We start from the raw sequence: 57,671 nt of genomic DNA, 5'->3' as shown, positions 1-57,671 counted from the left end.
GGCACAGAGACGCATGACTTCGCTCTGGGGATCGTAATCACTCAAAATGCTGTTGAGTTCATCAATCCGGGGCCAGACCTTGGCAAACGCCGCTTTCGCACGAGTTTCGTCGGGAGCGTAAGTCTGCAGCACAACATCAACCCCCATCCGAATCGCCTGGTCGGAAAACAACTTCAAAGGGGGCGAGGCCGGTTTTTCCTCGGCATCACTTGTGCGGTCATCCAGGCAGGTGCAGCAAATTGGCAGAAGCCATGCAAGAACTGCCAGAACCTGCCAGGTATTCCCCGGTTTCTGACGAGATCGCAGAGTAAAAACTGAAGTTAAGGCGACAATCACTGATGTTCTCCGATGCTTTGTCACGCTGTTGGGCATGACCAGCGGCCTTGAGAAGAAGTTATTTCGGATACAATTCTTGGGGTCGATTCTCAGGTTCTATTCCTATGGCAGAAAGGTTTTGACAGAAAATGCAAAGTAACGAGGCTTTGTGGCTGGTCACCGAAAAACTCAATCGTGACGACGATTTCCACCCGATTTAGACCGTTCCCAGGTCATATCAGATTTGCCGGAGGTCTCCAGAGAGGTTAGACTAGTAATCCTGCTGACAATCTCACCTTGATACCTGCCCCTGTTGTTCTGCCTCTTTCGGTTAATGGATGAAGCTGGATGCATCTCTGGATCCAGTCATACGTTGACGAAAGATTTTTCAATGAGTCAAGGTGTGTGCGAACGTAGATTCTCGAAGTTTACCAGCAGTTGGTAAACCCATTGATTTTCAGGAACAGCGAATGCGTTTGAGAACATTCATGATCGATCTCGTCAGGCTTCGTTCAGTGCTTCAACTGGCGGTCGCGATGGCCGTCGGTGCGTCGGCAGCCACAGCAGTTGCCGCTGACCCATTGCCACCGAGCATGAAGCCTTATACCGAAACGATTGGTAATACCGACATCACCTTCAAGATGATCCCCATTCCAGGTGGGGAATTCGTGATGGGGAGCCCTGATTCGGAAGAAGGCCGCAAGCCGGATGAAGGTCCGCAGCATACAGTGAAGATCGAACCCTTCTGGATGGGTGCAACGGAAGTCACCTGGGATGAATACGATATCTGGTCGTACAATCTGGATATTCAGCGCCGACAGTTTACCGGTGAGGCACCCACGGCCCGTGATAAAGTGGCCGACCTGATTGCCCGGCCGACAAAGCCTTACACCGATATGACCTTTGGTATGGGCCAGAAAGGCTACCCCGCCATCTGCATGACTCAGCATGCTGCCAAGAAGTATTGCGAATGGCTCTCGGCCAAGACCGGACATTACTACCGCTTGCCGACAGAAGCTGAGTGGGAATATGCCTGCCGCGCAGGAACAACCACTCCTTATTCCTTTGGCGACGATGCCTCGAAGTTAGGGGATTACGCCTGGTACTTCGAAAACTCCAGCGAAAAGTACCAGCAGGTAGGTCAGAAGAAACCCAATCCCTGGGGCCTGTTCGATATGCACGGCAACGTCTCGGAGTGGTGCATCGACAAGTATGATCCCGAATTCTACGCCACCTTCAAGAAAGGGGAGATCCCTGTCAATCCGGTGAACATCCCTACGACCGAATATCCCCGCGTGGCTCGTGGTGGTTCATGGGATGATGATCCCGAAGCGCTCCGCAGTGCCTCGCGCATTCCTTCTTCGGATGAATGGAAAATTCAGGATCCAAACCTGCCCAAGTCGGTCTGGTACATGACGGATGCGCTGCAGGTCGGCTTCCGCGTTGTGCGGCCGCTCACGCCTCCCACCGCTGAAGAACGTAAGGCGAGAACCTACGATGCCATTCTGCCATCGGATGCTCGCGAGAATCCCAATCGTAAGGTCGATTGATTGACAATGCGTCGATTGAAAAGTGGCCCGGCCAACTCGCGGCCGGGTGGTCGTGCCAAGGCACGATCACAAGAAGCTGCGCCATGCGCGTTCCATCTAACGTGTGACGTGGAGTAGAATCAAGTATCTGGGGTCGAATGAAGTCATCTGCCCTCGACCACGCGGGTAAAGACCACGCCCTTACGCAAGGCCTTCAGGGCGTGCCACCCGTTGGCATATTGAGATAGAGAGAAGACCCTCACCCTGCCCTCTCCCGGCAGACGCGGGCGAGGGTTCTTGACTCCTTCTCCCGTTCTGACGGGAGAAGGCCGGGATGAGGGAAACTCGGACTTATTGGGGGAGCAATCCACGATCGGCTTCATCGCGGGATGCTTTTCCGATCTAGCCACTGACAGTCAATCGGCGCTTCTGCGGACGCCTTAATGATTAATAGACATCTAACGGAAAAGACCCTCACCCTGCCCTCTCCCACGCAGACGCGGGCGAGGGTTCCAGAGGCACGCGGATGGCGCGGTTTCTTGTCATCGTTCAAAGTACGATGACCTGTGTAGGCAAGTAAGGCACGAGTTGGCCGGGCCACCCTCGGGGGAAAAATGTTGTCAACTTATGTGTTGTCGTCAGCACACTGCCGCAAGCATGGCACATTGATGTTTGAGATCGCTGGCATCAAAGCTGGTTCTTGCGGGAATGTCTGGCAATTCGACTGGTCTTGGACATGATCGAACGGATGAGGCTGAGATCGTGTTGACCGAATGATCGGCCCAGATACCGTTTGAGAAAACGCAGCCGCTTGAGCCCGGAGATCTGCGATGCACTGTAATTGAGTTGGGCAAGATCTTTCACAATCCAGCGACGGGCCAGTTTTCGGCAATGGCGGACTCGCCCCAGATCGATGATCCAGGGGGTGGCCGTTAAATCGGCTTCAGGAACCATTAAATGGCCCAGATAGTAATCCTGATGATGAAATCCGTGGCCATGCATCCGGGCTGTGAGACGGGCCACATTTTCAAGCAGAACCTGCTCCTGGGGTGCCGAAAGTTTCTGCTGTTTATAAAGTTCCGAGAGTTTGACGGCTCCTTCGAGACTGCGCGTGATGAGGCCGCTGTAACGACCATGCCGAAAAATAGCCACTGGCTGCATGGTTGGCAGTTGATGTTCCAGAAAGAGCCATAAGGCTTCCCACTCATGCCGGGCCCCTAGCTGTGGCCATTGGCCTCGCAGAAGGGGTTTGATCCATTCCTTGAGTGAACTGGGAGAATGCCGCTTGATATAAAACCTGCGGAGAGTTCCATCGGCTTGTTTGAGTTCGAATCGGCTGGTGACGCGTTCGGCCCGCAGATTCTTGGCCGTCTCACTGGAGAGATGCCACAACGATGCTGCCGAAAGCAGGCCATGCTCTCGAAAGAGTGGGGCATCTTCCGTGAAAATCTCGACTCGACCGGCATCGTGAACTTCAAGCGGCCGCTTTTTCACTGAGCACCTCTTGAAAGACTGCCAATGTCTGCTCGGCGTTCGCTTCGGGTGTGTAACGCAGGGCTGTCGAGCGGGCGGCGGCCGACATCAGACGTAACTGTGTCTCTCCGCGACCGAAATGAAAATCAATGCGATCTGCCAGACACTCAACATCGTCTGGTGAGGCAATGACATAGCCATTGATCGCTGGTTCAATCGCATCCGCCCCGCCGGCAGTGGCTGTGGTGATGACTGGAATGCCACAGGCCATCGCTTCGAGATTGACGTTAGGAAAGGGTTCATAAATTGTGGGAAGGACAAACAGGTCGCTGGCGGCATAGAGCCTGGCAATGGCCTGCTGTCGACCAGTGAAAACCAGTCGATCAGCCAGATTCATTGAAGCCGCCAGGGCCTTGAATCGGGCAATGTCGCCGTCACCAATGACCATCAGCCACATTCCGCTCGTTCGAGCAATGGCCATGGCCTGGAGTAATCGCGAAAGACCTTTGCGACGGAAATCCATCGAGGCGAACGTCAGGAGCGGTGCATCGGCAGGAATTTTCCACTCAGCCCGTACTGCCAGCCGTTCTTGCTGATAGTCGGGATGAAAATTTGTCGTATCGACCCCATTAGTAACCCGGCAAACACGTTTGGGATCGACTTCAAAGTATTCCTTCAGCAGCCGCTCATCGAGCTTCGACTGCACGATGATTCGTCGGGGGCCATCTGGCCCGAAGAGCTGCTTTTCAATCCTTAATATGGTGCGATGCCTGGGGTTCAATCTTTGGAGGAACTGCTGCATCTTCCCGCGATAAAAGACTTTAAGCCAGTGCGTCTGGAGCGGGTCGGTGAGCCGATAAGTATCGAGGCCATAGACACGCGAAAGTCCATGCACAATATCGAAGCCCTGATTAGCAAAGACCTTCCTTGCATTGCGGGCGAGGCTCAGGTTTTTGGTCCAGGAAGTCCACTTCGAGACGGGTACTTTAAGATGTTTGGCTTCAGCCTTGAGGGAGTCATCCATCGATTCTCCCACGATGGTGACCTCGTGGCCTTTGGCCCTGAGTTGCCGCATGAGGTTGATGCAGTACCTTTCGGCCCCTGCTTTTTTCAGCGAGCAAACGCGACGGACGAGTGCAATCCGCATTTTGCCTCTCCTTCTAAGCAGCATTCCGCTGAGATAATTGCCGCTGGATTTCTCGCCAGACGAAATCGACCTTGAGCAGACGCATACAATCATGATGCCCGAGTGGGCAAACCCGCTGCTGGCAGGGGCCGCAGGGCATGGTGAGTTGAATCGAAGTCGACAGGGGCGACCAGGTTTCACTCCAGGCCTGATGTGTGGGGCCAAAGAGGACCACATGGGGCACATGCAAGGCAGCGGCAAAATGCCGGGGGCCTGAATCGGTCGTGATCAGCATCTTTGAACCGGCAATGGCCGATTTCGTCAGCGACAGCGACAGTGACTCGCGCCCTAAAGACCGCACGCGAGGATCATTCACTCGCGACTCAATATCGAGGCTTTTCGCTTTTTCAGCCGGGCCACAAAGCACAACGACTGCGTTTTCTGTCGAGTTGATGATTTTTCGAGCCAGCTCGACAAAGGATTCCGTAGGCCAGTCTTTCGCAGCACCAAAGGCACCACCCGTGTTGAAGGCCACAATCCCCGGTGCAGCGGAAATCGCTGATTCCTTCGCGAGAAAACCTTTCCACGCGAACTGGCCTGGTTCCGTTAATGCCAGTTCCATCTGTGCCTGTCGAGGCGCTGGCACTACGGCCCCGGCCGCTGCGACAATCTGCAGATAATCCTCCATCGCCGGGTGAGGAATTTTCTTATTGTTGGAAGGGATGCGCTGCGTGAGCAATAGTCCCCTGCCATCCCGGTTCAAGCCAATTCGTTTTTTGGCTCCACTGGCCCAACCCAGCCACGCAGAATGCAAGGAGTTGGGAAACAAAATCGCTTCGTCGAAACGTTCTTTTCTTAACTGAGAAATCAGTGACCAACCCGAGAAAACTGGTGGCGAGCTTTCTGATAAAGGCTTCGATGTTTTGCTGCGCAGAATCAGGCGATCCACCAGACCCGTTCCGGCGAGAACCTCAGCCACGTAAGGTTGCAGAATGGCGACTGCTTCATCGCCAGGAAACGTCGATCTCAAGGCACGCAGGGCCGGTGTGGCCATCAATGCATCACCGACCCAATTGGGCATGAAAATGGCCCGTTTCATGCCGCTTTCCGATCCGCATGACCAGCCGATGCTGGTGCAGTGACTGCCTGAGTATGTGCGGCCAGCGAAAGCACAGTGGCGTCCTGCTCACGAAGTCGGCGAACGATCTGAGTGGTCGAAAGACCTTCAACCATCCCCATCGGCTTCACAGTTCCACCGTAAGCCAGCACAACCTCCCGGCCCACAATTTCTTCGGCTGAATAGGTACCGCCCTTCACCAGGACGTCGGGCTTTAAGGCATGCAGCAACGCGTGGGGTGTATCTTCATCGAAGACGACGACGTAATCGACGACTTCCAGTGCTGCCAACATGCGGGCGCGATACTCCTGATCGAAAATTGGTCGATCGGGAGCTTTTCCCAGTCGGCGGACACTGTCATCACTATTGATCGCCACAATCAGACATTGGCCTTCGCAGGCCGCTTCCGTCAGGTAACTGACATGGCCGGCGTGGAGCAGATCAAAACAGCCATTGGTGAAAACAACTTTCTGGCCCGTCTTCTGCCGGGCACTGACATGCCGTTGCAATGCCGGCACGTTCAGAATTTTTCCTTCGGCATGTCGATGGGTCCGCATGAGATCGGTGAGGATCTCCTCCCGCGAAATGGCGACCACACCAATTTGTTCGACTTCGAGCCCGCCCGCGACATTCGCCAGCCGCCCCAGATCGGCAGGTGCCAATCCGGCTCCCAAGCCCACGCCAATCATGGCCATGACCATGTCGCCAGCACCGGTAATGTCACAGACTTCGCGAGGCCGGGTTGGAAGATGCTCGGAAGTTCCATCATTGTGAACCAGCGCAATTCCGTCGCGATCCATTGTCACAAATGCATAATCGAGCGACATCAGTTCGCAGAGCTTTTTACCGGCAACGAAGGCATCTTCTACTGTGCGGACTTCAACTCCCGTGGCACGCGTGGTTTCCAGGCGATTGGGCGTCACGGATGTGGCACCGCGATAAGCGGCGCATTTGCCATGACTGGCGGGATCGACGACAACGGGAATTCCTGCCTTGCGAGCAGCCGCAATTAAAGGTTCGAGCAACTCCTGGGTACACAGGCCTTTGCCGTAATCCGAAACCAGAATGGCCTGAAAGTCTTTTAAATGCGGCAGAATCTGATTGAGCAATCGGGTGGCCAATTGAGAATCGATGGCATTACGGACTTCCCGATCGACACGCAGCATCTGATGAGGATGCCGGTACTGTGCACTCCCCATGTAGCGAGTTTTCAACGTGGTTGGTCGGGAGGGATCGATGCAGACAGAGCCGGAATCAATATCGAGTCGTTCCAGTTCGCGGCAGGCCTGCCGCCCTTCTTCATCGGCTCCAATAATACTCAGCAGCGTGACTTCGGCATCGAGCCCTTTGACCATCTGGGCCACATTCGCAGCACCACCCAGACGAAGTTCTTGCCTTTGTTCGTGCAGCAGAATGACCGGAGCTTCTTGGGAGATCCGCTCGGCATCACCCCAGACGTAACGATCCAGAATGAGATCGCCAACGACCAGTAACCGTGGGCAACCCAGACGCTCGACTGCGTCAATGAGGTGATACGACATCCTTGGCAATCCCTGCCTTAAGTAAATCGCTGCTGGCAATCTGTTGCCACAGCGAAAAGTGTCTTCCTGACATTTGCCAGCTTGTCTGAATGCCCGATTTGAACCGACGAAGGGCTCCCATCACAGGACTTCCCGACTCAAGTTGGGTCACGCAATCCGGGATAATCCCTGTAAAACCAGACTTCGTCAATCCCGATTCTCCCTGGATGAGGAACAATCGACTGGCAACGTAACATTCACGCCTATCTCAAGTTAAGCCCTGGATTCTCCAGCAGCTCGGCATGCAGAAGACTCAGGCGGCACAACAGCCAGTCCAATCGCATCGAGATCATCTGCCACCTCTGCCAATACTGTGATTGGTGATCTCCGATGTTCTTACCGATCAACGATTCGATCCAGAACATCCCCGCCATCAGCAAACCGACGCGCTCCAGGACGCGGGCAAGACGAATCTCGAGTTCAGAGAGTGGACGAACACCACGATAAACCTCAAAGCCAAGCTCTCGGATGGAAGGCTGAACGGCATGAAAACTTCCCAGAAACCTTGCGAGGTCTATGGCGACGGAATCTGTACGAGCTGCCGTCGCATCGAGTAACCCGGAAACCTGGTGATGCTCCATAAGAATATGCTGACACCAGAAATCACCCCAACACGGCGTGAGCGGAATTTTCTGGTAGGCCCAGGGTGCTAAATCTCGAATGATGGGTGGAATCAAATTATCGACAAGTTGAGCCAGCTTACGAAGCTTAACTAAACACCCAAAGTTATCGAGACTGGTGAGGTCAGTTCCCCCAAGGTCAGGTTCCACCGCATCGCGATGGGCAAGCTCAGCCCCTTGGCGGGTCAGCCTGGCCAGACATTTGAGAACTGTTGGAGAAACGCACTGGTGGCTCGGAGCAAACCATGCGTGGCACGCCGGAGGTGATGCAAAAGAACAGGCAGCCGTATGCCAGCGGGCCAGCATGGCCATGACTTTCGTCACGCTGGATTCATCAAGATGACTGGAGTCGAGTGGTTGTCCCTTCAGCCACGGTTCCAACTGGCAGAGGAATTCTTCCTCTCGTCCCACCGTATGCATGCCCGACGAGTTTATAACTGGGGAGTTCATGTTCGCTGAACTCGAGCCAGCCCATCGCGGCGACGGGGCCATTATCCGAAACCAGCTCATGGTTTCTTGACTGGCCTTTGGCTTTGAAACAGGCACGGGAGCAGCTACGGGTAAGCCGAGTTGCTGTGTATGCCGCAACAAGGCGTGGAGCCCCGTCAATCGCGCGGGCGGCATGGCATCGGTCGGCCAGAGCCTCAGTGCAAACTGACCGAGCTGTCGTGAATTCAACTGAAAAACCTGAGCACCACTGAAGGCGGCACTTTGAACTCGTTGAATTTCCAGCTCAGAAACTTGAGTTAACCAGTCAAAATTCTGGCGGCACATTTCGATCAAATACTGTTGCCAGGGAGCAGGAATGGGCTCCAGGCGCGTTGCCACATTTACTGCCGACTCCACCATCATCGCCAGCCTTACGGGATATGCTCGCCGGATGAAACTTCGCTGGGCAGGGATGGTATTGCTTGTTGATTGGCAACTCTCCATTCGAGGAGACCCATCCCACCGACAATCAGCGCCTCACCGACAAAATGCCCGGCTCCCAGAAAACTCGCGGTGCCCCACCAGACAAAGAACATCGCGAGACAGACGATGGCCCATAAAATGTTCGCTGCGGCGATCATCTGCAGCCCGGGGACATAATCCTTGCGACTCAGTAGCCAGAGGATGAACGAAAAGCTCGCATAGGCCAGATTCACCATCCCGAACGTCAGCATCAGTTCCGCAGGCAACTGATAAAGTTCGGCAAGCCAAAAGCGCAGGAGAATCATGAGCACTCCTGCACCAGCCCCAGCCGTCCAGTCGAGAAGAATCAGCAGCCTGGCAGAGGTCATACTTTCGGCCTTACCAGGCTACTTTGGCCTCGCTCTATCGCGACGTCGTCGATGCGGGCCAAGACTTAACCTCACTGGCACGGGCCAAACCCGTCATCAATCGACGCGTTATCGTTGGCTTACTGGAACGTAATGACGTTCTGGTGCACCAATGTAATTCGAGGAGGGCCGGATGATCTTGTTATCCGCAAGCTGTTCGAGCACATGGGCACACCACCCGACAATCCGGCTGGTGGCGAAAACACAGGTGAACAGATCGCCGGGAATTCCCATGTAATGCTGCAGACTGGCCGAGTAGAAATCGACGTTGCAGTATCGATTGATTGACTCCCGCACCAGTCGCTCCATCAGGATCGACATGTCGTACCACTTGGGATCGCCTGTTTCTTTCCCCAGTCGCTCGGAGAGTGCTTTCAGATGGCGAGCCCGTGGATCTTCCACCTTATAGACCGCGTGGCCAAAGCCCATGAACTTACCCTTGTTGGCCCGGGTGGTTTCCACATAGCTGGCCACGTTATCCACGCTGCCGATTTCCATGAGAACCTTCAGGACTTCGGTATTCGCACCACCGTGCAGTGGCCCCTTAAGAGCACCAATCGCACCTGTCACCGCCGAGTAAAGATCGGCCAGAGTGGCAGCGATCACGCGGGCGGCGAAAGTACTGGCATTCAGCCCATGCTCAGCATGCAGAATCAGAATCAGATCCATTGCACGGGTGGCGTCTTCGGAGGGAACGGTCCCATTGAGCATGTACATGAAATTGCCCGCATGGCTGAGATCCTTGCGGGGGGCAATCGGTTCGAGTCCTTCTCGTAAGCGGCGGAAGGCGGCAGTAATCGTTGCCATTTCGGCTGTGAGGCGAACAGATTTCTCCAGATTCGCAGCTCGCGAGTTGTCTTCGGCCAGCGGGTCGTAACAACCAGAGATCGATACCGCCGTCCGCAAAGCGGTCATCGGAGGAGTACTGGGTGGCAAAGATTTCAGGCAGTCAAGAACCGGCGCATCAATTTCACGATGGTGAATCAGAAGTTCAGTAAACTCCTTCAGTTGTGTTGCCGTGGGGAGTTCGCCGTGCAGGAGCAGGTAAGACGTTTCTTCGAAAGTGCTCGATTCAGCCAGTTCGTGAATGTTAAAGCCGCGATAAATCAGTTTGCCCAGATCGCCATCCACATCACAGACTTGAGAATCAGCAGCCACGATCCCCTTGAGACCTTTGGCAGCGATTTTTTCCTTGTCGAGCGTAGCGTCGGACATTGGGTGGGCTTTCTCGTGTTCAGGCAAAGGCTGGTGATGTTGGCGGATTGATCCGGTGGTAGCAGTGATTGACACAAAAGTCGTCACCACATGAGTATAGCAGTGGCGAATTTGTTGAATCAACGCTCGATAGAGCCGAATCAGCATTCGAGACAAATTGAAGTCCTGACAATCTCGTCAACCAGAAAATCTTTCAGCAGATGAAGGGAGTGAAGGTGCACAACTGGACAGAAAAAATCGAGCGTTTTGATCGCGAGATGAATCGAAGTCGGTTGTGCAAGAAAATTTTTGGAAAAAAATTATCGAATGCGGCAGATTTCGCAGAAGTTTTCTTCTCTCGACGTTAGCATTTCCCGAGCAATTGATCGCAGAGAGAGAATGGAAGCTGTCGACGCGACGGTCGTTGCCTTGGTTTGCAGGCTTTGTTTCGCCTGAGCCATGGAGGCCGATCCTGCTAAGCAGACTGGACTGACAAATAAAATCTGTAGGCATGATGCCGTAAGATTTGATTGATGATCAGCCAGATTCGTTCTTTCCCTGCGGTACGTTTGCGACGTGGATCGCCGGCCCGGGGGTTACGAGCAGTTTTTTTGCATGCTCGTCGGGCGGCTCCATGCCAAAGTGATACGGTCAAGGTACCGCTGTCGCTCTGGTTAATGCGATCGGAAGCTGTCTCGACAAGGAGGTTTGACACTTATGGATCAATCACAACTCGCACTTCGTGAACTGCTGAATCAGGGCGCCTCGCGCGGCTTTCTGACTTACGCAGAAATTGACAGGTACATCCCTGATGAAGGGGGAGATCCTGCGCTCGTTGATGAACTCATTATGGCTCTTGAGGCTGCCGGTCTCGACGCCGTTGAGCCTGAGGGTGGTATTGATCCACTGCAGTCGTTGCCTCCGCTGGAAATGCTTGAGCCGGAATCCAATTCCAGCTCGCGTGATCCGATTCGCATGTACTTGAGCCAGATGGGCCACATTCCCCTGCTGACACGCGAGCGTGAAATCTACCTGGCCAAACAGATCGAAATGACTCGCCGCTGGTTCCGCCGGCGAATGCTCGAATCCGATTTCGCGATTCGCATTGTGGTCGATACGGTGCACAAAGTCCGGCTTGGGGAACTCCCCTTTGAGCGCACGCTGCGGACATCAGATACCGAAAGCGTTCAGAAGGATCAGATTCTGGCTCGTATGCCTCACAATCTGCCGACCATTGAGCGCATGCTGGACGAGAACAAACAGGATTTTACACTCCTTCGAGGCGCCATCGGGACTCCCGAAGAAGCCGTCATTCGCGAACGCATGGCCATTCGTCGCAGCAAGCTGGCGACTCTCTGTGAAGAACTCAGCGTCCGCACCCAAAGGCTCCAGCCTGTCATGCGGCGTATGGAACAGATCTCGCTCCGGATGACAGAACTTCAGAAGCAGATTTCTGCCCGCCAGATCCGCAAGATGCCAATGACAGCCGCCGATGTGGCTGCCGCTGAAGCCGAACTGGAAGGTCTGATTCAGGATGTGCAGGAACTGCCAGCCGATTTCCAGAAGCGCATTCGCCGTGTCCTCGAAAAATTTGGCGGCTGGACACGTTCCAAGCAGCAACTCTCCGGTGGCAACCTGCGGCTGGTGGTCTCGATTGCTAAGAAGTATCGCAACCGGGGCCTGAGCTTTCTCGACCTGATTCAGGAAGGGAATGCCGGTCTGATGCGTGGTGTCGAGAAGTACGAATTCCGCCGTGGCTATAAGTTCTCGACTTACGCCACTTGGTGGATTCGTCAGGCGATCACCCGCGCCGTGGCCGATCATGCCCGAACGATTCGTATCCCGGTCCACATGTTCCAAAGCATCTCGACGCTGAAGAACAAGAGTGAACAGATCCGCCAGGAAACTGGTCGCGAGCCAACCATTGAAGAACTGGCACTGGCTGTCGATATGTCGGTCGAAGATACCGAACGGATCATGAAGACCTGGAAGCACCCGATGAGTCTCGATACACCGATTGGTGAAAGCGAAGACTCCAGCTTTGGTGATTTTCTGGAAGACAGTCACGAATCGACACCTGCCGATAACGCTCTGCGTGAAATGTTGCGTGATAAGATCGATATTGTGCTTCGCAGCCTGACGTATCGTGAACGGGAAATCATTCGTCTGCGTTACGGCCTGGGCGATGGCTACAGCTACACTCTCGAAGAAACTGGCCGAATTTTTAAGGTCACTCGCGAGCGTATCCGCCAGATTGAATCGAAGGCACTTAAGAAGTTGCAGCACCACACGCGTGCTCATCACCTGCAAGGCTTCGTGGAAGATCTTCTTCCGAACCCTGCTGCCCCAGGCACACTGCTCAACTCGGACACGATTCTGTCAGAAGAATCAAAGAGTTCACCATCGGCTCGTCGGAGGAAAGACTCCATGACACTCGCCGCCGCCAACTGATGACCTGATTCGAGTCGAGAAATCTCTCGATCTGCTCTTCTGAAGAGACCTCACTTTGTTTCGACAAGGTGAGGTTTCTTTTTTTATAGTCTGGGTGGCACGACCCTGAAGGCCTTGCGAAAGGGCGTGGTCTCTAAGCCTTTCAACATCAGATTGGCTTTAACACCGGCAAACTTCTGCCGAACAATCCATGAACGACCTCCGGGCATCGCACTTGACTGCGAATCACCAGAATTGCCTGAAAACCATCAACAACTTTGCCGGTTATGACGATGACTCTGAGAGCGTAGAATTTTCTATAGACTCAGAGGAGCCATCGTGCCCTTGCCGACCCGATGTCGAGTGCTGGTATTGGCAATTTCTGCCACTCTGGGAATCTCAGGGTTCGCACAGGAGAGCTCCTTGCCTCCCGGTCCATCTGCTGTGACCGAGGGTAAGGTTCGTCTCGATGAACAGGAAACAGATTCTGCACTTCCTGCCAATCCAGCACCAGGTTCCTACGACGAACTACTGAAGCGTCTGGAAAAAAATGAGCAGGAAATTGCCCGGCTGAACAACGAGTTAAGTACCAACGTTGATAATGACCGCTCGTTTCGCGATGTCTTTGAGGAACGCTGGAGCAAGGTTCAAGACCCTTCGATTACCACTGTCGATGAGCAGACCTATACTCCTGGCGGTTCAAAACCCAAACAATGGTATGACCGGCTGAGTCTTCGAGGGTACGCCCAGTTTCGATACAACTTCGTGGTCGATGAAGACGGGGCACCGGCTCAACTCATTGGAGATCGCTCCGTCAGTGATGATCAGTCATTTCTTATTCGACGGGCACGTCTGATCGTATCAGGCGATGTCTCCGAGAATTTATATGTCTATCTTCAATCCGACTTCGCCTCCACGGTGCCGGATAGTGACGATTCGACCTACTATGCACAGATCCGTGACTGGTATGGCGACCTGTACTTCGATGAGGACAAAGTTCACCGTGTTCGTATCGGACAGTCCAAGGTCCCTTACGGCTGGGAAGACCTCCAATCCAGTTCCAACCGGGCTCCCCTGGATCGCAGTGACAGCATTAACTCAGCGACCAGAAACGAACGCGATCTGGGTGTCGTCTACTACTGGACACCTGAAGGCGCTCAAGACCTTTTCAAAGAAGTTCTCGATCGAGGTCTCAAAGGTTCCGGGAACTACGGTGTCTTCGGCATAGGAGCTTTTAACGGTCAAGGGGGCTCGACTCTCGAAGAAAATGACAACCTCCACCTTTACACACGACTCGCTGTCCCTCATAAGCTCGAAAACGGCCAGATTCTCGAAATGGGCGTACAGGCCTACACCGGAAAGTATGTCGTGGGCTCCGCTCCCATTCGGCCACTGGGTGTGCCCCCCGCCATTATTCCCGCGGGCACAATTGGAGCCGGAGATGATGGTGGCATTGTCGATCAACGCCTGGCGGGGACGTTCGTCTGGTATCCTCAACCCTGGGGCTTGCAGGCCGAGTGGAATATTGGCAATGGCCCGGGCCTTAATGACGAGCAGACGGCTGTTGTTAAACGTTCGTTGACTGGTGGCTATGTCATGGCCCTATACCGTCTGGAAACCGAATCACACGGCATCATCTTCCCGTTTGGTCGCTACACTTATTATCAGGGTGGACTCAAGAATTTCGCCAACGCTCCCTATGGCACGATCAACGAATGGGAACTGGGTTTCGAGTGGCAGATCAATCCGCAAATGGAGTTTTCAACTCAGTACACGATCGCCGATCGTACAAACGTCTCGGCTCGCTCTTCGGGAACATCTTATGGACAGTTCCGCGGAGATATCATTCGCTGTCAGTTCCAGATTAACTATTAAACAGCCGGAACTCATTCATTGAGTTCATGTACCGAGGTCATCTACATAGGCGAAGCAGTTGCTGCCTGTTCGGGATGTAACTGCCGCACTCGATACTGAATATGCAGCTCGCGCAGTGCTTCTCGATCGAGTAATAGCTGCCGGCGATCCTCAACACTCAAACTCTCGGGCCCTTGAGTGAGTATGGCTTGAGTCCATTCGCGAACTTTGGCTTCTGGAGCCGGGAGCCCTGCGGCTGTCTGCTGCAGAATCGAAGCATGCAAAGCCTGAAAGCCAGGGTCGGAAAGCAACTCTCCGAGTAACTGACTGCGATCATGCGCATTCGCGTATTGCTCATGCTGTTCCAGTGCACGCTGCTGCAGCTTGAGAATCGGTGTGAGTTCCGATTCCTCAGGAATCAGGAGCAGTCGCCGATGAGCGAGCCATTGTCCAAGTTCGACACTGCCGAGAATTCTCGAGAAAGGAATCGTCAGCGACAAACCGAGCAAAATGGGTGACAACCACAAAAACAGGCCGGGGGCAAAGAACAGGATCAAGGCACTTCCCACCAGCCCGGTCAATGTATGCGGGCCAAACACCCGGCAGGCCGCCAGAAAGTCAATATCTCCATCTCCCCGGTTCTGGGCATTCCACTGCACTTTTTCGCCCAGTAAGGTCGAGATCACAAATCGCGTATGAAACAGCATCATGATGGGGGCCACCAGAACTGAGGCGGCCGTTTCGATCAGCACGCTGGGAATAATCTTCGACCAGCCGCCGAATTGTTCTCTTCGTGGACGATCAAATGCCAAAGCCACGAGACTCCAGACCTTCGGTGCCATCAATAGAAACATGGTGAAAGCAAAGACCACCAGCCCACTGATCCGTTCCTGAGTACTCCCCAGCCAGATCCCGTCGATTGCCATGGCCAATAGCCCCAGAAGCGTGAACAGCAGCCACAGAGGGGATGCCAGATAAGACATTACGCCCATGGCCAAATGCAGACGGCTGATCGGTCGTAAACCTTCGCTGATAATCAGCCGCATGTGCTGCAGATTTCCCTGGCACCAGCGCTGATCTCGCTTCGCATAATCAAGCAATGTCGTGGGGCATTCTTCATAGCTCCCCGCCAGATCGTGCGCAAGAGCCACTTTCCAGCCACCGCGTGCCATCAAAGCGGCTTCCACAAAGTCGTGACTCAGGATTTCGCCACCCAGTGGGGCCACGCCCGGGAGTGTGGGCAACCCGCAATGATCAATAAAGGGAGCCACGCGGATAATGGCATTATGCCCCCAGTAATTACTGTCAAAGCTCGCCCAGGAACTGAAACCTTCCATGTGGACCGGGCTGTAAAGTCTGGCTGAGAACTGTTGCAGTCGAGCAAAAAATGAAAGCCGGTTCACAGGGACAGGTGGCACCTGCAGAATTCCGAGGGCCGGATCATCCTGCATGCGACGGGCCATTTCGACCATTGTCTGGCCATCCATCACGCTGTCGGCATCGAGTACAATCATCAGGTCGTACTGTGTGCCCCAGCGTTCACAGAAATCAGCAATGTTCCCCGCCTTGCGAGCCGTATTTTTGGGCCGTCGGCGGTAAAAGACGTTGGTCGGGCCAGTCAGTCGCTGACAAAGGCGACCCCACATCCGCTCTTCTTCCAGCCAGATATCCGGATTTGTGGTATCGCTCAGGACGAAGAGGTCAAAGTCCGCCGCATGCGGTGTGGTCGCGAGCGACTCGATCATCGCCTGGACATTCGCGAAGACACTAGCGGGCGTTTCATTGTAAACGGGCATCAGGATCGCCGTCCTTGGTAAGGAACTGTGCGATGCCTGCGACGTTGATGTTGACTGGCGACGCTGGGTGATCGTCAACCACAAACCGAGCGTGCTGGTCCAGAACGAGAAGGAAATGATCAGCACCAGCAGGGCGAATAAGGGGACGAGCAGCCACGTTGCCGGATTTTTAGAAATATCTCCCAACGACCAGATAAACAGCCAGATGGCAAAAGCGGTTGTCGTCAGAGTGAGCACAGCGAGCGACAGTCGAAAGCGACGACTTCCCGGCTGAGAAACCTGCGAAACTTTCAAAGGAGTGGTGCTGCTGGCATTCACGAATTTGATCCTGAGAGCATGAACCAGTCGCTGTCAAATGCTGCACCCCCAACGGGGATCAAAACAACAGCCTGGTGGTGAAAAATGATTCCGCCTATTGAGCCACTGACAACCGACAATCGCAACCTGTCAGTCACGATCGAGGAACTTACTCATCTCTGGCCCATAGAGACTTTTTGCGGACACTGCCTCTCGAAGACTCCCTTTGGGAAACTGTGTTTGCACTGTTTACACAGGCAATCCCAACTTACACAGGCAATCCCAACAGAAGGATCATTGGGGCAGGCATCCGATTTTCGAAGGCCCGCGCCGTTCACCAGTTATCTTTGGCAATGACTCCTGGCTTAGCGGACAGGTTCGAGTCGCAGTTTGACGGTCGTGAGCACCTGGCACAGGTTTTTCCAGACGCCTCGCCAGTAGCCCTTGCGAAAGAGACGCAACAGCTTGGGACGGAGTTGTGCCCGCATGGCAATTTTCTGGCTTTCTGGAGCCACATCACTGGGCCGGATTCTCACCATCGAGATCTGGGCCAAGTGCGGAACAGCCCCCTGGAGCCGACGATCGAGATATCGCGAGCCATTGCTGCCCAAGGATTTGCTGCCCGCTTCGACCCCTTCAGCGAGTTCGGCAGGTGCCTCCTGCGATTCTGCTGTTCCTCCATTCGAACTGCCCGGAATCACAGTCATTTTTCCCGAGAAGTCCTGTGCACCGGGAAACAGTTCTACGGTCGATTCGAGCTCGCGCAAAGCCAGCCTCAAGGCCGCTTCACACAACTCGGCAGCACTGTAAGGATGATGTTCCCCATCCATCCCTGCCGGTTGAGTATCTTCCAGAAGCTGTTCAGCCTCTTCGACAAATCGCTTCGAGAGCGACGACAGCAGATCGGGATGCCGGATCCCTGCATCTCGCAGATAGTCGGCCACATGGCAGCGGGCGACAATCTGTGCGGAGCTTCCCAGATCAACGGGTGAGTCTTCAACTGCGAAAGCAACCATGATCATCGAGATGTCTCCTGTTGATTCTGTTGAACACGCCACGGTGGCAAGACCACCGGGGGAGCCTCCAACGGGCACAGATAACTCCATCGTTCTGTGAGAGGCTGACCTTCATCGCTCAGCCGTGCAATCAATTCCAAGGGGCCTTCACCTGTCGGTTCGGCAACAAGATGCAGCACCCACTGTTGATCGGAAACCTTTTCAATCCGTTGAGAAGTGATCGCACAGCGGATCGAAATCAGTTCCAGATTCACTTTCTCGGGATTCGCCTCTGCAAGGCGTGCGCCACTGAGATCAATCCGGAAGACAAACTTCTTGGGATTCTCTCGCACCAGATCGACAGCAATCACTTTCGCCTGTTGATGTTCGGGAGGATCACCGGCAAAAAAACTGACTCGATACTTGAGATCCAGTGGCTGTCCAACGACCGGCTTCTGATCAGGCACCCACCACGTTGCCACGTTATCGATCCCTTCATGTTCCGCTGGCAACTCGAGGAGTTCCAGAGCCCCCTTCTCCCACGGAACCTGAGGTTCGATCCAGACACTGGGTCGTTCGGAGTATCGCGCCTCATCATCTTTGTAATGTGCGGAATTGCGATCGCGTTGAATCACGCCAAAGCCTGCGAGTTTTTCAAACGGGTATCGCACGAGCGATGGGTAATTCTGCCTGTAAAAACTTCTCGAGGCCCACTGACCATCGCCACCCTTCATCAGTAGACCGTCGGCATCATGCACTTCAGGGCGGTGATCGCCTTTGGGGCCTGCCAATGCATCCCCCCACATCCACATGCTGGTTAAGGGAGCGATTCCCAGCTTCTCGGGAACTTTGCGGAAATGCAGACGAGCCGTCACATCAAAAGTGGTGGCCTGAACTCCAGGAGTCATCACGAACTGATAAGCTCCCGCCACACTCTCGCTATCGAGTAACGCCAGAAAGGTGAGCGACAAATCACCCGGCTTCGGTTGCTGCACATAAAACGCCCGAAAGACAGGAAACTCTTCCGCCTTGGGAAGCCCGCAGTTAATCGCCAAGCCTCGGGCCGAAGAGCCCCAGACTGTCTTCTCACTGTGAGCCCGGAAGTAACTGGCACCCACAAACGAGGCAACTTCCGAATACTGCGGATTACCAGGAAAGAAGCCAATAAAACGGACGCCTGCATAACCGAGATCGGCCGGCAAATCCCCCGCCTTCAAATCGCCTTCATACTTGAAATGAGCCTTATCGAATTCAACCAATCGCGGCCTGACAGAATTCTGGGTGGCGACTCCCAACCCCAGAGATTCCAACAAGTAGAGCTGTACCTGGTCTTTGTGCACGAAACCACGATGGAAGGTCTGCAGCCAATAAGGTCGCTTCTCATCCAGCCAGAAACTTCGCTCTGGCCGAAAGCGAATCATCCGATGCTGATCATAAGTCATCTCGGCCAGCGATTGCGGCAAAGGATCTGTCGGGAGAACGGGACCTTTCGCCAGTTCACTGGCCACCAGATCCAGATCTGCAAATGACTGCACATGGCTCATCCGACTCTCCAGCGTAGGAGGTGAATCGTTCGCCATGCTAACAAATGTCATGCTGCAGAAAAACAGCGTTTTGGAAAATACGGCAGCCATTCGTCCTGCTTTGGTAAACAGTGACTCAGGCAACAGAGAGTCCATCACGCGAGCGGCAAGCGTGGGATTCAACATAGACAGATCTGACTAGTGCCTCCAAATTGAGCGAGGAGCGGGTTGTAGGAAGAATGAGCAAGTCGTATGCCAGCAGCTAAAGACGGTACTTATTCCCTGATGAATCGATCGCGAGTTGAAGAATCTCTCGCGACAAGCCCGCTACGCCAACTTTTGATTGCTTCCTCGATAAGGTTACAGAAGGAATCGCAGCGGCCTTCCAGTTCGAAACATATGTCTTCAGTGTGATGCGTTCCCTCACGCTGGCAGCGCTCTGTTCATCTCTCCCCAAGCGCGAGGAGTTTGCCAAGTCCCTTTTCCACTGTGAATCAACGGCCATTGATGCCAGCCATTTTCTGCCAACATGGCCAATCATTACCCCGCAACTTCGATTCTTTCGGAATCTCGAATTGACCCTGAATCGTCAGCACCTGAGAATTTCCTGTGACGCATCAACGCACGGATCGAATTCATTCACGAATCAATACTCTTCACTGAGCGATCGATTCTATTTCCAGGGAGTCAGGAGATGGCCCGCAACACATCAAAGGCAGCCGATTCATCGCCCAGGCGAAATGGCGCTCCAGCACCCAGAACGACATCCAAAGCCTCGCCGACTGGCAATTCTCGAAAAGGGAGTTCCCCCAAAGCGGTCGAAGAGTTGGCAGCCCATGCTCACGGAACAAGCACCACTGCTTCTATAGAGACAAACCCCACCATTGGTGATTACCTGATCCGCCGTCTGCTCGATTACGGCATGAAGGATATCTTTGGCATCCCTGGCGACTTTGTCCTGCAGTTTTACGGCGATCTCGAAAATAGTCCCATTCGTGTCATTGGTTGTACGCGCGAAGACAATGCCGGGTATGCCGCCGACGGCTATGCCCGGATTCATGGCATTGGTGGCATTTGTGTGACCTATTGCGTGGGCGGATTGAGCGTTTGTAATTCTGTCGCTGGGGCCTTTGCAGAAAAGTCACCCGTCGTCGTCATCACCGGCTCGCCAGGAGTCGAAGAGCGACGCTCGAACCCGCTGTTACATCACCGCGTGCGGGAATTCAGCACCCAGCGCGAAGTCTTTGAAAAGATTACGATCGCTTCGACAGTCCTCGACGATGCCCTGACGGCGTGCCGGGAAATTGATCGCGTGCTGGAAGCGTGCGTCCGATTCAAACGGCCGGTTTACATCGAATTGCCGCGCGACATGATCAAGGTCCGCTGTCCTTATCAGCATGTGCCTCAGGCCGGAACCATCAAAAGCGATAAAGCCGCCCTCAAGGAGGCCTTGAGCGAAGCGGGAGCCATGCTCGCCAAAGCGGAGCGGCCCATCATTCTCGCGGGTGTCGAGATGCACCGCTTCGGACTGGCCGACGAACTGATCCACTTTGCGGAAAAGTTTGAGATTCCGATCTCTGCCACTTTGCTGGGGAAATCGGTCATCAGTGAAAAACATCCCCTCTTTATTGGCATCTACGAAGGGGCCATGTGCCGGGAATCGGTGCGAAAATATGTCGAGCAAAGCGACTGTATCGTCATGCTCGGAACGTTCATGACAGATATCGATATGGGAATTTTTACAGCCGAACTCGACACATCAAAAACGATTTATGCGACAAGTGAAACCCTCAAGATATCCCATCACCATTTCCATGACATTCTAGTGGCCGACTTTGTCAAAGGCCTTTCCAAACTCGATGTCAAAATCGCCAAAAGGCCTTTACCACCGAAGGCCAAGCCGACGCCCAAATTCGTGGCGGTCCCCGAAACCGCAGTGACAAGTGCCCGGCTCTTCGCGCGGATCAACGAGCTCCTCGATGAAAAAATGGTCGTCGTGGCGGATGTGGGCGATTGCCTGTTCGGTGCCGCTGACCTGACCATCTACCGCGATACCGAGTTCCTGAGCCCGGCTTATTACACTTCGATGGGCTTTGCCATCCCGGCCGCCTTAGGTGTCCAGGTCGCCCGCAAAGATCTCCGACCGATTGTTCTCGTAGGCGATGGCGCCTTTCAGATGACCTGCCTCGAACTCTCAACTGTCCTGCGGCACAATTTCAATCCCATCGTCATCGTGCTCAACAACAAAGGTTACACCACCGAGCGATTCATTCAGGATGGCCCCTTCAACGATATTCTCAATTGGGACTACCATCGATTGCCCGATCTCCTCGGTGGCGGCTGGGGATTCGAAGTCCGCACAGAAGGGGAACTGGATCAATCATTGCATGCCGCTCTCAGCAATAAAGAAACCTTCTGCCTGCTAAATGTGCATCTGGATTCACTCGATGTCAGCCCGGCTCTCAAACGACTGGGCGAGCGTCTTTCCAAACATGTTTAAGTTCCAGTACGTTAGTTCTGCAGGTCAGTATCCCTCGCCACAGATTCCGTTACGTTCCCAGCGACAAAAGTGCCCGGTGACATGACAGATCAAAAACATCATTCATCGGCACTTGCTCAAACCGGGAATGTGCACCTGGGAGTGACCCCTTACAACTTCCTCACGAGTCTGCTCGTGGTGCTGATCTGTGGGCTGGCGTTTTCTCTCACGGGATTAGTGATCTACTTCGGCTCCATTCGCCCGGTCAAAATCATCGAAGTCGTTCCCGTCGAAATGCTTGAACTCCCAGGGGGCTCGGAAGACGGAACTCCTGATGAATCGTTACGCGTCGAGAACGAATTCCCCGAAACGAATGATGCCTCACCTGCCGAAATCCCCTCCGAGATAGCCGAAGTGGCAGAGACCATCGAAAAAATGCTCGATGTCTCCGATCAATCGACCGAACTCGTCGAGCAGCAGTTTGATCTCGGGATTCAGAACTCCGGAAAAGTCGGGAGTGCCCGCGGCACAGGAGCCCGCGGCTTAGGCAAAGGCCCCGGCAAAGGTGGGCTTTCCCGGGAACAGCGCTGGTATGTCAACTTCAGCGACCGCTTGACCGCCGACGAATACGCCAGACAACTCGAATCTTTTGGCATCGAACTGGGTGCCATTGAGCCGGATGGGACTGTCAGTTACTTGAGTCGCCCGGCAACAAACCCCAATGTCCGCAAAGGCCCCTCAGCAGCCGAAACACGCCTCTTCATGTCCTGGCGTGGCGGCAATCGCAAGCAACTCGATCAGGAACTACTTTCCCGCAACGGTATCCCTGTGCGCGACGACACGCTGATTGTGCACTTCTACCCGGCCCAATTGGAACAATCGATGCTCAGGCTGGAACAGGACTTTCAACACCGCCCCATCGAATCCATCCGCCGCACCTACTTCGAAGTGACGCAAAAAGACGTAAAATACCAGTTCATCGTCATCCGCCAGATACTGAACTCTGCCGGCAAGTAGCAGAGCTTGCCGACTTATCCGTGCCATGCTTATCAGTGCCATGCTTGCGGCTCTGAGCAAGCATGCTTTGGTAGTGTCACCCAGACGTCGCTCTGGACGTCTGGGTGACGTAAGTCTCAAGAAGGATTCCTCAAGAGACGCATTCCTCAGAAATGAATCTCATTTTCCTCACCGGCATTGCTGCACGACAGTGATTGATCATTTCAAAACAGGAAATCGTTCAATGAAACCTCATCGAGTGGATGACGCCCCGTATGTCCATTTCGTGACGTTTTCCGGCGACTGAAGTATTGACGATGGTCAACTTGCATGAGCGTTATTCAGTTGGCGTGAGCCGCCAGTAAGCCGCCTCCACCCAGAAGAACGTGCTGTAGTACAGCTTCGAATAGTCGTAGCGAGTCAGGACCTGTTCAATCTAGGGCTGGTATTCCCGCACAACGGACTGATCCGGGCAAAGCGTGACGATCCACGCGGCGGAAGTTGGTTCCCGGATGAAAGCCGTCTCCTTGTGCCGTCGGGGAGAGGTCTTCATGAAGGCCCGCAGTTGCTCCTGGGCCAGCGCCACCGATTCGTGCTCCGTCTGCTGGGGCTTCCACAATGGCAACATACTTTTTCGCCAATCGACATCGAACACGCTTTCGTCCTGAGGATCGAATTGCAAGGCCAGTGGCAGGCTTTCCACCGCCAGCTTCGCACTCGCTACCAGGCCTCGCTCATAGGCTGCCTTGAGTGCGGGATCTGTCTCCATTTCCCATAACGCCCGCAGGGCGCTGACGGCTGTGCAGGAAGTCCAGTTGTGAGTCTTGGCGTAAAAAAATGCCATCCCCGCCTCGCAGATCTCCCGCTTGGTCAGTTGCTTCTCGCCCCCTCGTTCATCGAGTTCCTGAAGGTACAGGTTCTGCCACTTTTCGTCATGCGTCAGCACATACATCAGTTTGAGCGTGAACAGGACGCGGGCTGCTTCGTCGAAGTGAAAGCCCGCGAATGTCCCTCGCGTGCCAAACGGCGTCTCCGCCGGCATTTTCCATCCCAGGCGGATGATCTCCTCGATCGTCTGAGTCAGGTGCCGTTCGATACGGATTTTCTCCTCAGCCGTCGCGAGGCCCGATTCCCAATATCGCCACAACCCTACGATCCACGGCAAGGTCTGATCGTTGGACCCCATGGGATAGTGCGAAATCCCATCCGTGCTCACTCCCCGACCCACGAATCCTTTCAGATCACTGATCGAATTGAGTTTGAGCAGCCCTTCCATCAACCGCCGGGCTTTGATTGCATCCACTTCCGAGCGGGAGTTCTTCCAGCGGAGCAAGGCCGCATCGAGGTACATACCGTTGAACATGGCCCCATTCTCAATGGGAGCCCACCAACCCAGCGCATTGGGTTTCCCCTCCCGGCATTCCTCGGGCGTCGGCAGGCTGACCTTTCCATCGAGATCGGTGAAGTCGAGTAGAATCCCGTGCTCATCGACAAACCGCCGCCAGATTTCCGCATGAGCCTGCTCGACCGCGTTCGCGACGACGGGTTCGACGACCACCTCATCGGCTCTGAGGCTTGAGGATTCTCCCGGTAAGATTTCAACAATCAGACTGAGCAGAAAGATCAGGCAAGTGATTGAAAATACTTGGAAAAAGGTGCGATTCATAAGACCCCTTGTCATTGCCAGCGACTTCTCCACCGGTTGCTTCTGGCGGAGTAACGAAAGTCATAAGAAACGTTCTTCACAAAAGCGACTTGCCCGGGTAAGGATCTTATACAGATTCCAATACTCAACTGCGATCTTGGGCGTGGGGTGGCTCTGAAGTTGCTTTGAATGTCCAGGTGACCCGGCTTTCAACAACACATATCTGCAGGAAAAGGGACTTATGGACATTGAAAGCATCATCGCAAATGAAACCATCGAGGAGCTAAATGGCTTCATCAGCAAGCATTCACCCAATACAGAAGTGCTTTCCATTGCGCTATGATAAGCGATTATACACGAAAAACTGCCGATGATCACACGCCTGCTTGATACTGGAGCACCAATCAATTGGCACTCCAATAAAAACATGCCCCCATTGTATAACGCCATAGAAAAAGGCGATCCAAGTCTAGTCAAACTGTTGTGTGAATGTGGTGCCGACGTCAACAACCAAGACGCTGAAATGTGTTCACCACTTCATTGGGCAGTTGACTCAGAAGCTGACGGTGCATGGCAAATGGGAACAATACCAAGCCTAGAGATTATTCGATTGCTTCTTGAGAATGGTGCAAACCCCAGCTCGACTAACAGAGATGGTACACCCTACGATATGGCTCAGCGGTATGTGTTTACTGAGGCGTACGAGTTACTCAAGCCACAACAGTAAAAGTCGCAGTGCGGCGCAAGTATCAACAATTCCAAAGGTTTTTCATGTTCAATCTCGATTTTACACTTTTGGCAGGCGCTGACATCGTTGTTCAGCAAGCGATTGGCGAGTTGGTTCGCGCCGGCTTCCTCTCGTGTATCGGATGCTTTTTTACATTTATGCTGATTTCGGGCATGTGGATGGTCTTTAAGAAGGCCGGACATCCGGGCTGGGTCGCACTGATTCCGTTTTATAATCTTGGTTTGCTTTTCGAAATTGCCGGGTGGCCATTCTGGTGGATGTTCGCCATGATTATTCCGGGGGTGAATCTTTTTGTCTATTTAGCCGTCGCAATCGATCTGGCGAAATCCTTCGGAAAGCACGCTACGTTCGCGGTTGGACTTGCCTTGTTTCCGTTTGTTGGCATCTATGTGCTGGGGTTGGGTGAGGAAAAGTATCTGGGCCACCCTTATCGCCATCAAACATAGACACAATGGCGGTATGCGAGGAACAAGCACCGGAGAGAAGCGAAGGTGGAGAAGTGAACGAAGCGTGGGATAAAGGCGTTGGAGAAGTGATCGTCTCGGGAGTCAGTGCCGCCGTCTGGGATACCCTGCTGAAACATGGAGAGAAAAGTTGAAGCGATCTCGCAAAAAAACGGATATCCACGAATACGTCATGGAATTCTATTCAATAAGTGGAGAGTACTATCGACTTCTCAAATCGCGAATTCAGTCGGAACCGAGCAGGTCCTCACTGGCCGCATCTCTAGGTAATGTTCATGGGGTGACTGGCAGCGAAGTGTACCATAACATTCGCGATTTGCTTCAAGAGTTCCTGGATAGCCACTCCCAGGAGCAGCCAGAGGCGATCATGTGGGAGATTCGAAACTGGGTCAGACTCTTTGATGTATCAGGTGCATTGAGTCAATGGGCGTGTAATTTATCAGTTATGGCCCCGCGACCTCTCAGGTGTGCCAAGCCAGACTCATTCACTATAGGGCTTAGGTCCCTATTGTGAGACGACTCTTTTCAGTCGAACAGCCAGAAAATCATCCTTTTCAATTGTTACCTTTTTCATTTGTTCCATTAAACGAGCAGAAACCGTATCGTCCCTAACGATGAAAAGAGAACTTGAATTTGGAGCACAATGGGAAATTTGGAAATGCGATTTCTCTTCGCCACCTAGTACCAAAATGCAATCTGCACTGACGATGTTTCGACCCGAATAACCCTTTCGATCAAACAAAATAAATATAGAAGTTCCGTCAGTGGCAGCGAACACCTCTGTCTTTATAAACTCTTTCTTCTCTTCTTTGATGTCTATCTCTGCAGGAATTTCACGGAACACCAAGCGTTTCACAGGATCAGACGTTTTCTTTGTCTGGTTGTTAACACCGCCGGATACATGCGCGCATAACAAAATGACAAATATTGATGCGAAGATAATTATTGCGTATTTCATATTCCAACGCCTAGATGAGGGGATGGACTTGAATGTGTGCAGGTTGGCCGAAGCTTTACGTCATACGATTAGTTGATAATAGGTAAGACTGCCGTGTTTCGAACGATTATTTCGGTTTGGCGGCGTGTCTCAGTTCAAGCTCTACTTTCCCTCGGGATGGTTTTTGTGCTGGATTTGCGGTTTCAAACAAGCATACGTTTCTTGCTTTTGATGACCAATCTCAAAGTTGGACATACGGCCGAAAAACCGCCTGCAAGCAGTGGCCTGTGTGAAAGCGGGAATCCCCGATGATGTGTCATGCCTTGGATTGCCATCAATGCCTGTGGATCGTAACTTGTTGTGCATCAAATCTTCCTGATGCGTGTTCAACTGATGAGACGATCCACCCATGAAAAGTTTTCCGGCTGACTCTGTGCTGGTTCCCATTGCCCGGCTGTTGTGTGTGGCACTGGTCCTTTCAAGCCTCGCCTGGGCTGATGGGCCGGGTGATAATCAGGTGCAGAGTGTGCGACCAGTCCCGCCTCCCGGGATTTCCATTGATCCTGCCGTGCGTCAGGAACTGGAGGCGGGTCTCAAGGCTCTGGAAGCTCAGGTGAAGCGGCTGCAGGAGAAAGCCAGCAAGGATAGCTTTACAGCTCGCTATCTGCCGGATGTTGAAATCTACTCGCGAGGATTGCGACTGGCCCTCGAAGAGGGAACGATTTACGACGTGAAAGAGTTGCCGCAGGCGAAAGACGTGCTGGCGGAAGGTATCACTCGTGCCGCAGAACTTGAATCCGGGAAAGCCCCGTGGTCGACGCGTACGGGCCTTGTGGTTCGCGGATTTCGATCGCGTCTGGATGGGACAGTGCAGCCGTACGGCGTGGTCGTTCCCGCCAGTTACAATGCCGACAATCTGCATCGCTGCGATCTGTGGTTTCGCGGGCGTGCTGAAAAGACGCCCGAGCTGCAGTTCATCTATCAGCGTAGCCGGCAGGCGGGAGAATACACGCCCGCGCGAACAATCGTGGTCCATCCCTTTGCCCGGTACTGCAATGCCAACAAACTGGCTGGCGAAGTCGATTCTCTGGAAGCGCTGGAGCATGCCCAGAGCCACTATGCCGTCGATCCTGATCGGATCTCGATTCGTGGTTTCTCGATGGGTGGCGCCGCGGTCTGGCATCTGGCAGTCCATTATCCTGATCGCTGGTTTGCCGCCAATCCCGGGGCAGGATTCTCGGAGACGCCATTGTTCCTCAATGTCTTCCAGCAGGAGAAACTGGCTCCTACCGAGTTTGAGCAGACACTCTGGAAGCTGTATGACGCGCCTTATTGGGCACTGAACCTGAAGAACCTGCCCACCATTGCCTACAGCGGCGAAATCGACAAACAGAAGCAGGCGGCGGATGTCATGGAAGCCGCCATGGCGAAACTGGGGGATCGACTGGTCCATATCATCGGCCCGCAAACGGCCCACAAGCTCCATCCCGATTCGAAAGTGGAGATCGAGAAGCGGATGGCTTCACTGGCAGTTGAGGGGCGAAATCGAGTCCCTGAGCGAGTCCACTTCACGACTTGTACGCTCAAATACGACCGCAGTTTCTGGGTGCGGGTGACAGGACTGGAAGAGCATTGGACGTTTGGAACGGTGGACGCCACACTGATTGCTCCCGGCGGGATCCGTATTCGATCTGAGCGTGTGACCGACCTCGAATTGAACTTCGAGGCGGGAACTTTCCCTCTGAGCAATCAGAGTATCATCGTTGAGTTTGAGGGAGCGAAGCCACAAACCGTCTCGGTTCCCGGGCGACTCTCGGATGGCTCCTGGATGGCTCAATTCCATCAGGTGAATGGATTGTGGAAAGCCGGCCCCCGCCCTGTGGAGGGCTTGCGAAAATCCCACAATCTGCAAGGCCCGATTGATGACGCCTTGATGGATTCGTTCGTCTTTGTCCTTCCTTCGGGAAAGAGTGCCAGCCCGGTGGTGGAGGCGTGGGTGCAGAGTGAAGCAGCGCGTGCCCAGAAAGAATGGAGGCGGCAGATGCGGGGCGAGGTTCGAGTGTTGAAGGCCGATCAGGTGACGCCAGAGGTCATGAAAAACTCGCATCTGATTCTGTGGGGAGATGAACAAAGCAATCCGCTCATTGGCCAGTTGGCTGCTCAGTTGCCGATCCGCAAAGTGGGCACCAATTGGAACGTGGGGAATGCCAGATTTTCTGATACCGACCATCTGCCTGTGTTGATTTACCCGAATCCATCAGCGCCAGGTCGGTACATTGTCTTGAACAGCGGGCTGACATATCGTGAGTACGATTACCTGAACAACGCCCGGCAAGTCCCCAGGCTGCCCGATTGGGCCATCATCGATTGCCGCACACCTCCCGATGCCCGCTACCCGGGCAAGATTGTCAAAGCGGGCTTCTTTGATGAACAATGGCGGCTGAAGTCCGAGAAGTAACGTGAACCTCGACAGGTTCACATCGCCTGGCAAGCCTTTTGAATTCTGGAGTACTGCACATGCCCCATCCCCATCAGGGAAGCTGCTTTCGATACTGGGGATGGGTTCTGATGGCTACAGTGTGGCCCCTCGGACTTGGGCTGCAGGCTTCACTCTGGGTGGAAGATTGCGCCTGGTGGCCTGCTGTTGCCCAAGGACAGGAACCAGCACAGGCTCGCCAGTCTGCTGTCGAGTTTTCGGCCAAGAAAATCGAGTCGGCTCACCTGGAAAATCTGCACCGAATTGAGTTAAAGCCGATCCCTGCGACTGCCAAAGTACAGGCCGTCGAAAAACGGGCCATTTTGTTTGGCGGCAGCCCGGAGACAGAGGCTGCCATGGCGGAGCTGGCTGCCTCGGGAGTAACGATAATTGTCTCTGTCGATGGAGCGCCGCCACTGGTCGAGCTGGCGAAAAAACATGGTCTGAAATACGTCCATATCCCGGTCAAGTACTCGACTCTCTCGCGCGAGCAGATTGTTTCGCTGGCTGCCGTGTTGCAGCGAAATCACGAGCCGGTCTACGTCCATTGTCATCACGGCAAACATCGCGGCCCGGCAGCACTCGTCGCAGCACTTAAGTGTACAGTGACCGATCTGGAGACCGATGCTTTACTCAAAACGTTCGGCACCGATCCGAAGTACCGCGGGCTTTACGAAGCCGCTCGCAAAGCACAACCTCTGCAGGCTCATGAACTCGCCCGGGTGCCGGAGAAACTTCCGGAAGCGATCCAGGATCTTTCGCCCGCCAGGTTGATGTCGGAAATTGACTGCAGTTTTGATCAACTGCTGGCGTTGCGAAAAGTGAGTGAGCCTCTGGAAAATAAAGAGTTGCCTGTGCAGCTCAGAACATGGCAGGAACAGGCCATCGACCTGGAAGAAGCGTTCCTCGAATACCAACGGCTGATCGAGCGGCAATTCCCCATGATGCCACCCGAGCAGCAGATGCAGTATCGACAATTCCTCAAAACCTCCCTGAGCCATGCGGCAGCAATTCGCAGTGAACTGACCGCGACTGCCGATCGCTCAGACGGCATGCCCGCACGACTGAAAAAGTGCTGCGATAGCCTCGACGCTCTTCAGCAATCGTGTGCAGGGTGTCATGCTCAATTTCGTAATTGAAAAGTATATCTCGGCAGCACAACATATTGACCGTGTATGGGCTATCTGCGAGCAACAGGTAGCGGATGTGTGGTGCCATTTAGTGAGCGATCTTGGCTGTACACGTGAAATACGACTGAACCAGAAATATTGTTAGTCAGGAGCTATGCCGTGTTTGACGTCATCACCTACGAGGATATCAGGATTCCAAACTGTTACACCTGGTGGTTAGGAATTAAATGATGACAGATATCAGGTTATTGATTGAAAAGCTTAAAGACGCAGGAGGTGACATTTATTGGCTGGGAAGTGCATCGAGAGGCTCGATCGAGAGGCTGCAGGAATTACTTCATACACGGCTACCCCTTTCACTCCAAAAGTTTCTCGAAGAATATGGCGGTGGCGGCATTGTTGGCGAAGAGATTTCTGGCATTGAAGACAATAACCCTTCACTTGACTATCGGGGAACCATTTACGGCGACACGATGTTAAGCCGTTCTGATTATGGGTTACCGTTAAATCTGATTGTAGTTTACTTAGGCTCAGACGACGTTGTATTGTGTATTGATACTAATTTGTTTACAGGCGATGAATGCCCCGTTGTTAGTTTTGATGTTTTTAAAAAGGCTACCAAGCATTTGGCTAACACATTTGATGAGTTTCTGATGGATTATCTGACGTTGAGGATCAACCGTGTGTGAGCATTGACGTCGTCGGAAAATGAGAGTGCCCGTCGCTTACGCTTCCGGCTCGTTTTATTGGAGCAAGCGATGTGACTTAGGAAATGAGAGGGCTGGCATCAACCAGCACTTTGTTTGGGGCGGGGAGCGATGACTCCCAGGCCGCCGTCAATGCCGAAGATCTGGCCGGTGACCCAGGTCTGAGCAGGATCGAGCAGCCATTGCATGAGGCTGGCGACATCGTCGGGTTCACCAATCCGACCCAAGGCATGCATCTGGGCCGACATCGCTTCGGAAGCTGCGCTTTGCCAGATCTTCTGCGTGAGTGGTGTCCGCACAAGACCCGGGGCCACCACATTCACGCGGATGTTTTTATTGGCATAAGTGGCAGCGGCCGAAAGTGCCAACCCTTGAATACCTCCCTTGGCGGCGGCAATCGCTTCATGATTCGCCAGCCCGATCCGAGCAGCGGCTGAAGAGACGAGCACAATCGAACCACCGGTACCACGCATCAGCTTCGCGGCAGCACGTACAACTGCGAGACTGCTCCCGATATGCAGCATGAGTGTGTTCATCAGCTCCTGATCGGTCGTCAGATGGGCCGGCTTGAGAATGAGCGAGCCGACGCAATTGGCAATGCCGGAAAGACTCCCCGTCGCGGAAGCAGCCTTTTGGCAGGCGGCTTCGATTTCTCCCGCTTGCAGAACATCGACCACCTGACCGGGAGCATCCAGCTCACTCATCAACACCTGCAGCTTTTCAGGATCCCGGGCTGCCAGAAAGACCGGCGTTCCCACGGCATGCAGGCGGCGGGCGAGAGCCGTACCAATTCCACCGGTTGCACCCAGAATAACGACGGGATCAGTTGCCGACATGAATCAAACCTTGTCTCTATGGAAATCTACTGTGGGAATCTGGCGTATCTGCTGTCGTGATCATGGAATAACTCGCAGATCAATCTGTTAAGGTTGTAGGCGCATGGACGGAGAATGGCATCTGGCAGATTTTCGATGTGGTCTTTGGCTCTCGAAATGCGATAATTGACGTCAGGACAACGGGATCCATGGATTGACTCTCGAAAAGCGCACGTTCGAGATCAAGAGCATGGGCTGTTGTGGTCTTGATCGCGGGCCCGTCGCGAAACAGACATGGAAAGAACTATGCTCGGTCAGCTAGTCCCGGTGGGAGGTGGTGATCCCATTCCGTTATTGCAATCGCGGATTGTGGTGGGCCGTCGCCCGACGTGCGATATCGTCCTCGAATTCTCGAATGTTTCGTCGCAGCATTGCGAACTGCTCTACGAGCAGGGGCATTGGAAAATCCATGACCTGGGTTCCAGCAATGGCACCAAAGTCAACGGCATTCGTCACGACGAGCGCTGGCTCAAGCCCGGCGACGAGGTCACATTTGCGAAGCACAAGTTCGTGATTGATTTTGTGCCGGGGAGCTCAGATCCCCCCCCTGCCAATGAAGAAGAAAATCCCTTCTCTCGCTCGCTGCTCGAAAAGGCCGGTTTAGCCGAACCTGAGCGCAGACCCAGACCGCCCCGAACCCAATCGCCAGCCCGTCCCCCGGCTCGTCCTCAGCCTGATCCAAACTCTAAAGAAGGCGAGGAAGACATCCTCCGCTGGCTGGCGGATGAATAAGCTTGAGAGCATTCTTACTTGAGTTCAAAGGGCGGGAGCTTGGCACCTCCGGCTGGGACATCGATCATCAGGTCTGTGGTTTCTTTCGTCGCGTACTTCTTGGGAAGGTCATTGGGTTTTGTGCCCATGCCACCTTTGGAAACCACAATCTCGTGATGCACGACTGTCACTTTGTATTTACCCGCCGGTGCCCCATCCTCGCGATCGTAAGTTCCCACGACGAATTCGCCGGATTCTTTGGTCTTCGCCAGTGGCCGGACCGATTCGGGAAATCGCTCATCCAGCGGGAAGAAGGCCAGTTCGGCATCTTTCACTGGCTTGCCCTTGTAGGTGACAGTCCCACTCACCGGGTGAGAAGTTTTCCAGGGTTCACCTGATCCACAGCCGGAGACTGCCAGGGTCAATGCAGCGATGACAAGTCCAGTGACGTGTTGGTGGAGACGAGGGGATCGAAACAACATCTTGTGTATCTCTTTCGAGCGCAACAGAGAGATCAGGGGAAGGCGCAACTCGCCAGGAAAGCGGTATGGGCTTCGGGCGAACTTGCAGAACGAGGGCAGGAAAAGAAAGGGGTGCTGCAGGAATCTGAGCACCCCTTTGATCATTCCACAGGCTGGGGGCCAAACTTTATCAGGTTGACCAGCCACTGGCACGGATCCTTTTGCGGAATGCCGGCTTAGAATTCACTGACCACTTCACCACCTGCGGGAGTGCACAGGTTGATGAAGTTCCGGAAATCGACGTTCTCACTGATGAATCGCACAGAGCCATCTCCCATGGTGAAGTGAGCACCACCGGTGTGGAACGAGAAGGGAGAACCTGTTCCGTGTGTGGCAATTGGCAGGCCAAGAATTGTCGTGGCAATCCCGGAGTTCGTGTAAGAGAGACCGCGAATGTTATGCCCGTTGGTGGCGTTGATGGCGACAGCACCACCCAGAGCACCAGTCGCAGATGTTGTTTCGCCAAAGATAATGATGTCGCTCGCAGGACGTGACCAGCCGCCTGAATTGAGGCGATCTGTGCTTGTCGAACTGGCGTCTGTGTCAGTCAGTGCATTGCCGCCAGCCAGTTTCCTGGGGCCTTTGGTGTAGACAAATGGGCGGCCAGCCGATTCGGCCACAGCGATAGTGTTGCTGAGCCCGTCGGTCACATCACGGAATTTTTTCCCCTGCCGGGTCGGGAGACCTGTCGTCGTATCGATCGTGGCATTCTTGGGGAAAAAGCCGGGAACGTAGGTGTAAGGTGTCGTCGAGCCAGCGAAAACTTCAGCGGGATCGACAAATGTTGCCGGAACTGTGGTGCCTAAGGTTGTCGTGAAAACACCCGGTGCAATCCCGAAGATCGGCGAGTAATCCGTCGTGGCGGCGATATTGGGAATGAACGCCCCGTTCGTCGAAGGTGGTGCCAGATCGAGCACACCTGCATCAGGATTCGAAGGGCACTGGAAAGCTGTGATTTTCGTTTGAGAAAGAGGGGTATTGTTCGCTGAGTTCCAGTTTGTCGATTTATCGTAACGGTTGTAGATCGAGGCCTGATCAATATAGGGGAGCAGATCGGTTAGAACAGCGACGCGTGAAGCGGTATTGACTGTGGGCCGCAGGCTGGTGGGCAGAAAGCCATAGGTGCTTTCAAAGTTATGGAAAGCCAGGCCAATCTGCTTGAGATTATTGCGGCACTGAGTCCGCCGGGCGGCTTCTCTCGCCTGCTGGACAGCAGGGAGCAGTAGAGCAATCAGGATCGCAATAATGGCAATGACCACGAGGAGCTCAATCAGTGTGAAGCCTCGTGAGCGTTGGCGGGGCCGAAGTGCAGCGGGAGTGAAGGACTTAAAAAGCATCGGAAAACCTTTCTCAGATCATCTGGCGAGCGACAGATTGAAGACGGCCGTTGCCATCGGGGAAGTTCGAGTTTGAGAGACTGATCAGCAGGCTGGTGCCCGCCCTGGGTGAATGATTTACATGAACCTTTGTGGGAGATTGAGAGGCGGTGGGCAGGGTCAACAGACCTCTTGGCGGTCTCCCCTGTCAGTGTTCTTCAGGTGGGGAAACTGGTAGGCCAGTCTGAGTTGCTGAGTAGTCTGTTCAGGTTTGTTCATAGGATCAGGTCAAATAGGGTTCACAAAATAATCACGACCCATTAGGTGTGTATTAAATTAGCTCGGAGTTTTCAGACTGTCAAGTCGATAGAATCCGCACTTCTGGAATCGATTTCTGGGAAAATCGCTGAAAAAGTTTCGCCAATCGGAAAAGTCGAGCTAGGTTTCGACAGATGGCCATGTCCGAAATCTGAGACTCTCAGGCGAGGTTCCGACTTCCATGGAAAGCGTGATTCGATTTCTCCGGAGCGAAGATGGCCCTACCGCCGTCGAATATGCGGTCATGCTGGCCATGATTCTGCTGGTCGTGATCACTGGTGTCTCTGCGTTCGGTAATGCACAGGCGAACTACTGGGGCGGGATCCAGTCCGATCTGGAAGGCCACGGTTTCTAAGCCACCCCAACCGCATTTCATTCACCTTCGCGTTCAATTCAATAAGGCTTCAGCGATCTGGCCACGGGGTGTCACCCGCCAGTTGCTGAAGTTTTTTCTTTGGAGTCAAACCGGCTGGCAGCAAAAAGCCAGGTTTTCATCCGGTCGGTCACTCCACCAAATCCCTGCGAAACTACGACCATCGCTGGTGACCAGAAATGGATTTGGTTAGGTTTATCTTTGGTCTTGTTCACGGCTGGGATTTTGCTTCATCCGTGAACTGAAGCCTCAAAGATGGGAATTCCTTCACTGTTGATATGCGGGGTCCATGGCACATGCCAACCTGTTGTGTGGCTGCTGGTGGTAACATTGGAGATGTTGCCGCCACCTTTCGACAGGTCTGGCAGATACTCGAGCAGACTCCGGGTATTAATGGAGTGATCGCGAGTCGCCCTTACCAGACAATCCCTGTCGGCGAAAACGCCGGCGATGTCTTTCTGAATGGCGCTTACCGCTTCGAGTCAACTCTCCCGGCCACAGTCATTCTCGATCATCTGCGGACGATCGAGGAACAGTTTGGTCGATCACGATCCCTCGCCTGGGGTCCCAGAACGATCGACCTCGATCTCGTGATCTACGGCGAAGATGTCATTCAGTTGCCGCAACTCTCGGTCCCGCATCCGGCAGCCTGGTACCGCCGCTTTGTCCTCGATCCCATGGTCGAAATCGCTGGCGAACTGGTGCATCCCGTCCATCGCGTCACTTTTCGAAGATTGCAGGAGCGGTTACTCGAGCTGCCACTCAAGGTTTCGCTGGGGCCTCTTGCAGAAGAGAGCGAAGACAAACTTTCTGATCTGCGGGGGCAGCTTCAGCGGGAATTTCCACAGGTTCAACTGAAGGAACTCAGCGAAGCCGCGACTGCAGATCTGATCCTGGCAGGCCGGATTGATGTCCTCGAAACACTGGGTGCCAGACTGATTGGTACAACCAGCACGCGTTTAGTGGATACAGCGCAGCGACCCGTGCGAACTCTGGCAGAGGTCCGTCATGTCCTCCTGTCCGCCACAGACTCGCCTCAACCACTAGAGCCCGTGTGCAAATGACGAAGTCATGAGTTTAAGTCTTTTTATGAGATAGTGATCTGTTTCGCTCCAGTTCAAGATTTTCAGCAAGCGAGAACCCCGAAATGCCGACTCGACGCGGGACAGTGCTGTTCGATATTGATGGGACACTCATCGATGCGGGTGGAGCCGGACAGGCTGCTATGGAAGATGTCTTCCGTGAGGAATTTCGCACTCTGAAAGAGGTGACAGGAATTCCGACAGCGGGGCGAACGGATCGTGCCATCACGCGTGATCTTTTTGCGTTTCATGGTGGTGAGTGTGATCCACTGAGTCTGATGAAGCTGCGCGATCGATATCTGGCTCATCTGCCAAAATATCTCGAAACACATGCCGGGGGGCTCTTGCCGGGAACGGTGGAAATTCTCAGCCAGCTTTCGCATGCGGGGGAATGGCGGTTGTCGTTGCTGACAGGCAACTTCGAAGAAGCTGCGTGGATCAAGCTGCGTCATTATGGGATCGACCACCATTTTTCTGATGGCGGTTTCGGTGATGAACATGTCGATCGCGATGATGTCGCGCGATCCATCTGGAGTCGCCTCACAGGAGATGAACCTCAATTGGAACGTTTGCCAGTGATCGTCGTGGGAGACACCCCTGCCGATGTCAAATGTGGTCGCGCGATTGGTGCCCAGGTGGTGGCTGTGGCCACCGGGGTTTATGCACGTCATTCTCTGGAAGCTGCGAAACCCGATTGGTTAATTGACAATCTGCATGACACCCGCTGGCTGCAGGAATTGCAGGCATGATCGCGAACTCCATCGCTCAAAAACAACGCCCTCTTGAACTGGACTTCTCGATTTTTCTCATGCTTCCAGCGTGTGGGATCTGTTATTGATAGTGGTCTCAACCCGCTCTTCAGCCGATGGGGAAACCGGAGTTGGGATTCAGAGAACAGACCGTGAAGGTTGTCGCTATGCAGGATCGCCGCAAGTGGCTGAGTCAGATGCTGGTCGGGGCATGCCAGATTTCTGCCGGAAGTTTTCTGGGGAGTGGTGCCATTTCGATTGCTCAGGCCCAATCCAAAAAAACTGCCGGCCCGAATGCCAAAGAGGCTCAAAAGAATCCGCCCTGGGAAATTTTGTTCCTTCCACCCCGGCAGCGGAAAGTTGGCGTGCAGGCCCTGCCCGAGAAAGGCCCGATCAAACTGGTCAAAACACTGAATCTTTCCGGGCCGGTCAAAGGTCATCCGCACCTACTGGGTGAGTTTGCCATCAACGGCGAATTTGGAATTCTCAATAATCTGCTGTCGCGAGTGACGGGAGCAAATGCCGCCATCGAGATTGGCAGTGCCCATCAGTTCGAGCTGGAAGGGATGATGCAGGCCGAAGGAACGGGTGGCTGGTTCTTCCTGTTAGGCTGGAAAGATGGCTCTGGCCATGCTCTCTTCCAGATCGGCACCAGAACCAGTGGTTCGCCCTGGTTCCATTGTGTGTTCAAGGAAGGGGCCGCAGAAAAAGATTCGCACGTCGAATTCGGGCGGATGGAATGGAAAGGCTCTCTGCCGGTCTCACTGGTCGTCAAAGATCAGGCGGCATCGCTCAAAGTCGGTACTCTCCAACTGGCCCAGAATCTGCCGCTCAGGGATTACAGCGAAGGTGGTATTTACATTGGCACTTATGACACTCAGTACGGGCCCAGAAATCTGCAGATTCAGTCACTCAGACTCAGAAAATTCGCCGAGGAATAACTCGGCTCCGGTGCAGAAAAAACTGTTGATGCAGGCGTGGTGGAGCGACGTCAGTCCACAGTGTTCATCAACGCACCGTTCATCAACCCGTCGTTCATCAACCTGTCGGTCGAATGTGCCTCAGGGAAGGCTGAGCGATCTGTTCGTTGCCGAAATCGTAAAAGCTCTTGAGAGAAGTTTCCCAGTCGGACTCCTGGAGAATTTCGTGCAGATGCTGGGGCAGATATTGAAGTTCGGCGGTTAAGCCCGGGCTCAAGTCGTGGAGAAATTCCTGTGCCCCTGAGGGATGCACTGTGCGATCATCTGCCCCTTGCAGGATTTTTACAGGAACACGAATATCCGATGCGTCGCGGTGAACCTGCTGAAGTGCTGACTTCATGCTGAAAAACCAGCGAGCAGTAATACTCTTCTGGAGAAAAGGATCGCTTTGACGCTTGGCCAGAGCCAGCGGATCCTTCGTCATCTGTCCATGTCGAAACTTCGTGGGGAAACGCGTGGCCGGCGCCAGGATGTTACAGATGGCCCCCATCGCCAGCGTGACCGGAGAGATCTGCTGCTGAAGTTTCAGCAGTGGGGAAGAGAGTGCCAGAACTGCCAGGCCGCGCGGTTCAAGTTGTGCATATCGAGTCGCAACCAGCCCCCCCATGCTGTGCCCCAGCACCATCAGGCGGTGGGGATCGAGTTCCAGTGATTTTCTCAACAGCACCAGATCATCAATGTACTGGGAAAAGTGTTTGACGAACGTTCGCACACCCCCCGAGCGGCCATGACCACGGAGATCCGGGACGATGACCCGGACACCGCGTTGCAGCAGCCAGCGTGAAACATGGTCGTAACGGCCACCGTGCTCAGCCACTCCGTGGACAATCAGGGTTGTCCAGCCAGCACTTCGATCAGGCCGATAATCCCGGTAGCGGAGGTCGATGCCGTCATTTCCACGTTTTTCTGCCAGCCAGCAGGCCCCATTCACGGTGAATTCTCCCAGATGGCGGATTCGTTCTGAGTGCCAATACTCCAGTTGATTGTCATTCGTTCATCGTCTGAGCTTTGGTCAGCGATGAAGGGAATCTCCGGGATACAGGAATTGCACCTTAACCCTTGATCGAATTGCATGTTACGAAAAATCAAGCTTGGAGAAAGGCACTCTCAATGACCATCGGTCAGCGGGCTGTACTGAGAATAGTTTCCTTGATTTTGCACGATTCTCCGGGCCAGTCGCAAGAAATCGAGATCGTTCCCGAGAGAAATCGTCGAACCTTAGCCAAGTTCAGAGAGGTAATTCTTTGACAATATGGGCTTAAAGCGAGATTCCGCTGTTTTGGAAGTTTTGCCTGAGGGGCTGGTCCTAAGGCAACGGAAGTGTTTGAGGTACTTAGTCACCCTATGCAAAACACAGATGTGTTTTTGGGTGCAATCAGAAAATATGTTTTGGTGAATACGAATGTCTCGTTGAAATCAGGCATGTGAATTGACCGAAAATGCCAATTGCACTTCTCGAAACTGAGCGGTAGCGTATGCTGAATAAATAGTCACATCTGGTAAGAGCGGTTGATTTTGAGAAAATGATGCTGAGCCGTTTGCTCAGGCATATTCGATGAGAATTTTGATGCATAAGCGGCAACTTCCTGAAACAGAAGTTGCTGCTAAAACGGATGTTGCCAAGAGTTCGTCAAGTTGGGTTGGGTCGATTGGGATTGGTCTTCAAGGATCTGCTTCAGATCAATGACGGTGAATTCAGTAAACTATCTGTTCTGAACGACCGGCGTTGCCGATCTGCAGTGAGCCTCTTCAGGTGCAAACATGGCCAGCATAACACAACCGCAGGATGATGTTGTTTACGAGATGGACTTTGGTCCTTCGTGGTGGGATCGCATCAAGGAATCCGGTGCGTGGACCATCAGCCTCGCACTCCATGTGGTCGTTCTCTTCTGCTTTTCGCTCATCACATTCTCGGAAGCGATCCGTGAGCAGTTGATGATTACCAGTGAAATTCAGGACATTCCGCAGGAAGCCGAATTCAAATTCGATGTCGCCGTCTCCGATGTGATGGGCAACGACAGCAACTTCAACATGCTGGGTGCCTCTCAGGAAGCCTCTGTGGCGATGGGTCAGAAGTCGGAAGAAGAATTCAAAGAGCAGTTGGAAGATCCTTTCAAACCCGAACTTCCTGCGACTGAAGCCATCGTCGAACCTCCTCGAACAGAGCTGACACAAGCGATCAATGCCCAGGGAGCGACTGAGCATCCCGGTGGTGTGGAAGGCGCTGTCGATCGTCTGGCCTTTGAAATTGCCGCCTCCTTGCGGGAAAAGAAAACACTGGTCGTCTGGCTGTTTGACGTTTCTCCTTCTCTGCATAAGCGGCGTAACGTGATTGCAGATCGCGTGGAAAACGTTTACGCACAACTCAATGCCATGAATGTTTCCGCAGACAAAGCCCTCAAATCGGCTGTGGTCACCTTCGGCGAACGAACGAACATTCAGACTGAAGATCCGATTGATGATGTGGGTCAACTCGTCAAAACGGTTCGCGGTGTGAAGAGCGAATCCGGAGGCCAGGAGAACACTTTTGGAGCAGTCATTACTGCTGCCAATAAGTTCCTCTCTTACCGCACGAAAATGGGCCGCAACGTCATGCTGATCGTCGTGACCGACGAAGCAGGTTCTGACGCTCGTGAAAAGCTCGAGCAGGCCATTTCATCGACCAAACGAGCAGGCATTCGGTGCTATGTCGTTGGTGACGCCGCTCCCTTTGGCAAGCGTCAGGTCGAAGAACCGTTTGAGCTGGAGAATGGCGAACAGGTCATCGGTGTGATGGATCGCGGCCCAGAATCGTTCTATCAGGAATTCGTCCATCTCGGTTTCTGGGGGATTAACGATTACGGCCTCGAAAACCTTTCCTCAGGCTTTGGACCTTATGCGTTGACTCGTCTTTGTGCCGAAACCGGCGGCCTTTACTTCGTGGCAGATAGTGGCAAAGGGCCATCGCTCGATCCACAGACAATGCGTAACTATCAACCCGATTACCGCACGATCACATTGCTGGACCAAGATATTCGCAAGAACATGGCCAAGCAGGCTCTGGTTACATTGGCTGAGCAGAACAAAGACATCCAGATTCCATTGCCCAGCCTCGGCTTCCCCGCAGCAAATGATGGGGAGCTTCGCACATCAATCGATCGCGCTCAACGTCCTCTGGCTGATTTCGACTACAAGATTTCGCAGCTTCTCACACAGTTGGAAGTCGGCGAAAAGGATCGCGCCAAAATCACCGAACCTCGCTGGAAAGCCAGCTATGATCTGGCCATGGGCCGTTTGCTCGCGCTGAAGGTGCGTGCCTTTGGTTACAACACCATGCTGGCCGAAATGAAGGCTTCTCCACGCAAGTTCGAGAAAGCCGGGAACAACCGCTGGGAGTTGGTTCCTGCCAAAGAAATTACATCCGGGGCCAGTGTCAAGAAATTGGCGAACCGGGCGAATGAATACCTGAAGCGTGTTGTGGATGAGCATGCTGGCACCCCATGGGGTTTGATGGCTGAACGTGAGCTGAGCCGTCCTTTAGGTTGGGAATGGAAAGAGGGCTACTACAACGCGGCCGCCATGCGGGGTGGCAACGGGAATGACGAAAAGCTCCGTCCACGCTTTATCGAAGAAGAAGATCCCAAGACCGGCAAGAAGGTCAAGAAGATGGTTCCCGCCGGCCCTGTCCGACGAGAGATCTAGCCATTACTCAAGTATCGTTACTCATGTGCCATGCTTTCAGCTTTGGGCAAGCATGTCTCCGTAACTATCTCTGCGCTGTGAATGCCCTTGAGGCGTATCGACTGATGATTTGTACTTCATCGGTTGAATCCAACCCATGAAGAATCAACCCAGCAGGCGTTTCCACCACGACATCTTCTGAGCGGAACCTGAGGGTTGTTCTCTGCGATTTGAGCGAGACGACCCTCGCTTCTTTTCAGAAGCTGTTCTTCCCTGCTCAGCATGTCCAGAGGACGTTTTTTCCTCGGCTGATCGATCGCGTGGAACTCCATGTGAAGTCGATACCCGATCGGAGATTCGATTCGATTCCGTTGATATCCCTCGCTGCGGAGAGACTGCGGGCGGCTGGACTGCTGGCTGGCGTACTGTGGCAGAGGGCTGAACGTGAGCAGTATTTGCTGTTGCTGATGATTCGTGATGCCGGGTGGGCATCGATTCATCGGCCTGAGTGACAGCGCGATCCGCCCCGCCGCGACTCTGGAGAATCCGGCACTCGGGAAGAATCACACAGCTCAGTTCACCACGCAGTCCACCCGTGGTGTCTGTGAGAATTCTCTTGGGCCGGATAACAACTTCGGCAGTGGGAACGTGCCCGGAGATGATTCGTCGCCAGTTATCAGGCGGGCCATCCTGGGCAGCAAAGGCTTTATCACATAGCCAGGGCGGACGAACGAGCGTCCAGTCTTTGGCATGCAGAATTCTGAGCTGCATTTCTGTCGGCTGATTGGCATCCAGACCCGCATGCACAAAGATGTTCTCCGGATGTTCCACCACCCAGGGCATCGTTGTCAGAAACTCTTTATGTTCAGGAGGAATGGCACGGGCCAGACCTTCCAGATCACCCGGCTCAACGCCGTAGGAACGAAACGTCGGTTCGGAGTCGTAGAACTGAATCCATCGTGGGTTCCATTCGGCAAACTCTGGCGTTGGCACCCAGCCCAGGGCCCCCAGCATGGCCAGTTCGTGATTACCAAAGACGACTGTCGTGCGGCGATGTTCTTCCCGGAGTTCAAGAATCCGTTGAATCACCCCGCCAGGATCGGGTCCACGATCGACGAGATCACCAATCAGGACAATCCATAACTCATCGTAGTTGGGTAGCTGTTGAAGTTGCGAAAGAATGGAATTCAACAGGTCGAGTTGACCGTGAACATCCCCAATCACAGCCACAGGCCCCTGAATACGGGTTGGCCAGGGTTGCATGAATCATCCTTTGGTGGAGTCCTGACTGATGAGAAATCGCAACAACACGGCAATCTCGATGACGTCATATTTTGCGCATCGTACCAGATCTGGCGACATGAGATAATCTCAGGTCTTCCTGCTGATTGTGCAGCACGTCGCATCACCAGCAAACCAGTCCGACATCGAGAGGGATGGCACATGTTCGTAAAAAAATCCCTGAGAGCGGCTTTGAGTTCTCAACGCCACGGACTACTGGAAGCCCGTGAGATGAGGTAGTCTATTTTCTCTGATGATGTATTCGACGAGCAGTAACCGTTGATCTATGGTGGGGCCTTTCAGTCAGGATTCTTGAGGCTGTGGAAATCTGGGCGACTCGAATCAAGGAAGACCTCTCCGGACTTTTTCGGGGCAAGCTCGATGTGAGTCGGGTGGCATCGATTGTTTACTCCCAGGATGGAGGTGTCACTCGTGAGGCTCCCTGTGGAGTGGCGCTGCCAGAAGATGCTGAAGATCTGGTCGTGCTGGTGCAGTATTGTCATGAGCACAGCATTCCGATGACTGTGCGAGGTGCAGGAACTTCGCTATTCGGGCAGTCTCTGGGCCCCGGATTGATCATTGATGTTTCGGCCAGCATGAACCGTGTGCTCTCGATGAGTGAGCGCACAGTCCGCGTTGAGCCGGGGATCACCATTGACGAACTGAACCGTCGTTTAAGGCCTTATGGCCGCGAGTTTGGGGTCTATCCTCTGGATTCTGCCGTAGCGACTGTGGGAGGAGTTGTTGGAGTTGATGGCATTGGGCCGCACGGCTTGCGTCATGGGGCAGCCCACGATCATGTCGCCTCGCTGCAGGTCATGCTGGCCAGAGGGACGCAGTTTACGGCGGGACTCGAACCTTTAGCCATGCCCGATCGGCAGGCTCCGGAGAATCAGCCCCATCAGGTCAAACGAACGATCATCTGCCGGCTCGAGTCGATCTTGAGAAATGAGGCCGCCCTGATCAAGGCGTCTCAACCGGGAGTCACGCTGCTGCGCAGGGGAGGCTATCAATTACGGGGAGTTCTGACGGAAGAGCGGCTCGATTTGTGCCGCCTGCTGGTCGGTTCCGAAGGGACCTTGGGTTTGTATACAGGAATCACGCTGCATACGACCCCATTGCCAGCCCATCGCGGTGTTCTGTTGTTACTTTGCCCGACACTCGATTCAGCCATTGAAGTGGTGCATCAGGTTCGAGTGATGGAGCCAGCAGCCTGTGACCTCGTCGATCGCAGAATCCTGACTCTGGCTCGAGAGCTCGATGACCGGTTTCTGATGATTATTCCTCCGACCATTGAAGCTGCGGTGTTGATTGAAGTGACGGCCGAGACGGAATCGGAATGTCGCGAACAGTTGACCAGCCTCAGACGCTGCACCGCACGAATTGCGGAAGGGCATTTAACGGCCTATGAAGCGAATTCGCCCAGTGATGTCGAGTTTCTCTGGTCGCTTTCCCGCAAGATCCTTCCCCAGTTGGAAAAGCCTCGTGGCGGCATGCGGACTGTGCGGATCTTTGATGATCTGGTCGTCCCGCCAGAAGCACTCGCGGAATTTCTGGCCAAGGCCCATAAAGCTTTTCAAATGGCCGATATCTCGGCGGTCATGTATTCACATGCTGCCATGGGTGTCGTTCACTTTCGACCTTTGCTGACAGATCGAGCGGCATGGCCTGTTGCCGCTTTAGAGCAGTTGCAGTACGCCTTGTATGAAGCCGCCTGGTCGCTGGGTGGTTGTATCGGCAGTACTCAAGGCCTGGGCAGCTTGCGAACCAGTGCGCTGCGAGAGCAGTATGGTTCGCTGTGCGACATCTTCAAAGAGGTCAAAAACATCTTTGATCCCGAAGGCTTGCTGGCTCCCGGGCATGTTGTCCCTGCCGCAGCGCGAGTCGGTTGGGGAACGGCTTTTCCCTCTGCCAGTCAGCAGGCAAGAGCTGTGGAACCCATTCACTTTTCTGGCCGGGAATTGAAGTCCACTTTTGAGCAGGAACTGCCAGTTCAAGCTCCGACCGGCGAACTCGTGGAGTTATGCCACTCGTGGCCCCAGGGTGAAGCGATTGAGGCGGTCAATGCCTGCAATGGCTGCGGAAATTGTCGTCGTGAAGACCGCAGTCACCGCATGTGCCCGTTCTTTCATGTGACCCATCAGGAGGTCTCCAGCCCACGAGCCAAAGCTGTGGTGTTTCGAGATACTCTTTCTGGCAGGCTTGCGCCAGAGACGCTGACTCGCCCGGAAATGCTCCCTATTCTCAATTCGTGCTTTAACTGTCAGCAATGTTCACTCGAATGCCCTTCTCATGTGGATATCCCGCGAATGGCCATCGAATTGAAAGGCCAGGCGGCAGCTCAACAGGGTGTTTCCCGAGTCGACTGGCTTCTTTCGCGGCCTGATGTCTGGGGGCCATGGGGGAGTTGGTTAGCTCCAGTCCTCAACCCATTGCTCAACTGGAGCACGTTCCGCCGGGTGCTGGAATTGCTGACAGGAGTCGCCAGAGAGCGGCGATTACCACTTTTCTCTCGAAAGTCTTTTCTTCAGCAAACCGCCCAACAAGCCGTTGAGGTTCCGCAATCTGCTTCTGAGCCGGTCGCAGGTCAGAAAAAGCCGCTTCAGCCAGTGGTTTACTTTGTCGATCATTTTGCGAACTACCACGACACAGAACTGGCGATGGCGTTCAGCCGAGTGCTGGAGCATCTGGGGTTTGAGCTCATTGTTCCGAAGGGACAACTGGCCTCCGGGATGGCCTTGATCTCGGCTGGTGAGTTGCCAGCGGCCCGTGAACTGGCATTGGAAAATCTGCGCGTGCTGGCCCCTCACGCTCGTGACGGATTACGGATTATCTGTACTGAGCCCACGGCGGCTTTGTGTTTGAAGAAGGAATATCCCAGGTTGACTCAACATCCGGATGCCGAACTGGTAGCACAACAGACCGTGGAAGCGGGGGCGTTTTTAGCAGAATTAGCAGCACAAGGGCGTTTACCCATACCGACAGAACCTCTCGCGATGACTCCCTTGCGGGCGGTGTACCATACCCCCTGCCATTTGAAGTCACTCGGCGAAAGACAGCCTCTTCTGGAGATCTGCCGACTGATTCCCAAGCTGGAGCTGCATGCCGTCGAACGAGGCTGTTCGGGAATGGCCGGTACCTTTGGGCTGTCGAGCAAAAATTTTCAGACCTCGATGAAAATCGGCCATGAACTCATGGAAACCATGCGATCCCGTGATTGGGATTTTGGCGTGACGGAATGCAGTGGCTGTCGTTTGCAGATGACCCAGCGCACTGCCACGCCGACATTACATCCCATCAAGCTGATGGCGATGGCTTATGGTCTCATGCCGGAACTCAAGGCCCGGTTCAAGCACCAGACCAGAAAATATACTCTTGAATGATGGAAATTCCCCGTCGATTCAATACCCACATTTTTTGCGGGAACTGTAAAATCAGGGTGCGGCACATCGAAGTTGTTGTCGGCTGGTAATGAATCCCGTTGTCAATCAGCGACCAGACCTGGGCCAGCAGATTTCATTTCCGCATGTGGAGGTGATCCGATGAATTCCAGTGTTATTCATGAGCAGGTTGTGGACGTGCAATTGTTTGCCCTGGCACGGGAACTCACGAGTGTTGCCAGGGTCTCGCTCGAAGTTCCTGTCGAAGGGCGACCTGTGACAATCGCAGATGTTCAGCACGCTCTCATGGCCCGATTTCCGCGACTGGCTTCCCTGGGGGCGAAACTGCTCTTTGCCGTCGGGACTCAGTACGCTGACGAAAATACCGTGGTTCAACCCGGAGAGCCCGTCGCCTGCTTTCCCCCGGTCAGTGGAGGGTGAGCCTCACGAGGTTCATGTGCCTTCATCAAGAAGGCCAGATCATCAAGAAGACCAGATCTCGCAATTCATCAGAATTGTGTCAGTGGAAAAAGCCGGGAGCAAGATGCCAAGACTGACCGAACATCCGATTGATTCACAGCAATTGCTCAACGCTGTCCAGACAACACAAGCGGGGGCCGTGATCCTGTTTCTGGGAACCGTGCGGGAGTTTACGAATCAGCGACAGACCCTGGCTCTCGATTACGAAGCTTTCGCACCTATGGCGATTGCCGAGATGGATCGAATTGAAGCCGAGGCCCGCGAAAAGTGGATACTGGCGAAGATCGAGACCATCCATCGACTCGGCCACCTGACGTTGGGAGAAATCAGCGTGGGAGTTGCTGTCTCTGCGCCTCATCGCGATGCTGCCTTTGCTGCGGGGCAATACATGATTGATGAGTTGAAAAGGCGTGTCCCCATCTGGAAAAAAGAGAACTGGTCCGATGGCAGCCAGGAATGGGTTCATCCCTGATCGATCAACATGCCAGCGATAGTATGCGGGGATCTTCCGACAAAACGCTCTCCATGAAAAATCACGTTCGGTGTGCCATGCTTGGGGCTCTGAGCAAGCATATTTTTGCGACCAACAGCACGCCGTTGTTTCGTGGGAACCGTATCAGTCACACATCGAAAATAGTCATCAAAAAATGTGATCAAACAGAAAAAGGGCTGCTGGAAGTCATCCAGCAGCCCTTTGCAAATTGTCTTATATCTGCTTGCGATCATCAGTGGCTGGTAATGAACTCAGAAACTGATGGTTATCGCTGGAAGAGTTTACTCTTCAGCCACATAAGGGAGGAGCCCCATGAAGCGAGCGCGGAGAACAGCGTCGCGGACCACGCGCTGATACTTCACGCAGGTCCCCGTCTTGCGGCGAGCCAGCAGATTCCCTTCGCGGTCAATCATCTGGCGGAGTGTCTTGAGATCTTTGTAATCAACAAAGATCGGACGTGGTGGCTTGTCACAGCCATCCGGGCAGAAGCGGCACTTGAGCTTCTTCTTGAGACGCTGACGCTTCTTGCGAAGCTTCTTGATTTCGGTTTTGGTGTACTGGGCCATTCGTTTCCTCTCGTTGGGCGACCTGATCAATCAGGCCCGTCTCTGAACAATTTTCAGAAACGCTTCGATGTGGCAGAGATTTCTTTTTCAAAATCACTGCATTGCTTAGTAATTGAGCATTATCGCAGCAGCGACAAAGTTTGCAACTGTCGCCCCACCTGGCTGCTGATTCTTTGTAAGTTATTTCCTGGTTGATTGTTACGATAAACCTTCAAGGCTGGCAGGAATCCTGAGGCTTCGGCATAAGCTTTTCTGCCATCAGGATTTGACGCATTAACGCCAAGGGATTCTCAAAACTTCAACCCGCAAGACGCGACAAGGGCCTGCATTCATGAATTCTGGACATCCAGCAACTGATGGTCATCAGCAACGCTGCGGCCTGAGCCATGACCGGTTATGCGAACATGCGCCCTCACTCAAGCTGTGGCTGTGCCTGCTGACACTCATTGCCTGTGTTGGACAAGGTCATTATCAAACGCTGAAGGCTGGCGAAGCACAGGTCTCTCGAGCAGGAGTTCTCCCCAAGGCAGATGTTCTGACGGCCACCAATGCTGAAGCTAACGCAGCGCTCAACAGCAAAACTCACTCTTCCGCTTCATCAGCCGAAAGCCTGATTCATCGCGATGCCATCCGGCAAACGGTCGGAGTTCTGGCCAGCGATGCACTAGAAGGCCGTCAGGCGGGAAGTCGTGGCGGTCAGGCAGCGGCGGCTTATCTGGTCACTGAACTCAAGAAAACCACTCTTGAGCCGGCCGGCACATTTCAGTGGTATCAGGAATTCGGGAATAACTGCCGCAACATTCTCGCGAAGAAAACCGGAAGCGACCCCGCGTTGCGAGAGGAAGTGATTCTCCTGGGAGCGCATTTCGATCATGTGGGTTATGGGAATGTCAGTAATAGCCGGGGTGGCGTGGGACAGATTCATAACGGAGCCGATGATAACGCCAGCGGCACATCACTCCTGTTGAGTATGGCCCGTGCTCTGGATGCACACCCTCCACTGAGGCGTACGGTCATCATTGCCTTTTGGGATTCGGAAGAAAACGGCCTGATCGGCTCGACTCACTGGGTGAACAGCGGCTTAGTTCGCACAGATCGAATTCGCGCGGTGATCAATACCGATATGGTAGGCCGTTTGCGCAACGATACCGTCAAGGTGCAGGGGTGGCGTTCGATGGCGGGGTTTCGTGAGATCCTTGCCCGGGCCAATCAAAGTTCGAAGCTGCGTATCAAGTTTGATGACACGGTTAATTCCGATTCTGATCACTGGCCATTTTACAGCCGCCGGATCCCGGCCTTGCAGGTCGATACAGAGCTGCACGAAGACTACCACCGCCCTACAGACGATGCCGATCGACTTGAATTTGAAGGCATCGAGCGAATTTCCCGCTGGATCTTTCGTGCAGTGCTCACCCTGGGAAATCAGGACACAATTCCGCCTTTTCGAAATGAAGTCTTCCAGGAAAGCCAACGTGGTGTCCAATATGTCACTCCTCTGGCGGCAACACCTCCCAGACTCGGGCTCACCTGGAAAAACGAACCGGCAGAGGAAGGAGAGATCGTGATCGATTATGTCCGCCCCGGCTCAGCAGCGGCACTGGCTGGTATTGAAGTCGGCGAGCGCATCATTTCATTTGGCCCATTTACCGAATTGAACACACCACGACTGAAATCTCTGGTGGTGACAGCTCCACCCGTCGTGCCTGTCTTGCTCAGGAAACCCGATGGGACTCAGCGAGAGGTCACTCTTCATCTGGCGGGTTCCGCGATCCGCGTCGGTGTGGCCACGCGCTCTGACCCCGCCATGCCCCACGTGGTGGGTGTCACCGATGTCATTCCCTTTTCACCCGCGGCAGCAGCAGGATTGGTTCCAGGAGATTGGATCTATCAGGTGGCTGGTCAACCCGTGGGATCTATTCAGAAATGGAGACAAACTGCGGACCAGATGACAGAACCGACAGAACTGGAAGTTGAGAATATGGGACAGCTACGCAAAGTGATTGTCACCCCCATTCTCTTCAGCAGGTCAAGCGGTTCATAATGCGGGATATGTGCCCTGGCGAATCATTGGTGGCAAGAAGTAAATCGAAGTGGCTGAAGTCTCGTGAACTGGGTGAATGAAAGATCGGCAGATCATGCTTTGGAATGGGCAATTGTCAGAGTTTTTTGCAATAGTACGCCTGAGGGAAGCAGCTTTTGCATGATTGATGCTGAAGTGTCGAACTGGCCGTGTTAACGTTTCAGTTCGGGTTCGATTCCTGTTCAATCCCCCCACATGATCCTGCCGAAAAGTCGCCTATAAGGCAGAACTCTCAGGGATTGATTGAAAAACATGTTTGAGACGTTCGGCCAATTTGGCCGGTCGTATCTCGTCGATACTCAAATAAAACAGCGTTGATGGAAAGTTGGCGCATGATCATGGCCTGAAGGCACTTCTCCCTGGAGAGACCTTGTGGCCGTCAGGCATTTGTTCGAAGTCAGCTTGGATGCTGCCGTCAGTCTTTCCTGTACAAAGGCTTGAAAACGTATGTGGTGCGTATCTGCCGGCACAGCCATCCGAGTTTGTCGTCAAGGAATACTTCGTATGCACGACCTGAAAAGGGCATTGGCCTGCGGATTCCTTTCGCTGGGAGTGTTGTCGAATGTCCACGCTCAGACAGGTGCGATCACCGGGCCATCGTCTCTGCCACCAGGTGCGAATCCTGCGGGAATCACGACTCCTGTGAATCCAGCCACTGGGGGAACTTCGGCAGGTGCCAGTTCACCGGCAGGAAATGGAGTCGTGACACCTCCCGTCACGCTAGCGCCCAAGACCTTTATGGTTCCCGCACCGCCGTTTCCTGCAAATGATCCTTTGAGCGATCCGCTTTATCAGCAGGTTTCGACTGCCATTCAGGTCACGAGTCAGCGATACCTGACGGCTAACGTGCATACGCCCTGGCAGATTTTCCACGGCATTCTGGCACTCCACGAATCGTTTCAACTCAAACTTGGTAACGAAAAGGTCTCGGCCATTTCGTGGATCGCCAGTTCGAATCCCCAGTTTGACGGTAAACCCTGGATCCTGATTACGCCCAATGGCGGGAAGTTTCATCCCTTCACGCGCGCCTATGCCTTTGAAGGTCACCCCTCTCAATTCCTTGCCTTGCTCTCAGAATCCGATCTGCCGCCCACTTTCGCCTTCAAGACTCCAACACGGGATGTCACGATCACCGAGATGCTGCAGACGAGCATGCGTGATGTCAACGACCGTGAAGAGATCACCTGGGTGCTGTGGGCTCTGGTCCATTACTACCCCACGACGACGCAGTGGGCCAATGCGCGAAACGAACCATGGAGTATCGAACGCCTGGTACAGATCCAGAATGCCGCCGCCGTTGAAAAGGGAGCTTGCGGAGGGAACCACGGGTTGTTCGCGCTGGCGCGTGCCCGAGACAAGCACATCAAGGAAGGCTTGCCTCTGAACGGAGTCTGGTTTGAAGCCGATTACAAGATCAAGCGATATACCGAGACCGCTCGCTCCATGCAGAATCCGGACGGCACCTTCTCAAGTAAGTTCTATCAAGGCCCGGGCTACACGACCGATCTGAACTCCCGGTTGAATACCACCGGGCATACTTTGGAATTTTTAGCGGCAGCACTGCCGGCTGAAAGGCTTAACGAACCATGGGTGCGAAATGCGGTCACCGTGCTGTCCAAAGATATGATTGATAATCGCAAGGCCCCTTCGGATTGCGGACCACTTTATCACTCTTTGAATGCGTTGCGGATTTACCACAGCCGGGTTTGGCCTAAGCCTGTTGTCGAACCCACTCCTGAATCAAAACCCGGGAATGAAGCCCAGCCTTCCACACTGCTACCAGGGATCACAGCGACCCCGGGGGCTGTTCCTGCCAATAAACCTGAGCCTGATCCGAAGGCTCTTCCCGCGACGGAAATCAAATCAAACTCGTCAGACAAGTCTGACACGGAGTCCGCGCCAGCCAGTGCCAGTTCTCCAGTGATCCCTGGTGCTGCACCAGTGGTATTGCCGCCAGCGACAGTCCCTACTCCAGCGACAGTCCCGGTGACACCAACTGCACCGGCACCGATGCCACTCAAGCCCGCCACGACTTCTCAGAACATGAGCGCCGCTGGGAACCCCCCCGTACCGACAGATGAAGACCTTCGAGAGCAGCAGGCCCGGCTACGATCGTTAAATGTCTCGGGAACAGTCGCTCGTCCGGCCATGAACTCTGGCGACGAACCCGAACTCTTCAATGCCGCTCCCTCGGCTATTTCGATTCTGGCACCCGCCTCTGCCCTGAAGCTGGAGAACGTACCTGATCGTTCACTCTCCAGTACTTCGCCTCAGGATGACAAAGTTCTCGCTATTCCCGAAACCAAAGATCCGACCAGTGGAAAAGTGAGTCACTCGCTGTCGACCGACGACAATCGGCGTGGCTGGAAGATTCGTGCGGTTCCCTTAGATTGGGGTTCCCTCAAGCCAGCTTCGAATCAGACAACTTTGCCAGCCCAATCGACTTCCGATACGACAGTACGTGCCGAATCCCGCAATGAGACTCTTCCCTCCAGCGATACACCACCACCCTCTCGGCCTTTGTCTAAGAGCAGCGATGGCACATAACTGCCAGTCGAAACACCGCCGTCATGGATCCACGTAATCTATGGTCTCTTCGTGCCATGCTTGCGGCCTTTGTCCCATGCTTGCAGTTCTGGGCAAGCATGCGCCTGGCCCATACAGGTCGTTGTGCTCAGTCACAACGACAAGAACCTGCACCATACGTGTCCCACGCCTTCGTATAGTGCTTGCAGCTCTGAACAAACGTCTGACAAGCCTCTCTCAGCACCACAGATTTGTCGCAAGCGTCTCAAGTCATCACTGGCGATTTGCACCACCACGTTGATGCGTCTGTCGGGACCTGCGACGTCTCGATAACTCGCAGCCAGAGCTCTGTGAGTGCAGTGGCTTGGGGCTGGCAGAGTCACATGGCGCTAGCGGAGCGACTTGGGGCGCGAGAGAATCTCGTTAATCAGAACGGCCTGCGCTGCGCCGCCGGGACGTTTGAGCATTTCAATAATTGGATGCGGCCCCGCCGCAGCAGACATTCGCCCCGGGTCGGCCAGATTACCGGTCTGATTACCAGCAGTTCCCCCGGCCATCATCCCCAGTTCACCAAATTGAGAGGGATTCGCCGTCTGAGACGCAGTCCCGGACATGTTGGCAGAATTTGCAGTTCCCACAGGCTCATTGAGATTGAGTGCCCCTGAGGAACTCGGAAATGAACTCGGGTTCGATGAAGGAGCTGTGTTCGCAAATGGGCGATTCGATGGGTTGGCAAGTCCTTTCCCACCCATGTTGCCACCTGGGGAGCGGACGGTTGATTCCTTCGGTTTCTTCTGCTGTTTTTGTTGCTCTTTGGCTGTTTTTCGCTGCAGAGCTTCCTGCCGGCGACGGGCTTCTTCCGCACGTCGTTGAGTTCGCTCCTGATTTCCCCCCGAAAGCTTCTCGTTCGCTTCACGGAGAAATTCTTCAATCCGGGTCGGGGGAGTCTGTTGGGAAGAGTTCTTAAACTTCTCTTTGGCCTGCTTCTCAGCCATGGCCTTCTGGGCACCCTGAATCGCGTTGACGACCCAACTCAGGACAGTAAACAGAAGCACCAGCAAACCGACAATCTGCCCGGCATCAATCCCTAATGAGGGTGCCAGCAAGAAATCGCTCGGTGTGAACATCTGTCTGTCCTCATCATGACTCAATCGATCAATCGGGTGAGTTTTCCCGATCTCCAGCTCTCACGAATACCGCACTCAAAATGGATTTTCATGAGCATTAACAGAGCAAACAAACATTATCGCTGCGTGACAGATTGCCCGGCAATAGCAGAGCGCATCTGAGTATCCGCCTGGACATTCTTCAATTCGTAGTAATCGAGCAGCCCCAAGGCGCCGTTCTGGAATGCTTCGGCAACCGCTTTGGGAACTTCCGCTTCTGCCAGAACAACTTCCGCTCGGTTGGCCTGGACTTCGGCAATCATTTCCTGCTCGCGGGCCGTAAATTCCGCACGGCGCTGCTCAGCATTGGCCTGAGCGACACGCATGTCGGCTTCGGCCTGATCAGCAGAAAGCCGAGCACCCACATTCTCACCCACGTCGATGTCAGCGATATCGATGGAGACAATTTCGAAAGCCGTATTCGCTTCGAGCCCCAGTTCCAGCACTGTTTGTGAAATACGGTCGGGATTCTCAAGCACTTTTTTGTAGTTTTCCGTCGAGCCAATCGCCCGCACAATCCCCTGCCCGACACGAGCAATAATCGTTTCTTCAGTGGCACCACCAATCAGTTGCTGGAGATTGGTCCGCACAGTCACGCGGGCTCGCGCTTTCAATTGAATCCCATCCTGAGCCACTGCATCGAGTGTGCTTGAACCTTTACGAGGATCGGGACAATCAATGATTTTGGGGTAAACACTGGTGCGAACGGCTTCCAGCAGATCACGTCCGGCAAGATCAATCGCCTGAGCAGTCTGCCAGCTCAATTCGATCTTGGCGCGATAAGCTGCCACCATGGCTTTGATCACATTCAGCACATTCCCTCGCGAAAGGTAATGGGCTTCGAGATCCCGCGTCGAGATGGGATAGGTGTCCGTCATCCCAGATTGCACGGCCATAATCTTGGCCCGCACGATGACATCGGGATCAACCTTGCGGATCGACATCGTGACAAGCTGGAACATCCCAATCCCGACGCCCGTCAACTTGCACTGGATCCAGAGGCTGAAGTAACGAATCAGCAGGTAGGTCAGAATCAGACCGAGAATGACCACGACGGCGGTCACACCGATGACAATCCCCGTCGTTCGGTTCTGGGCCAGCAGGAATCCAGAATCAGCCGCAAAATCACCTAACATGCGAACCTCAAACTCGGGTCAGAAATGGGTGTTCTTTATGGATGCTTAAAGTCTGTCGAAAATGCGACCAGAGCAACTTCTTGATGAGACTGATCAGAAGTCACAACGGGAAATCTGGAGAGTCAGATCAGTCTCTTTTACTCAGGAGCAGTAATACCACTCCATACAGTTTCCTACGGTCTAATCTGACGAGAGGCACAAATCAAGGAGTGAATTGTTTTCCAAAGGCCAGGCAAAGTGATTCCATGTTCGTGCCCCTGGTGTAAGTTTTCGCAGACAATGAAAAACTCAAACAGCTTTCGTGTTATCTGTCGCGATCTTTTCGGGATCATCAGCCAGTTGGGCGAATGGATCGAGTTCCACGATTGGAGAAGGCAACGCAGGAGAAGTCAGCACTGGGGAGGCCGGCGGAGCAGAGGCGTAAGTTTCGGGGCTTGGCGACTGAGCTTCCCTGGTGGTCGATGATCCGGACTCTGTGACTGGAAGGACTTGAGCCTCCCGAAGACTCGTCTTTTGTTCCGTTTCAGGCGGGAGGGATGGAACTGTTGAACCAGGCGGGACCTGGGACGTCACCAATCCCTTCGCGACAGGAGACACGATCAGCGTCGATCCGCGTAAACCCGTGACGATAATCGGGGAGCCTGGGTCAATCAGGGATTCTCCGGAAATGGCCGAGTAGCGGACCTCGTCGATCATCACTGATCCACCCGGCGATAATGCTGTTCTCGCTAACCCCTGGCGTCCCACCAGAGAGGCCAGTTTCTCGTCCGTCGATGCCTGCGGGGCTTTCAGACGATCACCATCCGGCCCTTGCAGAATCATCCGCTTACCAGCTCGTGTTCGCGGGAGAATTTCAAGGGCGCCCAGCAGGCAGAGCGGTACCAGGACAAGAACTAGAGCAAAGTGAGCCGCGAAAACGAGAGGTGCCGCCCAGAGCCATGCCATGGCCGAAAATATCAACGAGCCCACAATTGCCAGGACCGTAATGACTGCGAGTGCCCCACCGGAAGGAATGAAGACTTCGGCAATCAACGTCGTCAACCCAAAGATCAGCAACAGGATTGACCAGAGGGCGTAACCGTTCATTCCAATTCCTGAAAACATTGACAGAGGGTCGCAATGGACGATTTATGGTAACGGAAGCGAGATTCTTGTGCTGATGATTTCTCAATCGGAGCTCTTCATCTCGCCAGAATCCCTTGTGGGGCAGATTGCTCCAAGATGTCAGGAGGCTTTGAGATTCATTGAGCCCACAAAGGTATTGATCGTGTGATACGAGCTGACACATTCGTGGATCCCCTCCCATTGTAGACGTCAGCCGGGTTGAAATGTGAGCTTGAGCCGTCCAGACTTTTGTGAATGGATCCCTCCTGCGGTTATTCGCAGCGAAGTGACTGGGTGATCCTTGGCAAAGTGACTGGAAGGAACTCGAATCGCAGTGCGATTGACTGGAAATACCAGAGATCAGGCGATAAACTCCCAGTTCTCTTTGGGTGCTTGTGTCGAACAAAGTGTTTTTAACAAGCATTTTAATGCAACTTAACGTCAATCTGGTTCAGTAGTTATGCCAAACAGCGACGGTGCAAGACGATCTCTTCGCAAACAGTTAAAGCGACGAGCCGCCAATCGAGTTCTGCGTTCTGTACTGCGTACGACAGTGAAAAAGACACGTCTGACGTTCACAGCTGTTGTCACCGGTGGGTCTGTGGATGATGCCACAACTCAGTTGCGTGTGGCCATTAAGAAGATTGATCAGATGGCAGCTCGCGGCCTGATCCACAAAAACAAAGCCGCTCGCGATAAATCGCGACTCACAATTTCGCTCAACAAAGCTCTCGCTGCCAAATCTGCTGCCGCCCAGGCACCGGCTGCTGAGTAGTTTGTCGAGAACCACTCGTAGTGAGCCGATAGGGCTCACAAAATGGCATTGCGTGACAGCTCAGTCATCACAACCTGCTAAGGCGTTGAATCCAAAGAGGTACTGACCATGGTCAGTACCTCTTTTTGCTTTAGCCGAGCATTGAGAAGCCCAAATGGCGATTGGCAATGATTCGGGTGCAACCTCAATTCACTCCAACTTCCAACGCCAGGCAACCTCCATCTTCACACGTCACACCTCCAACTTCAAACTTCCACCCCCTTCGTCAAAACCGGAAAAATCGTTAAACTCGACCCCATCATCGAACCGATAGGTGAGACAGGTAATAGTCCAGGCATGGCCTTGCCATTGAATCACTTGATCGGGAGTCGACGATGGCCTTCTTTTCCGGCCTGTATGTCCAGAGTCGACTGCGCACAATCACGACTGCCGTGATCCTGGCTTTGATCACCTTACCTTGCACCATCATAGGTTTGTGGTGGATCACACAATCTTCTTCCGTCGTCGATCACGAAGACTCATCCACCGGGATTGACGCCCTGCTCGGTTCACTCGAACGTGGAGATCCTGCGCCGGGACTCGTGCCCGTCCCTCGACCAACTCCCATTGCCGGCAAGGTTGAAGTCTCTGAAGCCGTTCCCGCATACGTGACAGCGGCCGTTCACTCAGTGCATGAGAATGATCGCACTGCGACGATTGAGCCAGCTTCTTTCAGACCGTCAGCGACAAAGTCCGTCTCTAATCAGGCCGTCTGGTTTGCGGGCGAGATTGAGCCGATTGAAACTGAGCCCATTAAAACGGATTCAGAGCAGCCCGATACTTTCTCGCGAGATCATCCCGCTAAATCTTCTCCCATAAAATCATCGGTAGAAGTTGTGCCTTATTCCCAGAGTGCAGCACCTGCAACCCTTGCCCCGTAAGTGCAGGCTTGCAGCGTGAATTTGTTTTGACAGGTAATCAACATGTACGAGTCTCATTGGGGATTAACCCGGCCGCCGTTTGGTGGAGAACTTCCCACGTCAGGATTTCTCGGGAGTCGCTCACATCAAGCCGCACTGCTGAAGCTTCGTTATCTGATCGAGACATCGAAAGGAGCGGGCCTGCTGGCTGGCCAGCCAGGATTGGGAAAGACAACCGTTCTGGAAATGCTTTCCCGAGAGTTGCAGGCTGACGAAAACTCGAAGAACTCAGAGAGCGGAGCCGCCAGATACCGCTTTGTCCCGGTGCTTTTCCCACAACTGACGCCCTCCGAACTTCTGGGATACATTGCCTCCAACAGCAGTCAGCCTGCCACCGAAGGCGCGCCTGCCGAAAAGCCTGCCGCAACTCCAGAATCCCCAGCTCCTGAG

General features: G+C 53.9%; 47 protein-coding genes (1 of these 47 running past the window's edge). 24 read left to right on the top strand and 23 right to left on the bottom strand.

Going from position 1 to position 57,671, the window contains the following annotated elements:
- A protein-coding gene (locus A6X21_RS11230) for an FAD:protein FMN transferase (RefSeq protein ID WP_165603771.1) crosses the window boundary here: on the bottom strand, positions 1–147 show its 5' end (the start). 864 nt of this gene lie to the left of the window's left edge; only the first 147 of its 1,011 coding nucleotides appear in the window; it begins with the start codon at positions 145–147; its stop codon lies beyond the left edge, outside the window.
- A gap of 638 nt (positions 148–785) precedes the next feature.
- On the opposite strand from A6X21_RS11230, the gene A6X21_RS11225 reads away from it, so the two are divergent.
- On the top strand, positions 786–1,865 hold the full coding sequence (locus A6X21_RS11225) for a formylglycine-generating enzyme family protein (RefSeq protein WP_068847894.1): 1,080 nt from the start codon (positions 786–788) through the stop codon (positions 1,863–1,865).
- Between the two features lie 666 nt (positions 1,866–2,531).
- On the opposite strand, the gene A6X21_RS11220 is transcribed toward A6X21_RS11225, so the two are convergent.
- The 8 genes from A6X21_RS11220 to A6X21_RS11190 form a co-directional block, all read right to left on the bottom strand.
- Complete coding sequence (locus tag A6X21_RS11220) at positions 2,532–3,338, bottom strand: lipopolysaccharide kinase InaA family protein (RefSeq protein ID WP_068847892.1); 807 nt, start codon at positions 3,336–3,338, stop codon at positions 2,532–2,534.
- Positions 3,319–4,464 carry a glycosyltransferase family 4 protein gene (locus tag A6X21_RS11215; protein ID WP_068847890.1) on the bottom strand — a complete coding sequence of 382 codons (1,146 nt, stop codon included), beginning with the start codon at positions 4,462–4,464 and terminating at the stop codon, positions 3,319–3,321. Before A6X21_RS11215 ends, A6X21_RS11220 begins: the two co-directional genes overlap by 20 nt.
- A gap of 13 nt (positions 4,465–4,477) precedes the next feature.
- Positions 4,478–5,542, bottom strand: coding sequence for a lipopolysaccharide heptosyltransferase II (gene waaF / locus A6X21_RS11210; protein ID WP_068847888.1), 1,065 nt, complete (start codon positions 5,540–5,542; stop codon positions 4,478–4,480).
- The gene (gene rfaE2 / locus A6X21_RS11205) at positions 5,539–7,101 is read right to left on the bottom strand and encodes a D-glycero-beta-D-manno-heptose 1-phosphate adenylyltransferase (protein WP_068847886.1); all 1,563 of its coding nucleotides are present in this window, start codon (positions 7,099–7,101) and stop codon (positions 5,539–5,541) included. Before rfaE2 ends, waaF begins: the two co-directional genes overlap by 4 nt.
- Positions 7,082–7,291: a hypothetical protein gene (locus A6X21_RS24345; RefSeq protein WP_131818298.1), complete on the bottom strand. Its 210-nt coding sequence runs from the start codon at positions 7,289–7,291 to the stop codon at positions 7,082–7,084. Before A6X21_RS24345 ends, rfaE2 begins: the two co-directional genes overlap by 20 nt.
- A gap of 52 nt (positions 7,292–7,343) precedes the next feature.
- Positions 7,344–8,588: a phosphotransferase gene (locus tag A6X21_RS11200; RefSeq protein WP_165603770.1), complete on the bottom strand. Its 1,245-nt coding sequence runs from the start codon at positions 8,586–8,588 to the stop codon at positions 7,344–7,346.
- Between the two features lie 32 nt (positions 8,589–8,620).
- Positions 8,621–9,040 carry a hypothetical protein gene (locus A6X21_RS11195; protein WP_068847882.1) on the bottom strand — a complete coding sequence of 140 codons (420 nt, stop codon included), beginning with the start codon at positions 9,038–9,040 and terminating at the stop codon, positions 8,621–8,623.
- Between the two features lie 108 nt (positions 9,041–9,148).
- The gene (locus A6X21_RS11190) at positions 9,149–10,294 is read right to left on the bottom strand and encodes a citrate synthase (protein WP_068847915.1); all 1,146 of its coding nucleotides are present in this window, start codon (positions 10,292–10,294) and stop codon (positions 9,149–9,151) included.
- Positions 10,295–10,990: 696 nt separating this feature from the next.
- Here A6X21_RS11190 and A6X21_RS11185 point away from each other — a divergent pair.
- Positions 10,991–12,724: a sigma-70 family RNA polymerase sigma factor gene (locus tag A6X21_RS11185; protein WP_068847880.1), complete on the top strand. Its 1,734-nt coding sequence runs from the start codon at positions 10,991–10,993 to the stop codon at positions 12,722–12,724.
- Between the two features lie 318 nt (positions 12,725–13,042).
- Positions 13,043–14,578: a porin gene (locus A6X21_RS11180; protein WP_068847878.1), complete on the top strand. Its 1,536-nt coding sequence runs from the start codon at positions 13,043–13,045 to the stop codon at positions 14,576–14,578.
- Between the two features lie 41 nt (positions 14,579–14,619).
- Here the strand turns inward: A6X21_RS11180 and mdoH are convergent, their stop codons facing one another.
- The 3 genes from mdoH to A6X21_RS11165 all read right to left on the bottom strand — a co-directional run bounded on the left by mdoH (position 14,620) and on the right by A6X21_RS11165 (position 19,225).
- A complete protein-coding gene (gene mdoH / locus A6X21_RS11175) occupies positions 14,620–16,671 on the bottom strand; it encodes a glucans biosynthesis glucosyltransferase MdoH (protein WP_165603769.1) in 2,052 nt (683 codons plus the stop codon).
- A 344-nt stretch (positions 16,672–17,015) separates the two neighbouring features.
- Positions 17,016–17,672: a hypothetical protein gene (locus tag A6X21_RS11170; RefSeq protein WP_068847876.1), complete on the bottom strand. Its 657-nt coding sequence runs from the start codon at positions 17,670–17,672 to the stop codon at positions 17,016–17,018.
- A complete protein-coding gene (locus tag A6X21_RS11165; protein WP_165603768.1) occupies positions 17,669–19,225 on the bottom strand; it encodes a glucan biosynthesis protein G in 1,557 nt (518 codons plus the stop codon). Before A6X21_RS11165 ends, A6X21_RS11170 begins: the two co-directional genes overlap by 4 nt.
- A gap of 637 nt (positions 19,226–19,862) precedes the next feature.
- Between A6X21_RS11165 and A6X21_RS11160 the strand changes: the two genes are divergently transcribed.
- Positions 19,863–21,668: an alpha-keto acid decarboxylase family protein gene (locus A6X21_RS11160; RefSeq protein WP_240490239.1), complete on the top strand. Its 1,806-nt coding sequence runs from the start codon at positions 19,863–19,865 to the stop codon at positions 21,666–21,668.
- An 81-nt stretch (positions 21,669–21,749) separates the two neighbouring features.
- Complete coding sequence (locus A6X21_RS11155; protein ID WP_068847872.1) at positions 21,750–22,664, top strand: hypothetical protein; 915 nt, start codon at positions 21,750–21,752, stop codon at positions 22,662–22,664.
- 415 nt (positions 22,665–23,079) lie between these two features.
- Here the strand turns inward: A6X21_RS11155 and A6X21_RS11150 are convergent, their stop codons facing one another.
- Positions 23,080–24,309, bottom strand: a complete 1,230-nt coding sequence (locus A6X21_RS11150) for a hypothetical protein (protein WP_068847870.1) — start codon at positions 24,307–24,309, stop codon at positions 23,080–23,082.
- A gap of 328 nt (positions 24,310–24,637) precedes the next feature.
- Between A6X21_RS11150 and A6X21_RS11145 the strand changes: the two genes are divergently transcribed.
- Together A6X21_RS11145 and A6X21_RS11140 are read left to right on the top strand one after the other, a co-directional pair.
- Positions 24,638–25,015: an ankyrin repeat domain-containing protein gene (locus A6X21_RS11145; RefSeq protein WP_315851681.1), complete on the top strand. Its 378-nt coding sequence runs from the start codon at positions 24,638–24,640 to the stop codon at positions 25,013–25,015.
- A gap of 44 nt (positions 25,016–25,059) precedes the next feature.
- Complete coding sequence (locus A6X21_RS11140; RefSeq protein WP_110766455.1) at positions 25,060–25,482, top strand: DUF5684 domain-containing protein; 423 nt, start codon at positions 25,060–25,062, stop codon at positions 25,480–25,482.
- A 523-nt stretch (positions 25,483–26,005) separates the two neighbouring features.
- On the opposite strand, the gene A6X21_RS11135 is transcribed toward A6X21_RS11140, so the two are convergent.
- A complete protein-coding gene (locus tag A6X21_RS11135; RefSeq protein ID WP_068847866.1) occupies positions 26,006–26,458 on the bottom strand; it encodes a hypothetical protein in 453 nt (150 codons plus the stop codon).
- Positions 26,459–26,846: 388 nt separating this feature from the next.
- Between A6X21_RS11135 and A6X21_RS11125 the strand changes: the two genes are divergently transcribed.
- The 3 genes from A6X21_RS11125 (at position 26,847) to A6X21_RS11115 (ending at position 30,732) form a co-directional block, all read left to right on the top strand.
- Positions 26,847–28,895 (top strand): prolyl oligopeptidase family serine peptidase, encoded by a 2,049-nt coding sequence (locus tag A6X21_RS11125; RefSeq protein ID WP_083233550.1) that lies wholly within the window; start codon positions 26,847–26,849, stop codon positions 28,893–28,895.
- A 110-nt stretch (positions 28,896–29,005) separates the two neighbouring features.
- The gene (locus A6X21_RS11120) at positions 29,006–30,052 is read left to right on the top strand and encodes a phosphatase domain-containing protein (RefSeq protein WP_165603767.1); all 1,047 of its coding nucleotides are present in this window, start codon (positions 29,006–29,008) and stop codon (positions 30,050–30,052) included.
- Between the two features lie 218 nt (positions 30,053–30,270).
- Complete coding sequence (locus A6X21_RS11115) at positions 30,271–30,732, top strand: SMI1/KNR4 family protein (protein ID WP_068847861.1); 462 nt, start codon at positions 30,271–30,273, stop codon at positions 30,730–30,732.
- A 98-nt stretch (positions 30,733–30,830) separates the two neighbouring features.
- Here A6X21_RS11115 and A6X21_RS11110 read toward each other — a convergent pair whose 3' ends face one another.
- A complete protein-coding gene (locus A6X21_RS11110; protein ID WP_068847859.1) occupies positions 30,831–31,586 on the bottom strand; it encodes an SDR family NAD(P)-dependent oxidoreductase in 756 nt (251 codons plus the stop codon).
- Positions 31,587–31,871: 285 nt separating this feature from the next.
- Between A6X21_RS11110 and A6X21_RS11105 the strand changes: the two genes are divergently transcribed.
- A complete protein-coding gene (locus tag A6X21_RS11105; protein ID WP_068847857.1) occupies positions 31,872–32,357 on the top strand; it encodes an FHA domain-containing protein in 486 nt (161 codons plus the stop codon).
- Between the two features lie 14 nt (positions 32,358–32,371).
- On the opposite strand, the gene A6X21_RS11100 is transcribed toward A6X21_RS11105, so the two are convergent.
- On the bottom strand, positions 32,372–32,818 hold the full coding sequence (locus tag A6X21_RS11100) for a hypothetical protein (protein ID WP_131818297.1): 447 nt from the start codon (positions 32,816–32,818) through the stop codon (positions 32,372–32,374).
- A 215-nt stretch (positions 32,819–33,033) separates the two neighbouring features.
- Positions 33,034–34,194 carry a DUF1559 domain-containing protein gene (locus A6X21_RS11095; RefSeq protein ID WP_068847853.1) on the bottom strand — a complete coding sequence of 387 codons (1,161 nt, stop codon included), beginning with the start codon at positions 34,192–34,194 and terminating at the stop codon, positions 33,034–33,036.
- Between the two features lie 478 nt (positions 34,195–34,672).
- On the opposite strand from A6X21_RS11095, the gene A6X21_RS23685 reads away from it, so the two are divergent.
- The 4 genes from A6X21_RS23685 (at position 34,673) to A6X21_RS11080 (ending at position 37,636) form a co-directional block, all read left to right on the top strand.
- Complete coding sequence (locus A6X21_RS23685) at positions 34,673–34,846, top strand: Flp family type IVb pilin (protein WP_013109150.1); 174 nt, start codon at positions 34,673–34,675, stop codon at positions 34,844–34,846.
- 314 nt (positions 34,847–35,160) lie between these two features.
- Complete coding sequence (gene folK, locus A6X21_RS11090; RefSeq protein WP_068847850.1) at positions 35,161–35,928, top strand: 2-amino-4-hydroxy-6-hydroxymethyldihydropteridine diphosphokinase; 768 nt, start codon at positions 35,161–35,163, stop codon at positions 35,926–35,928.
- An 83-nt stretch (positions 35,929–36,011) separates the two neighbouring features.
- Positions 36,012–36,695, top strand: a complete 684-nt coding sequence (locus tag A6X21_RS11085; RefSeq protein WP_068847848.1) for an HAD family hydrolase — start codon at positions 36,012–36,014, stop codon at positions 36,693–36,695.
- A gap of 152 nt (positions 36,696–36,847) precedes the next feature.
- Positions 36,848–37,636, top strand: a complete 789-nt coding sequence (locus A6X21_RS11080) for a hypothetical protein (protein ID WP_131818296.1) — start codon at positions 36,848–36,850, stop codon at positions 37,634–37,636.
- A 97-nt stretch (positions 37,637–37,733) separates the two neighbouring features.
- On the opposite strand, the gene A6X21_RS11075 is transcribed toward A6X21_RS11080, so the two are convergent.
- Positions 37,734–38,606 (bottom strand): alpha/beta fold hydrolase, encoded by an 873-nt coding sequence (locus tag A6X21_RS11075; RefSeq protein WP_068847845.1) that lies wholly within the window; start codon positions 38,604–38,606, stop codon positions 37,734–37,736.
- Between the two features lie 830 nt (positions 38,607–39,436).
- On the opposite strand from A6X21_RS11075, the gene A6X21_RS11070 reads away from it, so the two are divergent.
- On the top strand, positions 39,437–41,356 hold the full coding sequence (locus tag A6X21_RS11070; protein WP_068847844.1) for a vWA domain-containing protein: 1,920 nt from the start codon (positions 39,437–39,439) through the stop codon (positions 41,354–41,356).
- Positions 41,357–41,500: 144 nt separating this feature from the next.
- Here the strand turns inward: A6X21_RS11070 and A6X21_RS11065 are convergent, their stop codons facing one another.
- Positions 41,501–42,598 carry a metallophosphoesterase gene (locus A6X21_RS11065; RefSeq protein ID WP_068847842.1) on the bottom strand — a complete coding sequence of 366 codons (1,098 nt, stop codon included), beginning with the start codon at positions 42,596–42,598 and terminating at the stop codon, positions 41,501–41,503.
- Between the two features lie 338 nt (positions 42,599–42,936).
- On the opposite strand from A6X21_RS11065, the gene A6X21_RS11060 reads away from it, so the two are divergent.
- The 3 genes from A6X21_RS11060 (at position 42,937) to A6X21_RS11050 (ending at position 46,948) form a co-directional block, all read left to right on the top strand.
- Complete coding sequence (locus A6X21_RS11060) at positions 42,937–45,999, top strand: FAD-binding and (Fe-S)-binding domain-containing protein (RefSeq protein WP_068847840.1); 3,063 nt, start codon at positions 42,937–42,939, stop codon at positions 45,997–45,999.
- Positions 46,000–46,158: 159 nt separating this feature from the next.
- Positions 46,159–46,437, top strand: coding sequence for a MoaD/ThiS family protein (locus A6X21_RS11055; RefSeq protein WP_068847838.1), 279 nt, complete (start codon positions 46,159–46,161; stop codon positions 46,435–46,437).
- Between the two features lie 103 nt (positions 46,438–46,540).
- Positions 46,541–46,948, top strand: coding sequence for a molybdenum cofactor biosynthesis protein MoaE (locus A6X21_RS11050; RefSeq protein ID WP_068847904.1), 408 nt, complete (start codon positions 46,541–46,543; stop codon positions 46,946–46,948).
- A gap of 302 nt (positions 46,949–47,250) precedes the next feature.
- On the opposite strand, the gene rpsR is transcribed toward A6X21_RS11050, so the two are convergent.
- On the bottom strand, positions 47,251–47,535 hold the full coding sequence (gene rpsR / locus A6X21_RS11040) for a 30S ribosomal protein S18 (RefSeq protein WP_068847834.1): 285 nt from the start codon (positions 47,533–47,535) through the stop codon (positions 47,251–47,253).
- Between the two features lie 331 nt (positions 47,536–47,866).
- On the opposite strand from rpsR, the gene A6X21_RS11035 reads away from it, so the two are divergent.
- Positions 47,867–49,576 carry a M28 family peptidase gene (locus tag A6X21_RS11035; RefSeq protein WP_068847832.1) on the top strand — a complete coding sequence of 570 codons (1,710 nt, stop codon included), beginning with the start codon at positions 47,867–47,869 and terminating at the stop codon, positions 49,574–49,576.
- A gap of 543 nt (positions 49,577–50,119) precedes the next feature.
- Entirely contained in the window at positions 50,120–52,162 is a 2,043-nt protein-coding gene (locus tag A6X21_RS11030) for a hypothetical protein (RefSeq protein WP_068847831.1), read from the top strand.
- Between the two features lie 368 nt (positions 52,163–52,530).
- Here A6X21_RS11030 and A6X21_RS11025 read toward each other — a convergent pair whose 3' ends face one another.
- From A6X21_RS11025 to A6X21_RS11015, 3 genes are all read right to left on the bottom strand, one after another.
- Positions 52,531–53,268, bottom strand: a complete 738-nt coding sequence (locus tag A6X21_RS11025; RefSeq protein WP_068847829.1) for a hypothetical protein — start codon at positions 53,266–53,268, stop codon at positions 52,531–52,533.
- Positions 53,269–53,384: 116 nt separating this feature from the next.
- The gene (gene floA, locus A6X21_RS11020; protein ID WP_068847827.1) at positions 53,385–54,443 is read right to left on the bottom strand and encodes a flotillin-like protein FloA; all 1,059 of its coding nucleotides are present in this window, start codon (positions 54,441–54,443) and stop codon (positions 53,385–53,387) included.
- 288 nt (positions 54,444–54,731) lie between these two features.
- Positions 54,732–55,529 (bottom strand): NfeD family protein, encoded by a 798-nt coding sequence (locus tag A6X21_RS11015; protein ID WP_068847825.1) that lies wholly within the window; start codon positions 55,527–55,529, stop codon positions 54,732–54,734.
- A gap of 478 nt (positions 55,530–56,007) precedes the next feature.
- Here A6X21_RS11015 and rpsT point away from each other — a divergent pair, with 478 nt between their 5' ends.
- From rpsT to A6X21_RS11000, 3 genes are all read left to right on the top strand, one after another.
- Positions 56,008–56,322, top strand: coding sequence for a 30S ribosomal protein S20 (gene rpsT / locus A6X21_RS11010; RefSeq protein WP_068847824.1), 315 nt, complete (start codon positions 56,008–56,010; stop codon positions 56,320–56,322).
- Between the two features lie 374 nt (positions 56,323–56,696).
- Entirely contained in the window at positions 56,697–57,242 is a 546-nt protein-coding gene (locus A6X21_RS11005) for a hypothetical protein (RefSeq protein ID WP_068847822.1), read from the top strand.
- Positions 57,243–57,284: 42 nt separating this feature from the next.
- The coding region (locus A6X21_RS11000) for an AAA family ATPase (RefSeq protein ID WP_165603766.1) at positions 57,285–57,671 on the top strand (387 nt) is incomplete at its 3' end.

The organism is Planctopirus hydrillae (genome assembly GCF_001707835.1).
Lineage (GTDB): Bacteria > Planctomycetota > Planctomycetia > Planctomycetales > Planctomycetaceae > Planctopirus > Planctopirus hydrillae.
The sequence above is the reverse complement of the archived record's forward strand: the minus strand, read 5'-3'. Positions and strand labels throughout refer to the sequence as shown.

Bases quoted from the DNA above. Each gene is read 5' to 3' on its own strand.
- A6X21_RS11225 (WP_068847894.1), top strand. From the start codon at position 786: ATGCGTTTGAGAACATTCATGATCGATCTCGTCAGGCTTCGTTCAGTG.
- A6X21_RS11215 (WP_068847890.1), bottom strand. From the start codon at position 4,464: ATGCGGATTGCACTCGTCCGTCGCGTTTGCTCGCTGAAAAAAGCAGGG.
- waaF (WP_068847888.1), bottom strand. From the start codon at position 5,542: ATGAAACGGGCCATTTTCATGCCCAATTGGGTCGGTGATGCATTGATG.
- rfaE2 (WP_068847886.1), bottom strand. From the start codon at position 7,101: ATGTCGTATCACCTCATTGACGCAGTCGAGCGTCTGGGTTGCCCACGG.
- A6X21_RS11195 (WP_068847882.1), bottom strand. From the start codon at position 9,040: ATGACCTCTGCCAGGCTGCTGATTCTTCTCGACTGGACGGCTGGGGCT.
- A6X21_RS11190 (WP_068847915.1), bottom strand. From the start codon at position 10,294: ATGTCCGACGCTACGCTCGACAAGGAAAAAATCGCTGCCAAAGGTCTC.
- A6X21_RS11185 (WP_068847880.1), top strand. From the start codon at position 10,991: ATGGATCAATCACAACTCGCACTTCGTGAACTGCTGAATCAGGGCGCC.
- A6X21_RS11170 (WP_068847876.1), bottom strand. From the start codon at position 17,672: ATGATCATGGTTGCTTTCGCAGTTGAAGACTCACCCGTTGATCTGGGA.
- A6X21_RS11165 (WP_165603768.1), bottom strand. From the start codon at position 19,225: ATGGCGAACGATTCACCTCCTACGCTGGAGAGTCGGATGAGCCATGTG.
- A6X21_RS11160 (WP_240490239.1), top strand. From the start codon at position 19,863: ATGGCCCGCAACACATCAAAGGCAGCCGATTCATCGCCCAGGCGAAAT.
- A6X21_RS11155 (WP_068847872.1), top strand. From the start codon at position 21,750: ATGACAGATCAAAAACATCATTCATCGGCACTTGCTCAAACCGGGAAT.
- A6X21_RS11150 (WP_068847870.1), bottom strand. From the start codon at position 24,309: ATGAATCGCACCTTTTTCCAAGTATTTTCAATCACTTGCCTGATCTTT.
- A6X21_RS11140 (WP_110766455.1), top strand. From the start codon at position 25,060: ATGTTCAATCTCGATTTTACACTTTTGGCAGGCGCTGACATCGTTGTT.
- A6X21_RS11135 (WP_068847866.1), bottom strand. From the start codon at position 26,458: ATGAAATACGCAATAATTATCTTCGCATCAATATTTGTCATTTTGTTA.
- A6X21_RS11125 (WP_083233550.1), top strand. From the start codon at position 26,847: ATGAAAAGTTTTCCGGCTGACTCTGTGCTGGTTCCCATTGCCCGGCTG.
- A6X21_RS11120 (WP_165603767.1), top strand. From the start codon at position 29,006: ATGGCTACAGTGTGGCCCCTCGGACTTGGGCTGCAGGCTTCACTCTGG.
- A6X21_RS11115 (WP_068847861.1), top strand. From the start codon at position 30,271: ATGATGACAGATATCAGGTTATTGATTGAAAAGCTTAAAGACGCAGGA.
- A6X21_RS11110 (WP_068847859.1), bottom strand. From the start codon at position 31,586: ATGTCGGCAACTGATCCCGTCGTTATTCTGGGTGCAACCGGTGGAATT.
- A6X21_RS11105 (WP_068847857.1), top strand. From the start codon at position 31,872: ATGCTCGGTCAGCTAGTCCCGGTGGGAGGTGGTGATCCCATTCCGTTA.
- A6X21_RS11100 (WP_131818297.1), bottom strand. From the start codon at position 32,818: ATGTTGTTTCGATCCCCTCGTCTCCACCAACACGTCACTGGACTTGTC.
- A6X21_RS11095 (WP_068847853.1), bottom strand. From the start codon at position 34,194: ATGCTTTTTAAGTCCTTCACTCCCGCTGCACTTCGGCCCCGCCAACGC.
- A6X21_RS23685 (WP_013109150.1), top strand. From the start codon at position 34,673: ATGGAAAGCGTGATTCGATTTCTCCGGAGCGAAGATGGCCCTACCGCC.
- folK (WP_068847850.1), top strand. From the start codon at position 35,161: ATGCCAACCTGTTGTGTGGCTGCTGGTGGTAACATTGGAGATGTTGCC.
- A6X21_RS11085 (WP_068847848.1), top strand. From the start codon at position 36,012: ATGCCGACTCGACGCGGGACAGTGCTGTTCGATATTGATGGGACACTC.
- A6X21_RS11070 (WP_068847844.1), top strand. From the start codon at position 39,437: ATGGCCAGCATAACACAACCGCAGGATGATGTTGTTTACGAGATGGAC.
- A6X21_RS11065 (WP_068847842.1), bottom strand. From the start codon at position 42,598: ATGCAACCCTGGCCAACCCGTATTCAGGGGCCTGTGGCTGTGATTGGG.
- A6X21_RS11055 (WP_068847838.1), top strand. From the start codon at position 46,159: ATGAATTCCAGTGTTATTCATGAGCAGGTTGTGGACGTGCAATTGTTT.
- A6X21_RS11050 (WP_068847904.1), top strand. From the start codon at position 46,541: ATGCCAAGACTGACCGAACATCCGATTGATTCACAGCAATTGCTCAAC.
- rpsR (WP_068847834.1), bottom strand. From the start codon at position 47,535: ATGGCCCAGTACACCAAAACCGAAATCAAGAAGCTTCGCAAGAAGCGT.
- A6X21_RS11035 (WP_068847832.1), top strand. From the start codon at position 47,867: ATGAATTCTGGACATCCAGCAACTGATGGTCATCAGCAACGCTGCGGC.
- A6X21_RS11030 (WP_068847831.1), top strand. From the start codon at position 50,120: ATGCACGACCTGAAAAGGGCATTGGCCTGCGGATTCCTTTCGCTGGGA.
- A6X21_RS11025 (WP_068847829.1), bottom strand. From the start codon at position 53,268: ATGTTCACACCGAGCGATTTCTTGCTGGCACCCTCATTAGGGATTGAT.
- floA (WP_068847827.1), bottom strand. From the start codon at position 54,443: ATGTTAGGTGATTTTGCGGCTGATTCTGGATTCCTGCTGGCCCAGAAC.
- A6X21_RS11015 (WP_068847825.1), bottom strand. From the start codon at position 55,529: ATGAACGGTTACGCCCTCTGGTCAATCCTGTTGCTGATCTTTGGGTTG.
- rpsT (WP_068847824.1), top strand. From the start codon at position 56,008: ATGCCAAACAGCGACGGTGCAAGACGATCTCTTCGCAAACAGTTAAAG.
- A6X21_RS11005 (WP_068847822.1), top strand. From the start codon at position 56,697: ATGGCCTTCTTTTCCGGCCTGTATGTCCAGAGTCGACTGCGCACAATC.